At 57.1% G+C, this 57105-nt stretch carries 55 protein-coding genes and 2 pseudogenes (1 of these 57 only partly in view); 29 read left to right on the forward strand and 28 right to left on the reverse strand.

All coding sequences use genetic code 11. The features are described from left to right. Positions 1-563: 563 nt before the first annotated feature. The 8 genes from ACA048_RS28760 (at position 564) to ACA048_RS28795 (ending at position 10674) form a co-directional block, all read left to right on the forward strand. On the forward strand, positions 564-1613 hold the full coding sequence (locus ACA048_RS28760) for a hypothetical protein (RefSeq protein WP_497627265.1): 1050 nt from the start codon (positions 564-566) through the stop codon (positions 1611-1613). A 177-nt stretch (positions 1614-1790) separates the two neighbouring features. Beyond that, positions 1791-3833: an iron-containing redox enzyme family protein gene (locus ACA048_RS28765; protein ID WP_497627266.1), complete on the forward strand. Its 2043-nt coding sequence runs from the start codon at positions 1791-1793 to the stop codon at positions 3831-3833. Continuing rightward, positions 3830-5671, forward strand: a complete 1842-nt coding sequence (locus tag ACA048_RS28770) for a carbamoyltransferase family protein (RefSeq protein ID WP_497627267.1) — start codon at positions 3830-3832, stop codon at positions 5669-5671. The genes ACA048_RS28765 and ACA048_RS28770 overlap by 4 nt, the downstream gene beginning before the upstream one ends. A 141-nt stretch (positions 5672-5812) precedes the next feature. Next, positions 5813-6769, forward strand: coding sequence for a TauD/TfdA family dioxygenase (locus tag ACA048_RS28775; protein ID WP_497627268.1), 957 nt, complete (start codon positions 5813-5815; stop codon positions 6767-6769). A 41-nt stretch (positions 6770-6810) separates the two neighbouring features. Then, positions 6811-8067, forward strand: coding sequence for an ATP-grasp domain-containing protein (locus tag ACA048_RS28780; RefSeq protein ID WP_497627269.1), 1257 nt, complete (start codon positions 6811-6813; stop codon positions 8065-8067). Beyond that, positions 8064-9260, forward strand: coding sequence for an ATP-grasp domain-containing protein (locus ACA048_RS28785; protein WP_497627270.1), 1197 nt, complete (start codon positions 8064-8066; stop codon positions 9258-9260). The genes ACA048_RS28780 and ACA048_RS28785 overlap by 4 nt, the downstream gene beginning before the upstream one ends. Continuing rightward, positions 9257-10039, forward strand: coding sequence for an SDR family oxidoreductase (locus ACA048_RS28790; protein WP_497627271.1), 783 nt, complete (start codon positions 9257-9259; stop codon positions 10037-10039). The genes ACA048_RS28785 and ACA048_RS28790 overlap by 4 nt, the downstream gene beginning before the upstream one ends. Further along, positions 10039-10674 (forward strand): LysE family translocator, encoded by a 636-nt coding sequence (locus tag ACA048_RS28795; RefSeq protein ID WP_497627272.1) that lies wholly within the window; start codon positions 10039-10041, stop codon positions 10672-10674. Before ACA048_RS28790 ends, ACA048_RS28795 begins: the two co-directional genes overlap by 1 nt. A gap of 65 nt (positions 10675-10739) precedes the next feature. On the opposite strand, the gene pyrE is transcribed toward ACA048_RS28795, so the two are convergent. Then, positions 10740-11384: an orotate phosphoribosyltransferase gene (pyrE, locus tag ACA048_RS28800; RefSeq protein ID WP_497627273.1), complete on the reverse strand. Its 645-nt coding sequence runs from the start codon at positions 11382-11384 to the stop codon at positions 10740-10742. Between the two features lie 82 nt (positions 11385-11466). Between pyrE and crc the strand changes: the two genes are divergently transcribed. Further along, positions 11467-12246, forward strand: a complete 780-nt coding sequence (gene crc, locus ACA048_RS28805) for a catabolite repression control protein Crc (protein WP_007934608.1) — start codon at positions 11467-11469, stop codon at positions 12244-12246. Positions 12247-12380: 134 nt separating this feature from the next. On the opposite strand, the gene gltS is transcribed toward crc, so the two are convergent. From gltS to rph, 3 genes are all read right to left on the reverse strand, one after another. Continuing rightward, positions 12381-13586 (reverse strand): sodium/glutamate symporter, encoded by a 1206-nt coding sequence (gltS, locus tag ACA048_RS28810; RefSeq protein ID WP_497627274.1) that lies wholly within the window; start codon positions 13584-13586, stop codon positions 12381-12383. A 450-nt stretch (positions 13587-14036) separates the two neighbouring features. Next, complete coding sequence (locus ACA048_RS28815) at positions 14037-14405, reverse strand: DUF4870 domain-containing protein (protein WP_452628658.1); 369 nt, start codon at positions 14403-14405, stop codon at positions 14037-14039. Between the two features lie 28 nt (positions 14406-14433). Further along, a complete protein-coding gene (rph, locus tag ACA048_RS28820) occupies positions 14434-15156 on the reverse strand; it encodes a ribonuclease PH (RefSeq protein ID WP_497627275.1) in 723 nt (240 codons plus the stop codon). A 269-nt stretch (positions 15157-15425) separates the two neighbouring features. Between rph and ACA048_RS28825 the strand changes: the two genes are divergently transcribed. From ACA048_RS28825 to ACA048_RS28850, 6 genes are all read left to right on the forward strand, one after another. Further along, on the forward strand, positions 15426-16289 hold the full coding sequence (locus ACA048_RS28825; RefSeq protein WP_497627276.1) for a YicC/YloC family endoribonuclease: 864 nt from the start codon (positions 15426-15428) through the stop codon (positions 16287-16289). A gap of 12 nt (positions 16290-16301) precedes the next feature. Then, the gene (gene gmk, locus ACA048_RS28830; protein ID WP_223521204.1) at positions 16302-16922 is read left to right on the forward strand and encodes a guanylate kinase; all 621 of its coding nucleotides are present in this window, start codon (positions 16302-16304) and stop codon (positions 16920-16922) included. A gap of 167 nt (positions 16923-17089) precedes the next feature. After that, a complete protein-coding gene (gene rpoZ / locus ACA048_RS28835) occupies positions 17090-17353 on the forward strand; it encodes a DNA-directed RNA polymerase subunit omega (protein WP_007894670.1) in 264 nt (87 codons plus the stop codon). Between the two features lie 57 nt (positions 17354-17410). Further along, positions 17411-19516 carry a bifunctional GTP diphosphokinase/guanosine-3',5'-bis pyrophosphate 3'-pyrophosphohydrolase gene (gene spoT, locus ACA048_RS28840; RefSeq protein WP_497627277.1) on the forward strand — a complete coding sequence of 702 codons (2106 nt, stop codon included), beginning with the start codon at positions 17411-17413 and terminating at the stop codon, positions 19514-19516. Between the two features lie 25 nt (positions 19517-19541). Beyond that, complete coding sequence (locus tag ACA048_RS28845) at positions 19542-19922, forward strand: RidA family protein (protein WP_003229509.1); 381 nt, start codon at positions 19542-19544, stop codon at positions 19920-19922. A gap of 56 nt (positions 19923-19978) precedes the next feature. Further along, entirely contained in the window at positions 19979-20719 is a 741-nt protein-coding gene (locus ACA048_RS28850; RefSeq protein ID WP_497627278.1) for a hypothetical protein, read from the forward strand. Between the two features lie 141 nt (positions 20720-20860). On the opposite strand, the gene ACA048_RS28855 is transcribed toward ACA048_RS28850, so the two are convergent. After that, entirely contained in the window at positions 20861-21718 is an 858-nt protein-coding gene (locus ACA048_RS28855) for an SDR family oxidoreductase (RefSeq protein WP_497627279.1), read from the reverse strand. A 188-nt stretch (positions 21719-21906) separates the two neighbouring features. Here ACA048_RS28855 and exbB point away from each other — a divergent pair, with 188 nt between their 5' ends. The 6 genes from exbB (at position 21907) to ACA048_RS28885 (ending at position 28842) form a co-directional block, all read left to right on the forward strand. Then, positions 21907-22875 carry a tonB-system energizer ExbB gene (gene exbB / locus ACA048_RS28860; protein WP_497627280.1) on the forward strand — a complete coding sequence of 323 codons (969 nt, stop codon included), beginning with the start codon at positions 21907-21909 and terminating at the stop codon, positions 22873-22875. Positions 22876-22881: 6 nt separating this feature from the next. After that, on the forward strand, positions 22882-23310 hold the full coding sequence (gene exbD, locus ACA048_RS28865; RefSeq protein ID WP_452628663.1) for a TonB system transport protein ExbD: 429 nt from the start codon (positions 22882-22884) through the stop codon (positions 23308-23310). Beyond that, positions 23307-24056: an energy transducer TonB family protein gene (locus ACA048_RS28870; protein ID WP_497627281.1), complete on the forward strand. Its 750-nt coding sequence runs from the start codon at positions 23307-23309 to the stop codon at positions 24054-24056. The genes exbD and ACA048_RS28870 overlap by 4 nt, the downstream gene beginning before the upstream one ends. A 292-nt stretch (positions 24057-24348) precedes the next feature. After that, positions 24349-25278 (forward strand): hydrogen peroxide-inducible genes activator, encoded by a 930-nt coding sequence (locus tag ACA048_RS28875; RefSeq protein ID WP_497627282.1) that lies wholly within the window; start codon positions 24349-24351, stop codon positions 25276-25278. Between the two features lie 9 nt (positions 25279-25287). After that, positions 25288-27363 carry an ATP-dependent DNA helicase RecG gene (recG, locus tag ACA048_RS28880; RefSeq protein WP_497627283.1) on the forward strand — a complete coding sequence of 692 codons (2076 nt, stop codon included), beginning with the start codon at positions 25288-25290 and terminating at the stop codon, positions 27361-27363. A gap of 78 nt (positions 27364-27441) precedes the next feature. After that, positions 27442-28842, forward strand: coding sequence for an aminoacyl-tRNA deacylase and HDOD domain-containing protein (locus tag ACA048_RS28885; RefSeq protein ID WP_497627284.1), 1401 nt, complete (start codon positions 27442-27444; stop codon positions 28840-28842). A gap of 248 nt (positions 28843-29090) precedes the next feature. Here the strand turns inward: ACA048_RS28885 and ACA048_RS28890 are convergent, their stop codons facing one another. After that, positions 29091-29480, reverse strand: a complete 390-nt coding sequence (locus ACA048_RS28890) for a helicase (RefSeq protein ID WP_497627285.1) — start codon at positions 29478-29480, stop codon at positions 29091-29093. A gap of 487 nt (positions 29481-29967) precedes the next feature. Between ACA048_RS28890 and ACA048_RS28895 the strand changes: the two genes are divergently transcribed. Both ACA048_RS28895 and ACA048_RS28900 read left to right on the forward strand, forming a co-directional pair. Continuing rightward, positions 29968-30348 (forward strand): DUF6124 family protein, encoded by a 381-nt coding sequence (locus tag ACA048_RS28895; RefSeq protein ID WP_497627286.1) that lies wholly within the window; start codon positions 29968-29970, stop codon positions 30346-30348. Positions 30349-30676: 328 nt separating this feature from the next. Beyond that, positions 30677-31027: a hypothetical protein gene (locus ACA048_RS28900; protein ID WP_497627287.1), complete on the forward strand. Its 351-nt coding sequence runs from the start codon at positions 30677-30679 to the stop codon at positions 31025-31027. A gap of 259 nt (positions 31028-31286) precedes the next feature. Here the strand turns inward: ACA048_RS28900 and ACA048_RS28905 are convergent, their stop codons facing one another. The 5 genes from ACA048_RS28905 to ACA048_RS28925 form a co-directional block, all read right to left on the reverse strand. Continuing rightward, positions 31287-31841, reverse strand: coding sequence for a hypothetical protein (locus ACA048_RS28905; RefSeq protein ID WP_497627288.1), 555 nt, complete (start codon positions 31839-31841; stop codon positions 31287-31289). 2 nt (positions 31842-31843) lie between these two features. After that, on the reverse strand, positions 31844-32146 hold the full coding sequence (locus ACA048_RS28910; protein WP_497627289.1) for a hypothetical protein: 303 nt from the start codon (positions 32144-32146) through the stop codon (positions 31844-31846). 307 nt (positions 32147-32453) lie between these two features. After that, positions 32454-33257, reverse strand: coding sequence for a hypothetical protein (locus tag ACA048_RS28915; protein ID WP_497627290.1), 804 nt, complete (start codon positions 33255-33257; stop codon positions 32454-32456). A 71-nt stretch (positions 33258-33328) separates the two neighbouring features. Then, entirely contained in the window at positions 33329-34336 is a 1008-nt protein-coding gene (locus ACA048_RS28920; RefSeq protein WP_497627291.1) for a DUF2515 family protein, read from the reverse strand. Then, positions 34333-36558: a type VI secretion system Vgr family protein gene (locus ACA048_RS28925; protein WP_497627292.1), complete on the reverse strand. Its 2226-nt coding sequence runs from the start codon at positions 36556-36558 to the stop codon at positions 34333-34335. Before ACA048_RS28925 ends, ACA048_RS28920 begins: the two co-directional genes overlap by 4 nt. 457 nt (positions 36559-37015) lie before the next feature. Between ACA048_RS28925 and ACA048_RS28930 the strand changes: the two genes are divergently transcribed. After that, entirely contained in the window at positions 37016-37390 is a 375-nt protein-coding gene (locus ACA048_RS28930) for a DUF6124 family protein (RefSeq protein WP_497627293.1), read from the forward strand. 65 nt (positions 37391-37455) lie between these two features. Here the strand turns inward: ACA048_RS28930 and ACA048_RS28935 are convergent, their stop codons facing one another. The 11 genes and pseudogenes from ACA048_RS28935 to ACA048_RS28985 all read right to left on the reverse strand — a co-directional run bounded on the left by ACA048_RS28935 (position 37456) and on the right by ACA048_RS28985 (position 47114). Then, positions 37456-38355, reverse strand: coding sequence for a hypothetical protein (locus ACA048_RS28935; protein ID WP_497627294.1), 900 nt, complete (start codon positions 38353-38355; stop codon positions 37456-37458). Further along, positions 38337-38801, reverse strand: a complete 465-nt coding sequence (locus tag ACA048_RS28940; RefSeq protein ID WP_497629945.1) for a DUF2515 family protein — start codon at positions 38799-38801, stop codon at positions 38337-38339. The genes ACA048_RS28935 and ACA048_RS28940 overlap by 19 nt, the downstream gene beginning before the upstream one ends. Before the next feature lie 219 nt (positions 38802-39020). Further along, positions 39021-39614 carry a hypothetical protein gene (locus tag ACA048_RS28945; RefSeq protein WP_497627295.1) on the reverse strand — a complete coding sequence of 198 codons (594 nt, stop codon included), beginning with the start codon at positions 39612-39614 and terminating at the stop codon, positions 39021-39023. 106 nt (positions 39615-39720) lie between these two features. Next, positions 39721-40599, reverse strand: a complete 879-nt coding sequence (locus tag ACA048_RS28950) for a hypothetical protein (protein WP_497627296.1) — start codon at positions 40597-40599, stop codon at positions 39721-39723. Then, positions 40596-41603, reverse strand: coding sequence for a DUF2515 family protein (locus ACA048_RS28955; protein WP_497627297.1), 1008 nt, complete (start codon positions 41601-41603; stop codon positions 40596-40598). Before ACA048_RS28955 ends, ACA048_RS28950 begins: the two co-directional genes overlap by 4 nt. Next, complete coding sequence (locus ACA048_RS28960) at positions 41600-43825, reverse strand: type VI secretion system Vgr family protein (RefSeq protein ID WP_497627298.1); 2226 nt, start codon at positions 43823-43825, stop codon at positions 41600-41602. The genes ACA048_RS28955 and ACA048_RS28960 overlap by 4 nt, the downstream gene beginning before the upstream one ends. Beyond that, positions 43789-44988 (reverse strand): annotated as a pseudogene (locus ACA048_RS28965) (type VI secretion IcmF C-terminal domain-containing protein); the annotation flags it as partial. The gene ACA048_RS28960 and the pseudogene ACA048_RS28965, both read right to left, overlap by 37 nt. After that, positions 44987-45103: pseudogene (locus ACA048_RS28970) on the reverse strand (hypothetical protein); the annotation flags it as partial. The pseudogenes ACA048_RS28970 and ACA048_RS28965, both read right to left, overlap by 2 nt. 204 nt (positions 45104-45307) lie before the next feature. Further along, positions 45308-45583 carry an HU family DNA-binding protein gene (locus ACA048_RS28975; RefSeq protein WP_003195589.1) on the reverse strand — a complete coding sequence of 92 codons (276 nt, stop codon included), beginning with the start codon at positions 45581-45583 and terminating at the stop codon, positions 45308-45310. A 192-nt stretch (positions 45584-45775) separates the two neighbouring features. Further along, positions 45776-46924, reverse strand: a complete 1149-nt coding sequence (locus ACA048_RS28980) for an NAD(P)/FAD-dependent oxidoreductase (protein ID WP_497627299.1) — start codon at positions 46922-46924, stop codon at positions 45776-45778. 22 nt (positions 46925-46946) lie between these two features. Beyond that, the gene (locus tag ACA048_RS28985; protein WP_007954349.1) at positions 46947-47114 is read right to left on the reverse strand and encodes a rubredoxin; all 168 of its coding nucleotides are present in this window, start codon (positions 47112-47114) and stop codon (positions 46947-46949) included. Positions 47115-47314: 200 nt separating this feature from the next. Here ACA048_RS28985 and ACA048_RS28990 point away from each other — a divergent pair, with 200 nt between their 5' ends. Next, complete coding sequence (locus tag ACA048_RS28990; RefSeq protein WP_497627300.1) at positions 47315-47866, forward strand: chorismate--pyruvate lyase family protein; 552 nt, start codon at positions 47315-47317, stop codon at positions 47864-47866. Beyond that, entirely contained in the window at positions 47866-48756 is an 891-nt protein-coding gene (gene ubiA, locus ACA048_RS28995; protein ID WP_497627301.1) for a 4-hydroxybenzoate octaprenyltransferase, read from the forward strand. Before ACA048_RS28990 ends, ubiA begins: the two co-directional genes overlap by 1 nt. 79 nt (positions 48757-48835) lie before the next feature. On the opposite strand, the gene ACA048_RS29000 is transcribed toward ubiA, so the two are convergent. Further along, complete coding sequence (locus ACA048_RS29000) at positions 48836-49219, reverse strand: COG4315 family predicted lipoprotein (protein ID WP_497627302.1); 384 nt, start codon at positions 49217-49219, stop codon at positions 48836-48838. A gap of 152 nt (positions 49220-49371) precedes the next feature. Here ACA048_RS29000 and phoB point away from each other — a divergent pair, with 152 nt between their 5' ends. From phoB to ACA048_RS29015, 3 genes are all read left to right on the forward strand, one after another. Then, positions 49372-50061, forward strand: coding sequence for a phosphate regulon transcriptional regulator PhoB (phoB, locus tag ACA048_RS29005; protein WP_007896474.1), 690 nt, complete (start codon positions 49372-49374; stop codon positions 50059-50061). Between the two features lie 45 nt (positions 50062-50106). Beyond that, entirely contained in the window at positions 50107-51429 is a 1323-nt protein-coding gene (phoR, locus tag ACA048_RS29010; protein WP_497627303.1) for a phosphate regulon sensor histidine kinase PhoR, read from the forward strand. 124 nt (positions 51430-51553) lie between these two features. Continuing rightward, on the forward strand, positions 51554-52894 hold the full coding sequence (locus ACA048_RS29015) for a hemolysin family protein (protein ID WP_123433151.1): 1341 nt from the start codon (positions 51554-51556) through the stop codon (positions 52892-52894). Positions 52895-53055: 161 nt separating this feature from the next. On the opposite strand, the gene ACA048_RS29020 is transcribed toward ACA048_RS29015, so the two are convergent. From ACA048_RS29020 to pstA, 5 genes are all read right to left on the reverse strand, one after another. Beyond that, positions 53056-53952: a peptidoglycan DD-metalloendopeptidase family protein gene (locus ACA048_RS29020; RefSeq protein ID WP_497627304.1), complete on the reverse strand. Its 897-nt coding sequence runs from the start codon at positions 53950-53952 to the stop codon at positions 53056-53058. A gap of 208 nt (positions 53953-54160) precedes the next feature. Beyond that, positions 54161-55060 (reverse strand): response regulator, encoded by a 900-nt coding sequence (locus ACA048_RS29025; RefSeq protein WP_497627305.1) that lies wholly within the window; start codon positions 55058-55060, stop codon positions 54161-54163. 167 nt (positions 55061-55227) lie between these two features. Beyond that, entirely contained in the window at positions 55228-55989 is a 762-nt protein-coding gene (gene phoU / locus ACA048_RS29030) for a phosphate signaling complex protein PhoU (RefSeq protein WP_008150055.1), read from the reverse strand. A 72-nt stretch (positions 55990-56061) separates the two neighbouring features. Next, positions 56062-56895, reverse strand: a complete 834-nt coding sequence (gene pstB, locus ACA048_RS29035) for a phosphate ABC transporter ATP-binding protein PstB (protein WP_497627306.1) — start codon at positions 56893-56895, stop codon at positions 56062-56064. A 190-nt stretch (positions 56896-57085) separates the two neighbouring features. Then, on the reverse strand, positions 57086-57105 hold the final stretch of the coding sequence (gene pstA, locus ACA048_RS29040; protein ID WP_497627307.1) for a phosphate ABC transporter permease PstA. It continues 1651 nt past the right edge of the window; the window shows 20 of its 1671 coding nt (coding positions 1652-1671); its start codon lies beyond the right edge, outside the window; its stop codon occupies positions 57086-57088.

The raw sequence follows: 57105 nt of genomic DNA on the forward strand, positions 1-57105 counted from the left end.
CTGTCAGGCGTTAATGGCCGAACGATTCGAACTTCTCTTAAAATTGCGTCATATCACTCTATGCTTCGCACCCATTAGTATGCATGGCCAAGCAGTAATTATTCATATGGATAGTTGATCTGACCGCCCCTGGTGAATATTCACCGATGAAATACGAGTTGTCACGTATTGACACCAACGATTTAACGCTTAGAATCGAGGCCATGGTTACACCTTCCGAGGACCGGAAGGGATTAAAGTATAGGGATATACAAATGCTTGAAAACTCTCGGCAATGCCACGTTGCAGCATGCAACGATTCAAGATCACGCCTCTCGGCGATTATATCCGCTCATCAAACCTCTTCTTATCGCATCGCATCTTATAGCGATGCGATGTCCGCCCCCGTATCTCATCTATTTTAATTTCGATTTTCACATTGAGCAGTGCGGTCAAGTCATGACCGCGGTTCGTTGTCAGCAATTTCGTAATTACAACTTCGATAGTTGTTTGTTGGCGTTCGCCCTGAAAAAGTTTCCCTGGTCAAATGGAATTCCGGTTCTTAATCAAGGAGTGGCCTGGTCATGTTCAAAAGTCGCAAACGCATCGCACTCGATGACGCCAGTCTGGAACGTGTGAAGTTAACACCGCAGATGATCGACTACGATCGATTCGCAAATCGTGGTCGTTCCCAGTACCTGCCCTATGTCATGAGCTTCAATGCCGCCGACTACCGATCAGCGTCGATCAATACCGATCGGCTCGGATTTCGTTTCGCCCATGATGCCGAAGGCCGGCCGATCAGTGTCGGCAGCCTGGAGGCTTGCGCAACGCCGGAAGTCAATTTGCTGGTCGGAGCCTCGCCAGCTTTGGGGTACGGAGCTTCCAGCGATGCCGCCTCGTTGGTGAGCCGCCTTTCCTTTCATGATCTCGACGGAACGCCATGGCTGAATTTTGCGGGACATTGCTTCAATGCGACACAGGAATTGATGTTGTTCATGCTGCATGTCCACCGTTTACCCAAAGTGCGCCGGATCGTGGTCATGGGGGGCTTCAATACGCTGGTTATGGCACGTCTTCCTGAGTTCATTCGCGGCGATCTACCGCCGTTCTATTTCTGCGGAGAGTATTACGAAAAATTTGATGAAGTTGCTGTAGAGCATGGCGCCAAACTACCGCCCGTCAAACTTCCAAAGTGGCCAGCCGAAACCACCTCGGTGCCACCGATTGACCAAACGCTGACGCGCGCCACTCAAGAAACCCTCAATTGCCTGGCCACTTGGAAACGGCTTGCGGATTCCTTGGGCGCGGAACTTTCCTTTGTCATGCAGCCCTTGGCGACCTGGGTTAGAAAGCCGTGCACCGAAGAACAGAAACTGTTTGATGAGCTTGACCGGATTTCCCGACTGGGCACGTGGCAACACTTATATGGCGATATCTCCGATGCCGCCGTCGCTGAACAATATGCCGATAAATTGGCTAATGGTTGTTATGCGCTGGGTATTCGATTTGGAAACTTGGTCGAGGACTTGCGCGAACGTTCGGCCGACGAATGGTTTTTTGTCGACCGCGCACACTTTACGGACCTTGGCAATGATGTTGTGGCACGCGCTATTCATCGATACCTGCATTAAGAATTAAGGAGGCTTTATGTTAAAGCGAATTCGCAAGGCACTTGGCTCGCTGTTCAAGAGGAAGAAAAAAGCCAAGAAGAAAAACAACTCCTCCATCTATCCGATGCACTAATGAAAACCAACAGGCAGATCTTTTCTAGTTTCCTCGGGGCCCAGGCAGGAGAAGAGGCCAGGCGCATGTTTACGTCGGCCACTTTGCGTACCTGCCTCGATGCGACGCCTGGAGAAGATCCAACAGACGCCGACTTCGCCAGTGGGACGGTCCTTGCCGCGCTGCCGAACATTGCCTTCGAGCGACTTAGGCCCGTGCGCGAAGGATTCCGCAGGTTGGCGCAGGCGATCAAGGCTAACGAAGCGGATGCCCGGGCGCTGCGTGCCAAGGCTGCGCTGGAGTCGGCGCCCTTTCTGATAGGCAGCCAGTACCTGATTCATGGGGTGTGTGCCAGTTGGAACAACGAAGCTCGCTACGCGATGGCAGCGCTGAGAGTTCATGCGACGGATGTTGGTGTCGGTCAGCCAGGGGCCAGTCGCATCCAGCGCTACCAGGAGTTGCTGCGTCAGTATTCGCTGGCGGATGCCGGTGAAGACCTGCTGCGGGCGGTAGCCGACCCAAGGATCTCGGATGGGGCCTTCAACTTTGCCTCGACCCTGGCCGTGCTGGGGCACTTCCCGGAGTCGCTCATGGCTCAGGTCTTGGGTGCCAACCTATATCTGCGTCATTGCGGACTGCTGCCCTCTTTCGAGTTCATCGCCCACGATGAACCGTCCGCTTGCCAGTTCCTCGATCTGAGTCGCGACCCTGCCGGTGGTACCGATGACCTCTCCGTGCTCGCTGAAACGGCAGTGCGGGAATTCCTCGTGCACGAGGGGGCGTCTGGCCACGATGGCGTACGCCAGGGTTACCTGTGGGCGCGCTGGCAAACCGAGCAGATGAGCGAGGCGCTGCTCAATGTACTTGAGCGCTGGCTCGATCCGAGAGAGGCAGCGCGCCATTTGATCAGCCGTTGTCGGCCGGATGCTTGCCAGTATCACGAGAAGACGCGACTGAACAAGGTGCCGATGAAGTCCTTGCTGGAGGTCGACGACTCCTTGATCTTTCTCGATCACCTCGCCGCCAGCACCTACGTGAGGGCGGGCAAGCCCGAGTCGAGTCCGCTGCTCACCAGCCTGATTGCGCCACGGGGCAAGATGTTCCGCATCTTCAGTCGTGACGACATTGCAATTCTTGATCGTTGGATCGCCGGCCTGCCCTACGCCGATGCGCCCCTGCAACCCGCGGCCTGCCAGGTGTGGAAGGACGACGGCATGCTCGTTGGAGCCCTTCGGGAGGACAATGAGGCGCCGGTCCCCGCCAGCCTCAGCCCACGACAGGCATACCCGCGCATGCTGCGCGTGGAGCTCACGCCTGCAGAGGAACGCTATAGCCGACACTACGTGACGCGCTGGCTTGCCAAGGCCGCGCACGGGGTCGCCAAAGGGCGTTGCCCATTGCCGGATAATTGGGCTCCCGGTGTCCTGCGGCAGTGGTTGCAGCGCCAACACGAGGAGTCCAATCAGGCGCTGGAACAGGATGAAGAGCTACCGTCCCGCGAAGAGGTGGTCGCCGATATCCTTTCCCTGGCGCCGTTGACGATGATCGACGGTGCGTGGCTGGCTGGGTTCGCCCATCCAGCGGTGGCCTCCACAGCGTACGGCAGCCGACTGTTCGAGACGCTTTTCGATGAGCTGGGCAATGGAATTGAAAATCAGAACCATCCTGTCATCTACCGTCGCTTGCTAACGGCAGTACATGGCGAGTTGCCAGCCACCGCCAACCCTGACTACGCCAATGCAGACTGCTTCAACGACGAAAACTTCGGACTGCCGGTTTTCTGGCTGTCGATCGGGCGATATCCCCAAACCTATTGCCCGGAGATTCTCGGGCTGAACCTGGCGATGGAGCTTTCCGGTGTCGGTGGCGGCTATCGGCGTACCCACAACGCCTTGGTCGCCTATGGCTATCCGACGATGTTCGTCGATCTGCACAACTCCATCGACAACATCTCCACCGGGCATACGGCATGGGCTGCCGCGAGCCTGGATGCTTACCTCGGCGCATTTCCTCGAAGTGACCGTGACGAAATGTGGGCGCGGGTCCGTACCGGATTCGTCGCGCTCAATCCACCCAAGGAGCAAACAATGTTGGACAAGTTTCGCGAAAAAGTGAGGTCGTTGCTATGACGTACACACTTGGTATCTCTGCCTTCTATCACGACAGCGCGGCGACCTTGGTAGTAGACGGAAAAATCGTTGCCGCCGCCCAGGAGGAACGCTTCAGTCGGGTCCGCCATGACCCGGGTTTTCCACGGCAGGCCATCGAGTACGTCCTGGCACACGCGGGCATCAACCTGGCGCAGGTTGACCATGTCGCCTATTACGAAGACCCGGCGCTCAAGTTTCGTCGGGTGCTCTCGACAACCGCCGTGGCGGGATTTTCGGCCGCGCGCACCTATGCGCCGGTGCTTGGCGACTGGCTGTCGACCAAACGGCGGATGGACCGTGAGGTCGCGCGTCATCTGAAAACGATGGGAGACCGGGACGGTCGCCAGATCGAAGTGCATGGCCACCACGCGTCCCACGCTTCTTCGGCGTTCTTCCCAAGTCCGTTCAAGAGCGCCGCGATCCTGTGCATCGACAGTGTCGGCGAATGGGCGACAACTACCCTCTGGCACGGCAAAGCAGACGGCATCGAGCTGGTCGCGGAATTGTCCTTCCCCCATTCGCTGGGCCTGCTCTACTCGGCGTTTACTTATTTCTGCGGCTTCAAGGTGGACTCCGGCGAATACAAGCTCATGGGACTCGCGCCCTATGGCAAGACGACGTACGTCGACACGATCCTCGCGCACCTGATCGACGTAAAGCCCGACGGCAGCTTCAGGCTTGACTGGACCAAGTTCGAGTTCATCAAGGGGGAAGTGATGACGGGCGAGGCCTTCGAGCAGCTGTTCGGTGGGGCCCGGCGCTTGCCCGAGGCGCCATTGACCGAGCGCGAATTCGACTTGGCTGCGTCGGTGCAGAAAGTCACGGAAATAGTGGTATCGCGCCTGGCAAAGACCGCCCGTGAGCTCACCGGCGAGACATCGTTGTGCATGGCCGGGGGCGTCGCCCTCAACTGTGTTGCCAATGGCGTGATCTCCCGCGAGCGAACCTTCGACAGGCTCTGGGTGCAACCGGCGGCGGGCGATGCGGGGGGCTCGCTGGGCGCCGCACTACTGACCGACCGGAAACATCGCGGGGTGACCAGTCGCGAACTGCCCGCTGACGTCCTCGATGGTATGAGCGGAGCCTTGCTCGGTCCGGAATACAGTGAAGAGCAGATCAGGGACGAGTTGGAAGCATGCGGTGCCGTTTTCCACAGACTCTCGGAGAAGGAGCTTGACCACCGGGTGGTCACCAGCATCGAGGGCGGCGGGGTTATCGGCTGGTTCCAGGGGCGGATGGAGTTCGGTCCACGCTCGCTGGGCGCCCGTTCGATCCTCGGAGATCCGCGCCGCTCGGACACCCAGTCGACCATGAATCTGCGCATCAAGTTTCGCGAGTCCTTCCGACCCTTCGCGCCCGTGGTGCTTGAGGAAAAAGCGGCGGAGTACTTCAACATTGTCGAGGAAAGCCCCTACATGCTGGTGGTCTCGCCGGTGGCTGAGTCCATTCGCAAGGCGATCCCACACGAGCACGCGCAGCTGACCGGTATCGATCTGCTCAAGGTGGCGCGCAGCGATCTGCCGGCGATTACCCATGTGGACTTCTCGGCCAGGGTGCAGACCGTGGACCGGGAGCGAAACCCACGGTTCCGCGCGCTGCTTGAGCGCTTCTACCTGAGTTCGGGATGTCCTGTACTGGTCAACACCTCGTTCAACGTGCGTGGCGAGCCGATCGTGAACACCCCGTTCGAGGCCTATCGCTGTTTCATGCGTACCAACATGGATGTGTTGGCGATCGGCGATTTCTACCTGGAAAAGTCGGAACAGCCTCGGTTCGAGGAAGCGGTCGACTGGCGCGAAACCGTGCCGCTGGACTGATCAATTCATTCACTAGGGAAGGTGCACCATGAATTACGTTCTGCTCTATCTGATCCTGCCGCTGGGAATGTACCTACGCCGAACCGCTACGTTCGCACACCGGCCGGACCCCAAGGCCAGCTCATACCTGAAACGCAAATCATGAGCATCATGGCCATGGATGTTCAGCAGGCTTCGGTGGTCCAGGTCATGATCATCGATGACCCCGACCTGACCGGGCTGGGGGGTTGTCGCGCGAAGTTGGCCGAAACGCCGCACCACGCCGACAGCGTGGGAGAAATCGGTGAGGGCTGGCTGCGCACAGTATTGGGCAGCGATAGCGTCAAAACGATACGTGCATTCCCCACCAGCCCGTACAAGGCATTGCTGCTGCGAGGCATTTCGATCTCCACGGATGTCGTGACGCCGCGCAATGGCTTTCTGGCCAACGCCCAGTGCGTCCTGGATTTTGACCTGCTGCAGTTTGGCATGCTGCGATTGCTGGGTGTCAGGCCGCATGCAGTCGAGTACGAGAACCTCGGCAAGCTGGTCAGGAACGTGGTTCCGGTGCCGGAGGCCGCGGGCACCACGAGCTCCTGGGGGGCGGACGTGGAATTTTTCTGGCACACCGACAATCCCAATTGGCCCTTCGACGACCAGGGCCAGGGCGTCGCGGCATCCGTACCGAACTACTTGGCCTTTACCGCCGTGCGCAACCTGGAAGGCGCCTCCACCGGCATCGTCTGTGTGGATCAGGTCCTTTCACAGTTGCCCACCTGGGCGATCGCCCAATTGCAGAGGCCTGCCTTCACCTTCGGTGCCCCTGCTTCCAACGAGGGTTTCGATGGCCCGCAGAGGGTGCTGCCGATCCTGGAACAGGGCAATAGCGGTAATCGCCTGCGCTTCGACGACGGGATCGTGGCGGCGCTCGACCCGGACAGCGAAGAGGCCCTCGGGCTCCTGCGCCGATGCCTGCGCGATGCCCAGGGTATTGAGGTGGTGCTTCAGCCAGGTGACTTCTTCATTTTCAAGAACGCCCGCGTGCTGCACCGACGCAAGGCGTTCCAGCCCATGCCCGACAGCAACGTACGTTGGCTGCGCAGGGTGTACGGCAGTTAAGCCTTCTTCAAACCCCATCACGATAAACATGGAGTTCACGCATGAACAAGCGAATCGCAGTAATCGGAGGCCGCCCCGCGCCCATTCACGGCGCCAAGGAACTGGGCATCGACGTAGTGCTGGTGCACCAGGAGGGGGACTACGAGCAGGAGATCGTTGCCCATTGCGAACAGGTGGTGCATGCCAGGATCGACGACGCAGACGCGATCATCAAGGTGCTCGAACCCCTGCATCGCGAACGTCCGTTTGATCGCATCATCACCACCACCGAAGTAGCGGGCGAGTCGACGGGCAAGGTGGTCGAACACTTCGGCCTCACTGGGGTTTCCTACAAGACCGCGCGCCTGCTCAAGGACAAGGTGGCCATGCGCGATCTGCTGGCCAGGCATGACCTGAGCCCCGTAGCCTATCGCCACGTCACCAGTGCGCAGGATGCAATCGCATTCGTTAAAGGCCATGGCAAATCGGTACTCAAGCCGGCAGAAGGTGTGGCCAGCCTGCATATTCATCCCTGCGATGACGAAACCTCCGCGACGAAGGCCTGGTTGGCCCTGCAGGACGCCGATGTCAAACACATCATCATCGAGGAATACCTGGAGGGGCCAGTCGTCAGCGTAGACTCCTTCTCCTTCAAGCGACGCCACCTGCCGATCGGCTATTCCCAATACCGCATGAACGACAAGTACGTCGAGTGGGAAGTCAGCACTCCGAGCACCGACGCCAAGAAATGGCTGAAAGAGCTGAAGGAAATGACCTGCCGCCTGCTCGACGCCGTAGAGCTGGAGGAAGGTCCGTCCCACAGCGAGTTCGTGCTGACCCCGAAGGGCCCTCGGGTACTCGAATCCCATGCCCGCCTGGCCGGCTCGGGTGCACCGGAACTGGTGAGGCGCGCGTTTGGCCTGGACCTGAACCGCATGTTCCTGACCGTGCCCCTGGGTATCGACACGCTGCCAGAGGTGTCGCCCGAACCTATTGCCGGTGCGGCGATTCAGTTCTTCGTCCCGACGCCTGGCAAGGTGACGAAGGTTGAGCTCGACCTCAAGCCTGACGTCGACGTGCGTCACACCAGGCAGGGCGAGACTCCGCTGGTGTTCCTGCCGTTCCTGTTCGAGCTGGGTGGGTCCGAGCGTGCCGTGGTGATCCAAAAGCACAACGGCGACCAGATTCCACCGCTCGACACCGTTGCCGACTGCGTTTCAGGGTATGTACTGGTAACAGGCACCACGCGTGAAGACGCCGTCCGAATCGGAGACGAACTGGTGGAGGCAGTCCACTTCATCGTGGAATCCAAGGCATGAGCTACGTGCTTTGCTTGCATCGTTGGGTCGGCTGCCAAGCCCTCTACGACCGATACGAGTTGCCTGACGGAATGATGATTCGGGCGATCTGCACGCCCGAATCCCTCGCATCGCTGCCGAGCGAGCGGTTGGCGTCGAGTTCGACGCTGGCCTCTCTGGACGATGCCGAGGCAGTCAAGGCTGAGGCCGGGCGCTTGGTCCAGCAGTACGGCGTTCCGGTGCTAGTGGTCGCCCTCAATGAAGGCGACCTGCTTAATGCCGCTTCGATTCGCGAGCGATGGGGAATACCGGGAGACTCCGTTGCCTGGATCGAACGGTTTCGCGACAAGCTCACCATGCTGGACTTTGCTGGCCGGCAGACGTCGATTAGTGTGTTGCCGGCAGTGGCTGCCGATTCCTGCGAAGCCGTGGAGCGACTAGCGGCCAGTCACGGCTATCCGCTGGTGCTCAAGCCGCGCTATGGCACGGCGAGTCGCGGCGTGAAGATCCTTCGCGGTCCCGGAGATCTTGATCAGCGGCAGCAGGCAATCGAGCCGATGATGGTTCAAGTCTACTGCGCCGCCCCGATCCTTCACGTAGACGGCTGGTGGGATGGGGAACGGATCGTGGTAGTCACGGCATCGCGCTATGTGAACAGTTGCGCCGACTTCGGCCCGGACAGCCCACTGGGCAGCATTGAGCTGGAGGAAAGTGAGGACGAGCAACGGATTACCCAGCGCGTTGGGCAATTGCTCATGGCCTTCGCGCCAGCGCGGGAAATTGTCTTCCACCTCGAACTGTTCGACCAGGGTGATGAATTGCTGTTTCTGGAAATTGGTGCCCGGGTTGGCGGTGCCGAAATTCCTTTCCTCTGGCGGGAGGTGAGGGATATTGACCTGCTGGGGATCGCCTGGGAGCTCCAGACAGGGGCGTCAACTCGCTACAGGGACCTTGCGCGCAGCCGCAGCAGTGAGGGCCGCCCCTTGCACCGCGAGCGGGGCGCCTGGGTGATCGCCCGGCACGGCAGCTCTTCGCGCGAGAGCCTGGGAACCCTATATTGGGCTCAGCCTCAGGACCTGGAGCACTCCGCCAGCGGTGTTTATGAGGGCGCCAGAACCCGCCTTCGCCTGCGCAGTTTCGAGGGTTCTGCGCTGGCACGCGACGTAGGGAAGATTTTCCAACAGTTATCTAAATCATGGAGCGTTCAATCGTGAAAACAGCCGTTATTACGGGGGCCAGTAGTGGCATTGGAGAGGCGTGCGGACGTGCTTTGGCCAGTCGTGGCTGGCGGGTATTCCTGGTCGCGCGCAGAGGTGATCGGCTTGAGCGGATCGCCGGAGAAACCGGCGGACAGGCTATCGTGCTGGACGTGACCCAGGCACGGGAAGAGGACCTGGCACAGGTCGCGGACTGCGATCTTCTGGTGAACTGTGCGGGCGGTGCGCTTGGCCTGGATGCGATAGGCACGGCGACTGCCGAGGACTGGACGAACATGTTCAACAACAACGTGCTCGGGACCTTGAGGATGACCCAGCTGCTGTTGCCTCGGCTCATCGCGTCTCAGGGCTGCATCGTCAATATCACCTCTACGGCGGCGCTCGCTGGCTATGAAGGGGGCGGCGGCTATTGTGCGGCCAAGAGCGCTCAGCGTGCCTTGACACAGTCCTTGCGACTGGAAATGACCGGCGTGCCGGTGCGCATCACCGAAGTGCTACCCGGCATGGTGCATACGCCGGAATTTTCCTTGAATCGTTTTCGCGGCGATGCCGAGCGGGTCAAGGCCATCTACGAGCATGTCGACCGGCCTTTGAGCGCCGAAGATGTCGCTCAGGTAGTAGCGTCGATCGCCGAACTGCCGGCCCATATCAATGTCGACGAAATCGTGGTTCGGCCAGTGGCCCAGCGCGCCCAGCATGCACTATTCCGCGGCAGTCTCGGCTGGCTCGAGCAGCAGTCAGGCGCCCATACCCCAGTAAACGAAGGAGCACGCTGATGGTTGCGCTGGAAAGCCTGGCCGGTGTGGCTATCATTGCCCTGGGCATGGTGCTGACACCGGGACCTAATATGGTTTACCTGACCTCGCGAGTGATTTCCCAAGGGCGACTGGCGGGGATGATTTCCCTGGCGGGTGTGGCCGTGGGCTTCGTGTGCTACCTGCTGGCGTCGGCACTGGGGCTGGCTGCTTTGTTCAAGGCCGTGCCGGTGGCCTACGACGTAGTCAGAATCGCGGGCGCGTTTTATCTGGGCTACCTGGCCTGGAACATGCTCAAGCCCAAGGGCACCTCCCCCTTCGAAGCGCGCCAGCTGCCACCGCACTCGCCGAGACGGCTGTTCACTATGGGGTTAGTGACGAACCTGCTGAATCCGAAGATTGCACTGATGTATTCCGCCCTGATCCCCCAATTCATCGATCCTTCCGTAGGATCGACCTTACAGCAGTTCATTCAACTCGGGCTGGTACAGATCGTGATTGCCGTCACAGTGAACGGCATCATCGTCTTGGCCGCTTCCAGGGTCAGCAACTTCCTGGCCACACGCCCCTTGGCCATGCGGTCCCAGCGTTGGGTGTCCGGGACTGTCCTGGGCGTGTTCGCGGTCGATATCCTGCTGCGTAAGCCTTTAACCTGACAGAAGGGTGGACTTTTCCACTGGTTCTGAAATGACAAGACCCGGCCACTGGCCGGGTCTTGGCATCAAACGCCAAACTGGGCGCGATAAGCCTCAACCGCCGGCAAATGTTGCTTGAGCTGCGGATCATCCGCCAGGAATTCCAGCACCTGGTTCAGCGAAACGATGCTGATCACCGGAATGCCGAAGTCACGCTCCACTTCCTGGATCGCCGACAACTCACCGTTGCCACGCTCCTGGCGGTTCAGGGCGATCAGTACGCCCTTGGCCTTCGCGCCGTCCTGGGACGCAATGATCTGCATCACCTCACGAATCGCGGTGCCGGCGGTGATCACGTCGTCGATGATCAGCACGTCGCCGGTCAGCGGTGCGCCGACCAGGCTGCCGCCTTCGCCGTGAGCTTTGGCTTCTTTGCGGTTGAAGCACCACGGCAGGTCACGCTCGTGATGTTCGGCCAGGGCCACTGCCGTGGTCGCTGCCAACGGAATGCCTTTGTAGGCTGGGCCAAACAGTACGTCGAACGAAATACCGCTCTCGACGATGGCTGCCGCGTAGAAACGACCCAGCTGCGCAAGGGCCGAGCCCGTGTTGAACAGGCCGGCATTGAAGAAGTAAGGACTGGTGCGCCCGGACTTCAGGGTGAACTCACCGAAGCGCAAAACGCCGCGATCGATGGCAAAACGAATGAAATCGCGCTGATACGTTTGCATGAAAAAAACCCCAAATACCACGGATTTAGCTAATTAGGTTGACGCCGTGTATCATACACGCACGCGATTTTTGGGGCCATTTATGCGGATCATCAGTGTGAACGTCAATGGTATTCAGGCTGCAGTGGAGCGAGGTTTGCTCAGTTGGCTGCAAGCACAGAATGCCGACGTCATCTGCCTGCAGGACACCCGCGCCTCCGCCTTTGAACTGGACGATCCAGCCTTCCAACTGGATGGCTACTTCCTTTATGCCTGCGAAGCCGAAGTTCCTGCCCAAGGTGGCGTGGCTTTGTATTCGCGGTTGCAACCGAAGGCAGTCATCAGCGGTCTCGGCTTCGAGACGGCCGACCGCTACGGGCGTTACCTGCAAGCCGATTTCGACAAGGTCAGCATCGCGACCTTGCTGCTCCCTTCGGGGCAGAACGGCGATGAAGACTTGAACCAGAAGTTCAAGCTAATGGACGACTTCGCCCGTTATCTGGATAAACAGCGACGCAAACGTCGCGAGTACATTTACTGTGGCTCGCTGTACGTGGCGCAACAGAAGCTGGATATCAAGAATTGGCGTGATAGCCAGCAATCTCCGGGCTTCCTGGCGCCTGAACGCGCCTGGATGGACGAGATTGTCGGCAACATGGGGTATGTCGATGCCCTGCGCGAAGTCAGCCGTGAAGGCGACCAGTACAGCTGGTGGCCGGACAACGAACAGGCTGAGATGCTCAACCTGGGCTGGCGTTTCGACTACCAGTTGCTGACCCCGGGCCTGCGCCGCTTTGTTCGTAGTGCACGCCTGCCACGTCAGCCACGGTTCTCGCAGCACGCACCACTGATCGTGGACTACGACTGGACGCTGACTATCTAAGCCCTGTTTCGCAGACACAAAAAGCGGACATCGCTCAGACCTGTGAAAATCCGGCAGTCAGCTAGCCGGAAGAAAAAATGCCCGTATCGCAAGATACGGGCATTTTTTATGGATCGTTAACAGTGATCGAACCTTTAAGCAGCGGCAAAGAACGGCAGCGCAAGGTACAGCTTGATCACGATGACATTAATGATGTCGATGAAGAAAGCCCCCACCATTGGCACCACCAGGAACGCTATCTGCGAAGCTCCGTAGCGCTGTGTCACTGCTTGCATGTTGGCGATGGCCGTTGGCGTGGCACCCAGACCAAAACCGCAGTGCCCTGCCGCCAGTACCGCCGCATCGTAGTTGCTACCCATGACCCTGAACGTCACGAAAATCGCAAACAGTGCCATGACCAACGTTTGTGCAGCCAGGATGATGAAGAACGGCAAAGCCAGCGAAGCCAGATCCCACAGTTTGAGCGACATCAGGGCGATCGCCAGAAACAACGACAAGCTGACATTCCCCAGCACGGAGACTTCACGCTCAAACACCTGATATAAGCCAAGTGCTGAAAGCCCGTTCCGCAAAACCACACCCACGAACAAGACGCAAACGAAGGTCGGCAACTCAAATGCGGTTTCGCGCAGCGCGCCATTCAGGAGGGAGCCTGCCAGCAAGCTGACCGCAATCAGAGCGAGTGTCTCGATAAACGTAAATGGCGTGATCGAGCGCTCTTTGTTCGGCTGCTCAAAGCCCTTTGGCATCCGTGGCTTTTCTTGCTCAAGGCCGGGCGTCTGGACACGCTTGATGAGCAGGCGAGCGACCGGACCACCAATCAAACCGCCCAACACCAAGCCAAACGTCGCAGAGGCCATCGCAAGTTCAGAAGCGGAAGCCAGACCAAACTTCTCACTGAACGTCGCTCCCCACGCCGCACCTGTACCGTGACCGCCCGACAAAGTAATTGAGCCGGTCAGCAGACCCATCAAGGGATCGAGCCCCAACGCCTTTGCGAGCCCGATGCCCATGGCATTCTGGACCACCAAAAGCCCAGTGACGACCAGTAGAAAAACCCCCACTACACGCCCGCCTTTCTTCAGGCTGGCGAAGTCTGCACTCAAGCCAATGGTGGCAAAGAACGCCAACATCAAGGGAGTCTGCAGTGAAGTATCAAACCGGACTTCAACGTCAAAGACTCGCAAAGTCAACAGAACCAAGGCAACCACCAGGCCGCCTGCTACAGGCTCCGGGATATTGTAGGCGCGTAAAAAACCAACACGTGCGACAAGTCCCCGCCCCAGTAACAGTACTAAAGAGGCGGCCACAAGTGTTCCGTAAAAATCGAGCTGAATCATTGGGATATTCTTGGATATATATTCAGGGGCGAACTTTTTACCTGGACACGCCCCTTGAACAGGTTGATCGTCTCAACACTGATTGGTTTAGATTCAAGGACCGTCAATGGTCTGAATATATCGAAATATTTCTGGATGAAATTTACTTGCGGCAACTTTATCAACCACCAAGTCGAGTTGCCAGCGCATAGGCAGTGCTGAAGCTTTGCAGTTGTGACTAAAAGTGTAAGAACGACATATACACGTGCGCAGTAAATATTTACGGTGACTGAATACCGCAAATGGCAACCATCATAAATGGCTAGAGAAATTAATCTGTTGTCAAAAAACAAATGCCCCGAGAATTCGGGGCATTGGCTTTAAACCGCGGCGAACTGCGTTTTCACCCAGCCTGTATGCTGTGGGTTGCTTGTTCGCACTGGCTTTTTAATGCGGGAGCCGCGCTGGTCATTATTTGATCAGCCGCCAAGTGAACGGGTAACGATAGGGAAACCCTTCATTCGCCTTCACGCCCGCAATGATCGTCAGCACCAACGCACCAATCGCGACCAGACCCAACAGAAAGAACCCGACGATCACCACCATCAGCAGAAAGCAAATGGCGGAAGCAATGGCGACGGTGATCTGAAAGTTCAGCGCCTCTTTACCCTGCGCATCAATGAACGGGTCCATCTCGCGCTTCATCTGCCAGAGAATCAGCGGGCCGATCAGCGTACCGAACGGAATCCAGATCCCCAACAAGGCGGACAAGTGACAAAACATTGCCCACTGACGAACTTCTTTGCTCGGAGTGGGAAGTACCTGTTGCTCGTCACTCATAACGTCCTCCTTGTGTGGTTCCATCCGGTCAGTCGGCCAATGCAGCCTTCTGCAGGTCGAAGATTTCGGTCATGCCTTTATTCGCCAGTTCCAGCATAGCGTTCAGCTCTTCTGGCTGGAACGGTGCGCCTTCGGCAGTGCCTTGGACTTCGATGAAACCGCCCGTGCTGGTCATCACCACGTTCAGGTCGGTCTCGGCAGCCGAGTCTTCCAGGTAGTCGAGGTCAAGCACAGGCTCGCCCTGATACATGCCGACGGAGACGGCAGCGATCATTTGCTTGAGTGGGTCGCCGCCTTTGAGGCCGCCGCGCTTCTTGATGACTTTCAAGGCATCGACCAAAGCAACCATGGCGCCGGTGATGGACGCGGTGCGGGTGCCGCCGTCAGCCTGGATCACGTCGCAGTCGACGTACAGGGTCACGTCGCCCAGCTTGGACATGTCCAGCGAAGCGCGCAGGGAACGACCGATCAGGCGCTGGATTTCCAGGGTGCGGCCGCCTTGCTTGCCCCGGCTCGCTTCACGCTGGTTACGCTCGCCGGTGGCGCGCGGCAGCATGCCGTATTCGGCGGTCAACCAGCCCTGGCCCTGACCTTTGAGGAACCGCGGCACGCCGTTTTCGACGCTGACGGTGCAGATGACTTTGGTATCACCGAACTCGACCAGTACAGAACCCTCGGCGTGTTTGGTGTAGTTGCGGGTAATGCGGATCGAGCGGAGCTGATCGGCAGCGCGACCACTTGGACGTTTCATAGGGAATACCTGTACGGAGGACGGAAAACTGCCGAGCATTATAGAGCCGACGGCCACGACTGGGCACTTCTAAAAAATTCGCCCGACGACCGAAGGCCCTGAACCGCGCTTTGCCGACGGCTTGCAGCCCTTTGTCACAGCGTGTGTTTGGGCGCATCCGCCCCACTGCGCTACAATCCTGCGCCTTTGCTGCCTGTCGGCTTTCATTCACAGATATCGGGTCCGCGAAACCTTTGGTAACGCATCGACCCGACTTGCGAGGTACCTCCATGGTGCACAGCATGACCGCCTTCGCCCGCGTTGAAAAAGCCGGCACCCAAGGCACCCTGAGCTGGGAGCTGCGCTCGGTCAACAGCCGCTACCTGGAACCGCACTTGCGCCTGCCGGAAACCTTTCGCGACCTTGAAGGCGCAGTCCGCGAGACCCTGCGCCAAGGCATCTCCCGGGGCAAGCTTGAATGCACCCTGCGCTTCACCGAAGAAAACACCGATAAACCGCTGCAAGTGGACCGCGAGCGCGCCGCACAATTGGTCGCCGCCGCCGAGACGATCGCCAGCCTGATCAAAAATCCAGCGGCGCTCAACCCGCTGGAAGTGCTGGCCTGGCCCGGCGTGCTGGTGGGTGATGCCACCGATCCGCAAGCCTTGAATGCCGAAGCATTGGCGTTGTTCAACGAAGGCTTGAAAGAGCTCAAGGCTGGCCGCGAGCGCGAAGGCGCGGAGCTGGCACGGCTGATCAACGATCGCCTGACCTCCATTGAAGAAGACGTCGTCACCCTGCGCGAACTGGTTCCGCAGATGCTCGCCACCCAGCGCCAGAAAGTCCTCGACCGCTTCGCCGACATGAAGGCCGACCTGGACCCGCAGCGTCTGGAGCAGGAAATGGTCATGCTCGCGCAAAAGAGCGACGTCGCCGAAGAACTGGATCGCCTGAGCACTCACATCATCGAAGTTCGCCGGGTGCTCAAATCCGGCGGTGCTGCTGGTCGGCGCCTGGACTTCCTGATGCAGGAACTCAACCGCGAAGCCAACACACTGGGCTCCAAAGCCTTCGACCCGCGCAGCACCCAAGCGGCGGTCAACCTCAAGGTGTTGATCGAGCAGATGCGCGAACAAGTGCAGAATATTGAGTAAGGCAAACCCGACATGACCCACAGCACCGGCACCCTGTACATCATTTCCGCCCCTTCCGGCGCGGGCAAGAGCAGCCTGGTCAAGGCCTTGACCGACGCAGATCAGGAGATCCGCGTCTCGGTCTCCCACACCACCCGAGCCATGCGCCCCGGTGAAGTAAATGGCGTGAATTACCACTTCGTCGACCGCAGCGATTTCGTGAAGATGATCGAGCACGGGGATTTCCTGGAGCGCGCCGAAGTGTTCGGCAATCTCTACGGCACTTCGCAAAGCCATCTGCAGCAGACGCTGGACGAAGGCCACGACCTGATCCTGGAAATCGACTGGCAGGGTGCAGAGCAAGTACGCAAATTGATGCCCCAGGCGCGCTCGATCTTCATTCTGCCGCCGTCCCTGCAAGCCTTGCACCAGCGCCTGAACAATCGCGGCCAGGACAGCGAAGAGGTCATAGATGGCCGGATGCGTGAAGCCGTCAGCGAAATGAGCCACTACGTCGACTACGATTACCTGATCATCAACGACGATTTCGCCCACGCGCTGAGCGATTTGCAGGCGATATTCCGCGCCAATCAGCTGCATCAAAAGCGTCAGCAGCAGCGTAACGGAAAACTTTTGGCTGAATTGCTCGGCTAAACAGCACTTCCCAAAACCGCTGCAAGGGCTTTACATTGGCACTTGCAGCGCGTTGAAGGGCTTGGTCAAAAAATCAGCGCTTCCCTAATCGCTGGTGATTTTTTAAACTGTCTAGTCCGCTCGCCCACCCGGGCAGCGCGCATATTGCATTCGCTCCGAGGAATACCATGGCCCGCGTAACCGTTGAAGACTGCCTGAACCACGTGGAAAACCGTTTTGAACTGGTCATGCTGTCCACCAAGCGTGCCCGTCAACTGGCCACCGGCGGCAAAGAGCCACTGGTTCAGTGGGAAAACGACAAGCCTACCGTGGTAGCGCTGCGTGAAATCGCTGAAGGTCTGATGAGCTACGAGTTCATCGCCAATGCTGAAATCGTCGAAGACGAACCGCTGTTCGCAGCGTTCGAGGACGAGTCCAACGAGGCCGTCTAAGCCTATGCCTGGTCGACGTAGCACGGCGCGGGGTCATAGCGAACGGCAGGAGTTATCATGCCGAGCATAGAGGCCCTCGCCGATCGCTTATCGACCTACCTCGGCAAGGACCAGGTCAACCTGGTCCGCCGAGCGTACTTCTACGCCGAACAAGCCCACGACGGTCAACGCCGGCGTAGCGGAGAGGCGTACGTCACGCATCCTCTTGCGGTGGCGAATATTCTTGCCGACATGCACATGGACCATCAGAGCCTGATGGCCGCGATGCTGCATGACGTGATCGAAGACACCGGTATTGCCAAAGAGGCGCTACAAGCGCAGTTCGGCGAAACCGTGGCCGAACTGGTCGACGGGGTCAGCAAACTGACCCAGATGAACTTCGAGACCAAAGCCGAAGCCCAGGCCGAAAACTTCCAGAAAATGGCCATGGCCATGGCACGCGACATTCGCGTGATCCTGGTCAAACTCGCCGACCGCCTGCACAACATGCGCACGCTGGAAGTGCTGTCCGGTGAAAAACGTCGGCGGATCGCCAAGGAAACCCTGGAAATCTATGCGCCCATCGCCAACCGGCTGGGCATGCACGCCATCCGCATAGAATTCGAAGACCTCGGCTTCAAGGCCATGCACCCGATGCGATCCGCGCGGATCAACCAGGCGGTCAAACGCGCCCGGGGCAACCGCAAGGAAATCGTCAACAAGATCGAAGAGTCCCTCAGCCACTGCCTGGCCATCGACGGCATACAGGGCGAGGTCAGCGGTCGTCAGAAACACCTCTACGGCATCTACAAGAAAATGCGCGGCAAGCGTCGGGCCTTCAACGAGATCATGGACGTGTATGCGTTCCGGATCATCGTCGACAAGGTCGACACCTGCTACCGCGTGCTGGGTGCTGTGCATAATTTGTACAAACCGTTGCCGGGGCGCTTCAAGGATTACATCGCGATCCCCAAGGCCAACGGCTATCAGTCGCTGCACACCACGCTGTTCGGCATGCACGGTGTTCCGATCGAGATCCAGATCCGCACCCGTGAAATGGAAGAGATGGCCAACAACGGCATCGCCGCCCATTGGCTGTACAAATCCAGTGGCGATGAGCAGCCAAAAGGCACTCATGCCCGCGCCCGCCAGTGGGTCAAAGGCGTGCTGGAAATGCAGCAACGGGCCGGCAACTCGCTGGAATTCATCGAAAGCGTGAAGATCGACCTGTTCCCGGACGAGGTCTACGTGTTCACGCCCAAAGGCCGGATCATGGAACTGCCCAAAGGCTCTACGGCGGTCGACTTCGCTTACGCGGTGCACACTGACGTCGGCAACAGCTGCATTGCCTGCCGGATCAATCGTCGTCTCGCACCGCTGTCCGAACCGCTGCAAAGCGGCTCCACGGTCGAGATCGTCAGCGCTCCCGGCGCTCGGCCGAACCCGGCATGGCTCAACTTTGTGGTAACCGGCAAGGCGCGGACGCACATCCGCCATGCGCTGAAACTGCAACGCCGCTCCGAGTCCATCAGCCTCGGCGAGCGTCTGCTGAACAAGGTGCTGAACGGTTTCGACAGCTCGCTGGAAAAAATCGCCGCCGAGCGCGTCAAGGCGATGCTCGCCGAGTACCGCCTCGAATTGATCGAAGACTTGCTGGAAGACATCGGCCTGGGTAATCGCATGGCATACGTGGTCGCCCGCCGCCTGCTTGGCGAAGGCGAACAGTTGCCAAGCCCGGAAGGCCCGCTGGCCATTCGCGGCACCGAAGGCCTGGTACTCAGTTACGCCAAGTGCTGCACGCCGATCCCGGGCGACCCGATTGTCGGTCACCTGTCCGCCGGCAAAGGCATGGTTGTGCACCTGGACAACTGCCGCAACATCAGCGAAATCCGCCACAACCCGGAAAAATGCATCCAGCTCTCGTGGGCCAAGGATGTCACCGGCGAATTCAACGTCGAACTGCGTGTCGAGCTGGAACACCAACGCGGCCTGATCGCACTGCTGGCCAGCAGCGTCAACGCGGCCGACGGCAATATCGAAAAAATCAGCATGGACGAACGCGATGGTCGCATCAGCGTGGTCCAACTGGTGGTCAGCGTGCACGACCGCGTGCACCTGGCCCGCGTGATCAAGAAACTGCGCGCCTTGACCGGGGTGATTCGCATCACCCGCATGCGTGCGTAAAGCCCACTCTTACAAGGAGTCATTCATGACCAAGACTGTTATCACCAGCGACAAGGCCCCGGCCGCCATCGGTACTTATTCCCAGGCGATCAAGGCTGGCAACACCGTTTACATGTCGGGTCAAATTCCTCTGGACCCAAAAACCATGGAACTGGTTGAAGGCTTCGAAGCCCAGACCGTCCAGGTGTTCGAGAACCTCAAAGCCGTGGCCGAAGCCGCTGGCGGCTCGTTCAAAGACATCGTCAAACTGAACATCTTCCTCACCGACCTGAGCCACTTCGCCAAGGTCAACGAGATCATGGGCAAGTACTTTGACCAGCCTTACCCTGCCCGCGCCGCCATCGGCGTGGCCGCCCTGCCAAAGGGTTCGCAGGTTGAGATGGATGCCATTCTGGTCATCGAGTAATACGTCCGGCGCAGCCCGAACAGGCTGCGCCGATCTTGCTTTGAAAGGATTCCACCATGCGCCACGCGCTAGCTTTCTCGCTGGTCGCCCTACTCTTGGGCGGTTGTGCCAGCAACCCTGCCGACCGTGACATCAGCGGCACCTGGATCAATCAGGTGGCGATCGATGCTGCAGCCAAAGGCGGCCCCCTGCGCGAAGCGCTCCAGGCCTATGGCCCGAACCTGGAATGGGACATCAACACCAAGGCCGGTCAGGCCCGCTACACCAATGGTTTTGAAAACGTCGACGGCAAGCTGCTGGGCGAACAGTCCGGCGCCTGGAAAATCGACTTTTACGGCAGCTCCGGCAGTGAGCTGAAACGTGACGGCAAGCAACTGAGCCAGTCCGCGACCGAGAACGAGTCGGAGCAAGTCTTCGACCGCGCGCAGGTCCAGGTACCGGAAGGCGCACCGATTGGCGCGAGCTTTGAACGTGCGTTGTACTCGGCCTACATGGGCGGCAGCTGGAAAATCGTCAGCGGTCAGGGTGAAGGCAATACCGTGCAATTCCAGGCCGACGGCCAGATTGCCGGTCTTCCGGGTGCTGATCGTTATGCCCTGTGCCTGGCCGGTGATTGCGCGTCGATGAGCGGCGGCAACGACAACATGTGGCTGCAACTGAACGGCCAAGGCAACACCTGGATCTTTGCGCGCAAGGGCAAAGAACTGGAAATCCTCCAGGCGGTGAACACCGCACAGGCGGATGAAATGCCGCAGTTCACCCCGGGTGATCGCAAGTGGTTGCTGGAAAAGCAGTAACCCGGCTTTAGAGCCAACGCAAAACCAATGTGGGAGCGAGCCTGCTCGCGATGGCGGCATAACAGTCAACGAAGATGTTGAATGTCAGGGCCTCATCGCGAGCAGGCTCGCTCCCACATTTTGATTTGTGGTGATCAAGAGTTAGCCGCGGTCTTCGAGGATCGCGGCATAACCTTCACGATAGCTTGGGTACTTCGGCGTCCAGCCCAAGGCTTTTGCTCTGGCATTGCTGCAACGCTTGCTGCCCGTACGCCGCACGGTCGCATCGTCGGCCCACTCCGTCACGTCCAGATACTCGCGCAACCAGCCCACCACTTCCGCCAACGGCGCGGGCGCGTCGTCGACGCCTATGTAGACGTCATCCAGCACCTCACCGCGACGATCTGCCTCAAGCAGATACGCCATCAACCCCGCCGCGTCGTCGGCATGAATACGGTTGCCATAAAGCGGCGGATCGACCGCCACGCGATAACCCCGCCGCACCTGCGTCAGCAACCACTCGCGGCCAGGACCGTAAATACCGGTCAAGCGCACAATGCTCGCCGGAATGCCGCTTTTGAGTGCGACCTGCTCAGCCTCCAGCATCAGTCGCCCCGAATAGCCCGTGGGAATGGTCGGCGAGGACTCGTCGACCCACTCGCCATCCTGCTGGCCATACACGCTGCTGCTGGAAACAAACAGCAGACGATCGGGCACCTGACCGTAGTCGTTCAGCCAGTCCAACACATGCTGCAAGCCCTGCACATAAGCAGCGCGATATCCGGCTTCATCGTGGTCGGTAGCCGCCGCGCAATACACCAGGCAATCCACCGCACCGACTGGCCAGGTCACTGGGCATTCTTCATTGAACAAGTCGCCGGCAACGCCAATGACTCCCTCGGGCAGGCGGGAGACGTCACGCCTCAGGCCATGAACCTCCCACCCGCAAGCCACCAATTGCGTGGCCAGACGACTGCCGACATCACCGCAACCGGCGATCAAAACTGAGGGCGTGGACATCAGAAAACTCCCATCGGAAAGAAACAGACTAGCGCCAGCAATGGACGAGCGGCTAGCAATGCAAGAAAAAAGAGACTCTATTACTTTTGTTAACAAGAATTACTTGCAATAATGCACGCCACTTTTGTTCTCGGCCTCACGAGGCCTGGAAGAACATTAACCGTCTTTTTCTCTCAGGTCCGGCCAGCATGACACGCAATCAATTCTCCGCTTCGCCAACCAAAAGCCCTCGCGCCTGGCGTGCAGTGGCTGCTCTGTTGCTCAGCCTGATGCTGGCACCGACCGCCGCTTTCGCTGACGCACAAGCACCCGCCACTCCAGCCACCGCCGTGGCACCAGCGCCAGCCGATGCTGCCGCCCCAGTCGCCGCTCCGGTCGCGACCGATCCGGCTCAGGCTGTAGCCGCCGAAGACGCTCCTGAAGTGCTCGAAGCCGACAACACCCTGGGCATGGCCCACGACCTGTCGCCGTGGGGCATGTATCAGAACGCCGACATCATCGTAAAAATCGTGATGATCGGTCTGGCCATCGCCTCGATCATCACCTGGACCATCTGGATCGCCAAGGGTCTTGAGCTGATGGGCGCCAAGCGCCGTCTGCGCAGCGAAATCGTCCACCTGAAAAAAGCCACCACCCTTAAAGAAGCCAGCGCGACAGCCACCAAGGAAGGCACTCTCGCCAACTTGTTGGTGCATGACGCCCTGGAAGAGATGCGCTTGTCGGTCAACAGCCGCGAGAAAGAAGGCATCAAGGAACGTGTTGCCTTCCGTCTCGAGCGACTGGTGGCGGCCTGCGGTCGCAACATGAGCAGCGGCACCGGCGTCCTCGCCACCATCGGTTCCACCGCGCCGTTCGTGGGCCTGTTCGGTACCGTGTGGGGCATCATGAACAGCTTCATCGGCATTGCCAAAACCCAGACCACCAACCTCGCTGTCGTGGCACCCGGCATCGCCGAAGCCCTTCTGGCGACCGCACTGGGCCTGGTTGCAGCGATCCCGGCCGTAGTGATCTACAACGTCTTCGCCCGCTCCATCGCGGGTTACAAGGCACAAGTGTCTGACGCCTCGGCTGAAGTCCTGCTGCTGGTCAGCCGTGACCTCGATCACCTGCCGACCTCCGAGCGCTCCACGCAACCGCACATGGTCAAAGTAGGGTAATCAGCCATGGGCTTGCATTTGAAAGAAGGCGCAGACGACGATCTGGCCGAGAACCACGAAATCAACGTCACGCCGTTTATCGACGTGATGCTGGTGCTGCTGATCATCTTCATGGTGGCAGCCCCGCTGGCCACCGTGGACATCAAGGTCGACCTGCCCGCCTCCAGCGCCAAGCCGGCGCCACGCCCGGAGAAGCCGGTATTCCTCAGCGTCAAGGCTGACCAGCGCCTGTTCCTCGGCGAAGACGAAGTGAAAGCCGAAGCACTCGGCGCCACTCTGGACGCCAAGACCCAGGGCAAGAAAGACACGACGATCTTCTTCCAGGCCGACAAAGGCGTGGATTACGGCGACCTGATGAGCGTGATGGATAACCTGCGCTCCGCCGGTTACCTGAAGGTGGGCCTGGTCGGACTTGAGACGGCAGCCAAGAAATGATCACGACGCGCCATAAGCTGACGCGTTACAGCGGGAGCCTGGCCGTGGTGCTGGGCGTTCACGCACTGGCCATCGCGCTGGCGCTGAACTGGACCTCGCGCCCGCCGATCGAGTTGCCGCCACAGGCGATGATGGTCGAGCTGGCACCGGTCCCGGCACCGCCACCGCCTGCACCGCCAAAGGTCATCACGCCGCCGCAACCACCTGCCCCGGTGGAAGAGCTGCCGATCCCGAAACTGGCTGAAGTGCCCAAGGCCGAGATTGCCGTGCCCAAGCCGGTCAAACCCAAACCCAAGCCGCAACCGCCCAAGCCTGTGGAGAAAAAGCCGGAGCCGCCGAAGGAGAAACCTTCCGAGGAAAAACCGAGCGACGCACAACCGACCAATGCGCCGACGGAGAAATCCGCACAACCGGCACCGGGTCCCTCAGCCGCGCAGCAGGCCGCAAAGGCCAGTTGGCAAGGCACCCTGCTCGCTCACCTGGCCAAGTACAAGAAGTACCCGGCCAGCGCGCAGGCGCGGAGCAAGGAAGGGATGAACCGCCTGCGCTTCGTGGTGGATGCCGAAGGTAACGTGTTGTCGTTCGAGCTGGTGACCGCCTCTGGCACTGCCGATCTTGACCGGGCCACCCTGGAAATGATCCGTCGCGCCCAGCCACTGCCCAAGCCACCGGCTGACATGCTGACCAACGGCGCCATCGAAATCGTGGCACCGTTTGTTTACTCGCTGGAAAAACGCCGACGCTGAGACGTAATGCAAAACCCTTGTAGGAGCCGAGCTTGCTCCGGGCGGCGTTCCGACGATAGCGGTATAACTGTCAACGATGATGCTTAATGTTATGGCCTCATCGCGAGCTAGCTCGGCTCCTACAGGTTCTGCGACGGTTACTAAATCTGTGAGAGGCACCAAAAGGTGCCTTTCGTGTATCTGCCAGCGGCAAACACACATTACCCGGTGTCACTCAACACACTCACTCTGATAACGTGCGTCTATCGATTGCAGCCGTTATGCTTGGCGCGCAACTACATGGACGCTTGCTATGACTCTCACAGAATTACGCTACATCGTTACCCTCGCCCAAGAGCAGCACTTCGGCCACGCGGCCGAGCGTTGCCACGTCAGTCAACCGACCCTGTCGGTGGGCGTGAAAAAGCTTGAAGACGAACTCGGTGTGCTGATTTTCGAGCGCAGCAAGAGTGCGGTGCGCCTGACCCCGGTCGGCGAAGGCATCGTGGCCCAGGCACAGAAAGTCCTGGAGCAAGCCCAAGGCATCCGCGAACTGGCCCAGGCTGGCAAGAACCAGCTGACCGCCCCGCTGAAAGTCGGTGCGATCTACACCGTCGGCCCATACCTGTTTCCGCACTTGATTCCACAACTGCACCGGGTCGCCCCGCAGATGCCGTTGTACATCGAAGAAAACTTCACCCACGTGCTGCGCGACAAACTGCGCAACGGCGAGCTCGATGCAATCATCATCGCCCTGCCGTTCAACGAAGCCGACGTCCTGACCTTGCAGCTCTACGACGAGCCGTTCTACGTCCTGATGCCGGCCCAGCACCCGTGGACGCAAAAAGAGTCCATCGACGCCAGCCTGCTCAACGACAAGAGCCTGCTGCTGCTCGGCGAAGGCCACTGCTTCCGCGATCAAGTACTGGAAGCCTGCCCGACCCTGGCCAAAGGCAACGACGGCGCCAAGCACACCACGGTGGAATCCAGCTCTCTGGAAACCATCCGCCACATGGTCGCCTCCGGCCTCGGCATCTCGATCCTGCCGCTGTCGGCAGTCGACAGCCATCACTACGCCCCCGGCGTGCTTGAAGTGCGCCCACTGACACCGCCGGTGCCGTTCCGCACCGTGGCCATCGCCTGGCGCGCGAGCTTCCCGCGTCCGAAAGCCATCGAGATCCTCGCTGACTCCATTCGCCTGTGCTCGGTGGCCAAGCCGTCCGCGCCGGTTGTTGCGGCTTAAGTCGCTGTCATGACCGAATTGTCGCAAGTGTCGGTGACGGCACTCAAGGGTGTCGGCGAGGCCATGGCCGAGAAGCTGGCCAAGGTCGGCCTGGAGAATCTCCAGGACGTGCTGTTCCATCTGCCGCTGCGCTATCAGGATCGCACCCGCGTGGTCCCGATTGGCCATTTGCGACCGGGGCAAGACGCCGTGATTGAAGGCACCGTCAGCGGTGCTGACGTGGTCATGGGCCGTCGCCGCAGCCTCGTTGTGCGCCTGCAAGACGGCACCGGCGGGCTCAGCCTGCGCTTCTACCATTTCAGCAATGCCCAAAAAGAAGGCCTCAAACGCGGCACGCGGATTCGCTGCTACGGCGAAGCGCGGCCCGGCGCCTCGGGGCTGGAAATCTATCACCCGGAATACCGCGCAATTACCGGTGACGAACCACCGCCGGTGGATGAAACCCTGACCCCTGTGTACCCGCTCACCGAGGGCCTGACCCAACAGCGTTTGCGCCAACTGTGCATGCAAACCCTGTCGATGCTCGGCCCGACCAGCCTGCCCGACTGGCTGCCGACCGAATTGGCGCGCGACTATCAACTCGCGCCGCTGGCCGACGCGATCCGCTACCTGCATCACCCACCCGCCGATGCCGATGTCGACGAACTCGCCCTCGGTCATCACTGGGCGCAGCACCGTTTGGCCTTCGAAGAACTGCTGACCCATCAACTGTCCCAGCAGCGCCTGCGCGAAAGCATGCGTTCCCTGCGCGCACCGGCGATGCCGAAAGCCACCCGGCTACCGGCCAAGTATTTGGCCAATCTGGGCTTCGCACCGACCGGCGCTCAACAACGGGTCGGCAACGAAATCGCCTACGACCTGAGCCAGCACGAGCCGATGCTGCGCCTGATTCAGGGCGATGTTGGCGCGGGTAAAACCGTGGTCGCCGCCCTCGCCGCGCTTCAGGCATTGGAAGCCGGTTATCAAGTCGCATTGATGGCGCCCACCGAAATCCTCGCCGAACAACACTTCATCACCTTCAAGCGCTGGCTCGAACCGCTGGGCATCGAAGTCGCGTGGCTGGCCGGCAAGCTCAAGGGCAAGAACCGCGTGGCCGCACTGGAACAGATCGCCAACGGCACGCCGATGGTGGTCGGCACCCACGCGCTGTTCCAGGACGAAGTGCAGTTCAAGAACCTCGCGCTGGTAATCATCGACGAACAGCATCGCTTCGGCGTGCAGCAGCGTCTGGCGTTGCGACAGAAAGGCGTCGGTGGGCGCATGTGTCCGCATCAATTGATCATGACCGCCACGCCGATTCCACGGACGCTGGCCATGAGCGCCTACGCCGACCTCGACACTTCGATCCTCGACGAACTGCCCCCCGGTCGTACGCCGGTCAACACCGTGTTGATTACCGACACCCGACGCGTTGAAGTCATCGAACGGGTGCGCGGTGCCTGCGCCGAAGGGCGTCAGGCCTATTGGGTGTGCACGCTGATTGAAGAGTCGGAAGAGCTGACCTGTCAGGCTGCCGAAACCACGTATGAAGACCTCACCGCCGCCCTCGGCGAGTTGAAGGTCGGGCTGATTCACGGTCGCATGAAGCCGGTGGAAAAAGCCGCCGTAATGGCCGAATTCAAGGCCGGCGACCTGCAACTGCTGGTCGCCACCACGGTGATCGAAGTCGGCGTCGACGTACCGAACGCCAGCCTGATGATCATCGAAAACCCCGAACGCCTCGGTCTCGCGCAACTGCACCAGTTGCGCGGCCGTGTCGGTCGGGGCAGCGCCGCCAGCCATTGCGTGCTGCTCTACCATCCGCCGCTGTCGCAAATCGGTCGTCAGCGCCTCGGTATCATGCGTGAAACAAACGACGGTTTTGTCATCGCCGAAAAAGACCTCGAACTGCGCGGCCCCGGCGAAATGCTCGGCACACGCCAGACCGGCCTGCTGCAATTCAAGGTCGCCGACCTGATGCGCGACGCCGATCTATTGCCCGCCGTGCGCGACGCCGCCCAAGCCTTGCTGGAGCGCTGGCCGGACCATGTCAGCCCGTTGCTCGACCGCTGGCTGCGCCATGGGCAGCAATACGGACAAGTGTGAGCACCGTCGCAGTTTATGGACCATACCGTTAAACAAGCTGGTTATACTCGCGCAACTGTTTGAATACGGATACAGACGATGACTGAAGCTGCCCTCGCCCCGGAAACCCTGCACGCTCCGTCTGTTATTCGGCTGCTGCTGGGCAAACTGGGCATTGCCTACGAAGAACTGCTCGATCACCACGGCCTCAATGCCTCGCGCAAAGTGCAGGCCGTCCTGGTGGAAGACGCGGTCGGCGCCTTGATGGTGCTGTTCCCGCAAAGCCAATTGCTGGACCTCAATCGCCTCGCCGAACTGACCGGCCGCCGCCTCACCGCCGTGCCCACCGAACGCCTGGTAAAAATGCTCGGCAAACACAGCCTGAGCCTGCTGCCCGGCCTGCCGGCGCTGACCACTTCGCCGTGCCTGTACGAAGAAAGCCTGCTGTGCGAACCGAAGTTGCTGATCAACTCGGGCGAGCCGGGCCTGCTGCTGGAAATCACCAGCGAAGACTTCAAAACCATGCTGACCAAAGCCAGCGCCGCCAACTTCGGCGAAGTCCTGACCAGCATCCGCCCGAACCTCGACCGCCCCGACGATGACCGCAAGGAAATCACCCAGGCCGTTCAAGTGTTCACCGCGCGGCGCATCCAGCAACGTCTGGAAGAGACCATCGAAATTCCACCGCTGGCCGAAACCGCGCAGAAAATCATCAAACTGCGCGTCGACCCCAACGCCACCATCGACGACATCACCGGCGTGGTCGAAACCGACCCGGCGCTGGCCGCACAAGTCGTGAGCTGGGCCGCGTCGCCGTACTACGCCTCGCCGGGCAAAATTCGTTCAGTAGAAGACGCGATTGTGCGGGTGCTGGGTTTCGACCTGGTGATCAACCTCGCGCTGGGCCTGGCCCTGGGCAAAACCCTGAGCCTGCCCAAAGACCACCCGCAACACGCCACGCCGTACTGGCAGCAATCGATCTACACCGCCGCCGTCATCGAAGGCCTGACCCGCGCCATGCCGCGCGCCCAGCGCCCGGAAGCCGGCCTGACCTACCTCGCCGGCCTGCTGCACAACTTCGGCTACCTGCTGCTGGCCCACGTCTTCCCGCCGCACTTCTCGCTGATCTGCCGCCACCTGGAAGTCAACCAGCACCTGTGCCACAGCTATGTGGAGCAACACCTGCTCGGCATCAGCCGCGAACAGATCGGCGCGTGGCTGATGCGCCACTGGGACATGCCGGAAGAACTCGCCGCCGCCCTGCGCTTCCAGCACGACCCGCATTACGACGGCGACTACGCCGAATACCCGAACCTCGTGTGCCTGTCCGTGCGCCTGCTACGTTCTCGCGGCATCGGCTCCGGCCCGGATGAAGACATCCCGGATGCCCTGCTCGAACGCGTCGGCCTGAGCCGCGACAAAGCCAACGACGTGGTTACCAAAGTCCTGGAAGCTGAAGTGCTGCTGCGCGAACTGGCTTCGCAATTCACACAGGCCTAACAGCATCGCAGGCAAGCCACGCTCCCACAGGATCACCAAAACCCTGTAGGAGCGAGGCTTGCCCGCGATGAATCCCCCGCCGACCCACCTGAATCACCACAACCCCCTGTGGGGGCGAGCCTGCTCGCGATGAATCCAACTCGGTATCTCTGAATCACCACACCCGCTGTGGCGAGGGAGCTTGCTCCCGCTCGACTGCGCAGCAGTCGCAATCCAGCCACCGCGGTGTGTCAGATACCACCGAGGCCTCAAGCCTTGGCTTTGGCCTTCGACTTCCGCGGCTTCAAATACTTGGTCAACCCCTGAAACCAGATCACCAACGCCGGATTCCCCTTGATCTGAATCGACTTGTCCTGAATCCCCGTCATGAACGCCAACTGCTTGTTCTTCGCCTGCATCGTGGCAAAGCCATACGCCGCATCTTTAAACGCAATCGCAAACGCCGGCTCGGCATACACGCCCGACTTGCTGGTAATCCGCTGGTCTTTCACAAAGAAATGCCGCGCCACCTTCCCGTCCAGGGTCTGTAACTGGAACACCAATTCCTTGTCACCCAACTGCTGTTGAAACGCAGGATTAGTCCGACTGGCCTTACCCATCAACAAACCCAGCATCCACAGAAGAAAACGAAATTTCATGCGCACAGCCTCAAGAGAAAAATGAACGGCCGGCGCAGTGTAGCGACTTCGGACGATAACGACAGCATCGCGTTGCGTTAGAAGAAGATGACGCGCTTTTTGACGCCGATGACTACCAAGTCATTGACGAAACGCCTGTGTTTAAAAGCGTGGAAGATTTGAGCTTTCTACGCTCGACGCTATCGGAAGTTTCCTTCAATACGTGGGGTTGTTCGTGAACTAGGCAGCCCTTTGTATGACCTATAGGCTTTGATCGTCACCGCAAAATCGGTGATACGGACGTGCAAGTCCGAATCCAGGTGCGCAATTGCTTATGGCTATTCGTCGAGCGTTTTCCTATGCTCGCGGATCGTTATGGCAGCTGTGCGTCGGAGACCTTCGGGTCTGCCGGTTCCTGGATCGGTCTTGCACACCAACGCACAGCTGCCACCACTTTCGAAGTGCAAAGCGAAACGGTGTCAGTCTCTTAATTCCAGGAGCTACATCAATGATCAAGCCAACACCGAATCCACCAGAACACGAAGACACATCCCCCTACGAATCCCTCGATTCGAAGAAACTCCACGAAGCCGCCGAACGCGCCCTCAACCACCATTTCGCCCCACCGCCCGAGAAGCCCAAGCCTCGAAAAGGCAACCTCTTCACCGTCTCCCCCGACATCGACACCGAAGCCCTCCTGGCCAACGCTTCGGAAGACCTGCTGTCCATCAGCACCATCGACACCAACCTGGCTGACGACATTGACAGTACTCAGCGATCAGTAGCGTTGGCGCTGAGCAGAATGTCAGATGGGGTTCGGTTGTTGGTGGAGCGAGCGCTGGATCATATTGATTCGCCGAATCCGGCGGAGCATCGGGCGAAGGGATAGGGAAACCTCGGATAGAAAAAAGGGGACGCCAAGTCCCCTTTCTTATTTGCCTAATGATCGACAACTAATTGAGTCAATAGCAAAAACCCTGCCGCTCAACACCAAACTACTTTTTAAGCATAACCATAATTATAATTAATTATAAAAGACTGTTATTTATGACAGTTACATCAACATCTTTCATGCGCCAACAATGAAGCTCAAAAAATTTATTTCCACCGCTCTTAAGATGAGAAATATTTTTAACCACCTCAGCAACCAGAGAGCAAACTTATGACCATGTATGTGACCAGTCCACTCATTAATCAAATGTAAGGAGGCATATCTCATGAATACTGATGACCAACCCACCACCCCACCCTTCGCAGAGGCGATACCCCTTGGCGCGGAGGATAAATCCTTCATTTGCGAGCTTCATGCATTGCTAGAACGGCATGGTAATACCAAACGTTTTGGAATTTTCATGCTACATAATCATTTCCGAATAAAGAAGGATGAAATTATGCTGGAAAGCAATGATCCTGACGCCCGCACTCTTCACATGGAAGTCGTCAAGCGTACGGATTTGCCAGAGGGGAAGTTCACCAGCTGGCGCATGTGCGGCACCCAGCCTCTAGACAACGAAGAGGGGCTCAATGATATCGAGGCACTCACCTTCTGTGGACGTCCTTGCCTTTAGGGCACCTCGGAAAAACGCGGAAAAAGCGGGATAGACTTATTTACCCATACCTGACCTACCTTAAATAAATCTGTCCCCTTTTCTGCTACTTTTCTGCTAGTCCCCTTTTCTGCTATCCCACTGTACAAACTAATTTTTGCTAGGTGTCATAGCCTCAAATGACGATCTAATATCAGATAACTTAGGATCACCTTTTAGGTTCGACCTGAAAAAAGGGGACAGATTTATTTAGCGAAATAAATCCGTCCCCTTTTCCAATTTAATTAACGTTAATATTTTTCTTAATATAGGATTTGATCAATGCAGCATTTTTATATAAAAAGTGCTCCTCCTCACCCTCTTGGTATCCATCTATGCCGCTCAAATGCTTGTCGAATCTGATTAACTTATTAACAACCAATTGATTTTTCGAGCCCTTCTCATAACCATAAACCTGATAAAGAGTCCCATACGTACCAACACCTCTGCTTGTTAGCTCCCAAGAAACTAAAACAAGCACATTTTTCTTACCTTGGACGGGATAAAAGAAAATCGATTCAATTTTAGGATCCGATCCAGCAACATCGTATTTATCAACAAGGCTTTTGGTTTTGCTCTTATCAGCTTCTGCCACTTCTAAAACTAACGACACAGGAAACTCTGCGTCTCCCGTTTCTAAAAACGACAGTTCGCTATTATCTACAACAATGGTCTTAAATGGCCCTTGAATTACCTTACCCTGCAAGTACTTCATTTCATCCTGAGCAAAACTCATACTTACCAAAGAAAAAAGGAAAACAACCGTAAATAGCCGAAGCATTGCAGAGAACCTCATAGTCAAATATTCATTAGCGTGGCAAGGGACTGGAATCTATTATTCCTATCGGTATATCCATTTTGCCCACCGTTCACCATCTGCGTAACTTCAACAACACTGCCAGCCTTAGCAATTTCGCAAAGTTTTACCCCCCCTTGACCAGTTTTCGTGAACCAGAACACGAAAGCGGACTCCACACCGTATTCGATCGAGGAAACTAGTAAATCAGGGTTAGCTACGAAATCCTGTATATCTGCTGGATTTTTCTGATTATGAACATTCGTAAACCTTTGGTATTGCGACTTCCCTGTTACTTGAAGCATTCCTCGGCCGCGATATCTTTATCCTTCTTTACTGGCCTCATCGCCATTACCCATTCTATTTGCATAAACGTAACTACCGAGATTTTCCGAATTCATTGCATAGTGGCTAGTTTCTGATCAAGAAAAAAGGGGACAGATTTATTTAGCGAAATAAATCCGTCCCCTTTTCCAATTTTCTTCAAAATGCACTTAATAATGAGCACAACTTTAATAATCAACCTTGATATAGAGAGTATGTAAGGCCGACGAGACATAAACACCGGCGGCCTTACAAATAATTTCTTTTTACTTATGAATTACTTTCCTTTTAATCCAACGCCTTAATCGGAGGATCTTGATAGCTCGCATCTATCTCAATGCCCGCATCGATTGCCTTTTTTTCACGTGCATTTCTGATTTCCTTAAACTCCTTGAGACGTACGGGCAATAGTTCCTTCCAGCGCGCCTTATCTTTAGTCTCGCTAAACGAAGCAACCCAATATTCACGCTCTGTCGTAAAGCTCAAACTGACCAAGTACGTCCCGCGTTCTTTTGGCTGATCGTCAGAATCATGCCGCCACGCCTGCAGTTTTAGGTGGTTACCATCTTTATAAAAATACCAATTATAAAAATCGTCTACCTCCAACCATTGTTCTAGATCAATCTTATACTCCGGATCCAGCCATGGATGACTTAACACATAGTCACCCAAGACTTTATTGGGTGTAGCAATTTTTTCAATTTGCGACCCTAAAATCCTGGGATCTGAAGGAGAATAATAGTGCTTCCAACCAGCTGACTTAATTTCCTTGATCAAGTCATACAAAAAAGCCTGATAAGCTTCATGCTTGCTGTTATCAGGCAAACTCTTTATCGACAATTCAAGATTTTCTATGTCATGCCCAACATCTTTATCAACTGCAATTGAGACACTGGCCACTTGATCAAGCTTCAGATCTTTGTTTACAACTACTGAAGGGAGGATTTCGCTATTAAAAGACGCGCCAATCTTATACCAGCACATGTTCACCTGCGCCATGCACTCCTCTTCAAACTTCAAGGGGCTATTTGAAATCAGATCCTTGATGTTTTGATGTAGCTGAATCTTAATCAATGGTTGATTATCTGCCATCGCTTTACTCCCTATATTGTCTGAATCGCCGCAAGCAGCCAATAGAAAAAACAGCACAAAAAAATAATACCTCATTGGGTGTTTTTCCAGGTAGAGATGGTTTCGATTTCTCGTTCCATATAATCCCTTTTGTCGCCCATTAACTTATGGTACTGGTCGGCGATTTTTTTAATGAACTCCATTCGATCTGATTCATTGAATAGATCACCCTTGGTCATTTGAACCCTTAATGCTTCATCCTTTACGTCGCATGCGGAGCTAAAAGAAGCTACACGCAACGGTACTAAGGGGGCACCCTCAAGTGCCGCTTGAGTTGTTAGCACCTTTTTAAACATATAACCTTCATAAATTAAAGGCTGTAGTATTTTTCGTTGTTCATGGTCAGCGATTGCAAGAAGCGAAGACATTTGAAGGTCCCTCTTTATGACAGGATCTGTCGCCTCCTCACACTCCTTGATTCGGTTGAAGCCTTTCTCCACATAGGGCGTCAGCGCCAAATTCTTTAATACAGGCAACGCTTCATCTGCCCAAGGCAAACTATTTATGTTTACTAGCACTTGTGCTTCAACGCTTTGTGCATTCCTTGTTGGAGAGCACTCGGTGAACTGACAAGGGTATTTTTTATAGAACCAGTGCCAAACAAATATATCTTGAAACAACCAAAAATTGCCCATCCCCAAGCCGTTTTTTCCTATTTTGTACGGAACTTGAAACGGCAATGGCACCAGAGCGGTCAGATAGGGCTCTGAAGGAATGTAGTCCAGACCGCACTTAACTTGCTTACTTGCAAATGCAGCCAACCCCATCCAATAAAAACGCCCTTTTTTATCAGGTTGCCCGCCTTCACCCAGCTCCAAATAAAATTCGGCATACGCCGCCGCAATGCGCGCGGCGCGGGCACTAAAATCTGAAACCAGCTCCATTTTTGCCATTTTAGAAAAGAAACCTTTCTTAGAGACACTCAATCGCTGAATAGCTTCTTGCTGCCCCATCGCCCACAACGTTCCGCACTTAATGGGAATCTCTTTTACTGAGCAGCTCTGGTTATTGGTCTGAAAAGTAGCTACGGGTGCACTCATTTATTTCTGCTCGCTTCGTAATCGTCAGAGCCTGGCGGCACAATCAGTTCGTCCCACATCAGATGGACTTCAGCCGTTTCTTCAACGTCGGTTTCGATACGCGGGTGGAGACCATCTGCATTACTTCTGGAAATTTTTGGTGCGACCGACGAAGGCACAATAACGGCTGCTTTCACCGACTTGATTGGTTTACCGGTCCCCGTCACAAAACGAATCTGTTCATCGAATTTTTCACTGTTTGCTGTGCCTGACTTAAGCGTGTTGCCTGCCCGAGCCTGATCCGCAATCAACGGCAAGCCTGGTACCAAAATGCCGATCCCAGTCCCACTCCCCGCCGAACCACCCGCATTGATCTTCACCACCGGCCCAACCACCGTCACCCCACCGGCATCCAGCTTGATAAAGCTCCCGCCCCCCAAAATGGTCAGCTCCGACCCCGCCTCAATAACAATCTTCGCCCCAGCCTTCACATGAATCTCTTTCCCGACGCTGGTCAGCTGCGCAGTCCCCAGCTTCACATGCTGGTTCTGCCCAATCGTCAGGTGATCATCCAGCCGCGTTTCAACCTTGCGGTCGGCAATCGTGGTGCGGTGCTCTTCGGCTTTGAGTTCGGTGTAGGTGTTCTTCACCACCGTGTCGTGACGCTCATTCCCCACACGAATCTTCTGATCATGCTCAATGTTTTTATCCCAATCCCGTTGGGCGTGGATGAAGATCTGCTCGGCGCCTTTCTTGTCTTCGATGCGCAGTTCATTGAACCCACCGCCCCCCGGTGAGCTGAGGGTTTTGAAGACGGTGCGGGTTTTGTTCGCCGGCAATTCGTAGGGAACCTGATTTTCCTTGTGGTACAGGCAACCGGTCACAAGCGGTTGGTCGGGGTCGCCTTCGAGGAAGGTGACGAGCACTTCCATGCCGATGCGCGGGATGACGATGGCGCCGTAGCGGTCGCCGGCCCAGCTCGATGAAACGCGCATCCAGCAGCTGGTCTTGTCATCCGCCAACCCTTCACGATCCCAGTGGAATTGCACCTTGATGCGGCCGTACTGGTCGCAGTGGATTTCTTCACCTTTGGGGCCGGTGACCATGGCGGTCTGGCTGCCGAGGACGCGGGGTTTGGGGTGTTGCAGCGCCGGGCGGTAGAACACGGCCCACGGGGTGGCGAGGAAGCGGTTGCGGTAGCCCTGGTGGAAGTCGTCTTTGTTGTCGGTGGTGTCGCTGGTCACGGACTCTTCGAGGACTTGCGGTTGTTTGCCTTCGTGGACGATTTCGGTGAGCAGCCAGAGGTCGTTCCACTCGGTGCGCGGGTGGTCGGACATTTCCAGGAAGTGGCCGCTGATCAGCTTGGTCTGGTCGCCGTGGCCTTCGGCTTGCTGGTAGTCGGCGCGGTGGCGTTCGAGGGCGCGTTGGCTGAGGAATTTGCCGCGCGCGCGGTCGAGGAAGCGGCCGGGGTAGTCATAGTCTTCGAGGTCTGGCTCTTCGCTCTGAACATCCGGTTTGTAGCCTGCTTCAAGTTGCAGGCGCGGCTTTTCGAAGTCGTAGTCGCGGCGGGTGACGCGGCCGGTGCGGGTTTCGAGGCGCAGTTTGAAGCCTTTGATGACGGGCTCGTCGGCGACCATGCCGCTGCCTTGCACGTAGGCCGTTGGCTGCCCGAGTTTCGGGAACACGGTCTGGTCGTCACCGAACACTAGCAGATGACCTTTCTGGCTGTGCTGGAAGTGGTAGTGAATGCCTTCCTCTTCGCACAGGCGCTGGACGAAGTGCAGGTCGGTTTCGTCGTATTGCACGCAGTAGTCGCGGTCCGGGCAGGGCTGGCTGAGCTGGAAGCGGTAGGCGTTGCCCTTGATGCCGTGTTCGTCGAGGATCAGCGCGATGATTTTCGGCGCGGACATCTGCTGGTAGATGCGCTGGTTGGTGCGGTGATGCAGGTATTGCAGTTGCGGCACCAGGGAGATTTTGTAGCGGGTCAGGCGCTTGCCGGCATCGCCTTGGGCGACGCGGTAGATCTGGCCGTGGATGCCAGAACCTTGCGGATCGAACGCCAGGAATGCCTGTTTGTGCAGGAGTTTTTCCAGGTCCAGATCGGGGTTTTCGCTGACCAGCTCCAGGTCGAAACGATACGGCTGGCTGATGCCTTCGGTGCCGGTGAACGACAGCACTTGCAGGTCGCCGACGTAGTCTTCCACAGTCAGGCTGAAATGCGTTTCGTTAGCTGAGTTGAACATTGCTTGCTCCCTGTTCGGTAGTCATCCGTTACGCCGACAGGTCGTCGCTGTCAGACCGATCGATTACATGCCGCAACTATTTAAACAGAATCACGGCCTTTTGATTTTGCCCCTAAAGAGATGTCGTGTTTATCGGACATTTCCTGCAAGACGTGGGGCTGTTCATGAACTATTCGCCGCTCACTTCCACCGCTAACCTTTACGTGTCACCGCAAAAAACGGTGACACGGACGTGCAAGTCCGGGTAAAAGACGACGCATAACGTCATTGGTCGCTGGTCGAGCAAATTCCTGCTCGTGGCGCCTGTTTTATGGCGGCTGTGCGTGGGAGATCTTTCTTTCGAGAGCGATCTGCCGGGGTCCGTCTGCCCGGTCTTGCACACCTGCGCACAGTTGCCACCTTATTCGCGTGCAAGCGAACGGTGGTGGCTCCCCAAAATACAGATGGAGATACATACATGTTCAAGGTCACGCCCAATCCGCCAGACAAATCTGGCCCCCCTACTGAAGAATTCCTCGACACCGAAAAACTCAATAAAGAAGCTGCCGACCGCGTCTTCGCCCATTACTTCCCCCCGGCCAACGAAAAACCGGCCAAACGTCGTAAAGGCAATCTCTTCACCGTATCCCCCGATATCGACACTGAGGCTCTGTTGGCCAACGCCTCCGAAGACCTGCTGTCCATAAGCGCCATCGCCGCGGATCTGGCAGACGATGTGGAAGGCACTCGGCGATCCGTAGCCTTGGCGCTGAGCAGGATGGCGGATGGAGTACAACTTTTGGTGGAACGAGCGTTGGATCGTCTGGATGAGTTAGAGATGAAAGTGCAATAAGTTAAAACATAAGAGTAGGAAGGGGATGGATTTACTTTCGAAATAAATCCATCCTCTTATCTCACCTATCTGACTTGCTCCATACTCGGCGCTTTGTAGCTTTCATCTATCTTCACCCCAGCGGCTTGAGCTCGATCTTCTATTTCCGAACGTCGTTGGAGGAGCTGTTGCAAATGAGCTGGGAATAACTCTTTCCATCTAGGTCGAACTGCCTCCTCGAAGTCCGCCCTCCAAAAATTATCCAGAGACTTGAACTCGACTTTTACAAGGTATACACCTGTCCGGGATGGATCAGTGGCGGAATTTCTTCTTTGCTCTTTGATATGGCTAATGTATTCACCACTGTACAAATACCAATCATAAAACCCATCACCTGCCAGCCAGTCGTCCAAACTCATTTCGTGATCAGAATCAAACAACGGATGACTTAATGGCGTTCCGCCAAAAACATTTTCCTTCCAGTCAAATTTATTTAACTCCGAGCTGGAGATGCGAGGATCGGAAGGAAAATAATATTTCCTCCAGCCGGCGGCTTTGAGATCAGATATCAATTTGTATACAAGCTTCTTGTTTTCTTCATGAGAACTGTTATCTGGCAATCCTCGGAGAGTCACCACAACCTCTTCAACATCCTGAGTTACATCGCCATCTACGACAACATTAAGGCCTACCACTCGTTTTATTTCGAGAGTACTGTCTGGCTGAGTGACGGTTACGTTCATCAACGATTGTTCCTTACCTCCGCGCCTGATTTCATACCAGCACATGTTTACCGCATCCAAACAATCGGCGGTGAATTCCAATGGGCCGTTCTTCAATAGGGTTTCGACAGGGCTACCCAATTCGACACTCATGTTAACTGCTTCATTCTTCATTTCATTGGCACCTTCATTTTTGGCGCTATCGCATCCAGCGAGACAGAGGAACGGTAAGATCCAATACCACTTCACGGTTTGTTTCTCCATCCAGATATCTCAGCAATCATTCTTTCCATATATTCTTTTCTATTTATCATGAGCCCATGATATTTATCTGCGATTTGTTGAATAAACTCCATCCGATTCTGAGCGTTATATAAATCACCTTCATACATCTGCTCTCTCAGCTCTGGCTCTTTTACGTCGCAAGCCGATGAAAATGCGGCTGACCGCAAAGGCACAAGCGGCATCCCTTCTGATTTTTTCTGTACATCAAGAATTGTTTTAAAAACTGGATCTTCATATATAAGTGGTTGTAGTATATTTAACTGCTCATGATTTGCCGTCGCAAGCAGCGATTTATATTGGAGATCCTGCCTCTCTTTACCTAGAGCCTTCCCCTCGACTTTTTTGATCGTTGAAAAAGCATCTGTTACTTCCTGCTTTATTTTAATGAAAGAAATGGGGACAGATTTATTTATCGACGGCCAAATCTACTTTACAAATAAATCCGTCCCCTTTTCACATCTTTTTCACATCCACTTTTCCCCTCCAGAAAACCCCCCTTTATTCCGTGAGAAACTCAATTAGCTTCTGAAGCATCATTAAGTTCTACAAAGGCATTGTAATAGCTTTCATTAATAAACGGCTGCCTGTATTTAGATTTAAGTTAGGCTTCCGTTCTTAAAGAGCTCCCTTTCCGAAGTTATTTCCTAATTCGGCAACTTCAAAAGCCGGTGCACCAACGTCTCGCCGGGACTCCAGTCACGCAGAGTCGGCAATAACCCCTTGTTCCGACTTTTTTCGTAGTCATCCGCCCCCTCCGGAACGACCAACTCATCCCACACAAAGTAAACATTCGCAGCGACACCTGTCTTTACGTAGTACTTGGGCGATTCACCCCCCGCATCCGTTTCGAAATAGGCAGGAAGCGGATTATCTGAAAATACCATCGCCGCGTTCACGTAAGTCACGGGCGAGTCTGGGCCAGCGAGAAACCTAACCTCGACCACTGAACTCGGAGGAAACACCGACATCCAAAGGTCATCAACTTGTCCAAGATCTACGATGCCCGGAAGAACTGGAGCAGGCAGACTGAGATTCACCAAATCCCAATCGTCTCCACCCGCACGTAGAGACATGATAGGTTCCTGATCAGAAAAATTGGGAATCTCCTGGGATACCAGCACAGTCTGTGCTTTGGAAGAGTCGACTGCCGCGACAACGCTTGTGCCGTTGTTATCGCTACTCGTGTCCCCGCAGGCGCCGAGTAGAAGGAAAGTGAAGAACCAAAAAAAATACTTCATAGTGAGTGCTTCTTTATCCTTAACTTTTATATAGAAAGCCTGTAAGGCCGACTCGATATCAATGCCGCCGGCGATACAGGTAAGTCCGCACTCCACTCGCAAGATTTTAATTGAGTGCTTTTATCGAAGGTTCTTTATAACTTGAATCAACGTCGATTCCTGCATCCCTTGCTTTTGCCTCAAGCTCATCCCGCTGTTTTTTATATTTTAAAAGCAGATCAGGTAACAACTCTGTCCAGCGCGCCTTATCAGACTCCTTACTAAACTCAGACACCCAATACTCACGCTCGGTCATGAATTTCAAAGATATCAAATAAGTGCCTCGCTCCGTCGGAGCCGAATCAGAGTTACGACGCCACGCCTTCAGAGTCAAATAATTGCCATCACTATAAAAATTCCAATCATAAAAGTCGTCGACCTTTAACCATTGGTCCATATTCATCTTGAAGTCTGGATCAAGCCATGGATGGCTTTTTACATAAACGCCAAATACATTTCCAGAATTCACTATTTTTTCCGCTTGCGAGCCTGAGATGCGCGGATCGTATGGTGCAAAGTAATGTTTCCAACCCGATGCTTTAATTTCTTTTATCAGGCTATATAAAAGCGCCTGATTTTCTTCATGCCGACTGTTGTCTGGAAGACCTCGAATCATCAATTCAAGATTTTCTATATCACCCCCAACATCTCCATCAATCGACATTTTCACATCTGTGACGTGTTCAATTTTTAACGACTTATTAACAAGCACAGCAGGAAGGTCCGCATCTACAGCCGACTTACTAATTTTATACCAGCACATATTGACTTGCGACAGGCACTCTTTGCGAAACTCCACAGGGCTCTCGGACAATACTTTTGTCATCGCTTCTGACAATTGAATTCCTATTACAGCAGTCGTGCCGGCCATATTATTACTCCTGGTATCTTTTGCATCGCCGCATGCGCTAAGCAGAAAAAAGAATAAAACAATAATCATCTTCATTTTTGATCTTTCCAGCTGGCGATTGTTTCAATCTCGCCTTCCATATAAGTTAGTTTTTTATCCATCAACTCGTGATACTGGGCCGCAATAGCAGCAATAAATACCATTCGCTCGCGTTCATTGTATAAGTTGCCATCTTTCATCTGCACTCGCAGCTCCGGGTCTTCAACATCACAAGCCGTACTAAAAGCGGCAGCACGGACAGGCACAAAAGGAGCCCATTCAAACGCGGCCTGGACCTTCAACGTCGTCTGAAAAAAATAGTCGTTATAGATTAGTGGTTGCAGTATTCTGCGCTGCTCATGATCCGCAATAGCAAGCAAAGATTTTAGTTGCACAGCCCTTCTAGCTGAGCCACTAGTTATGGATTCAGATTCACGAATACGGTCAAATCCCTTTTTTACATCAGGCGTTAAAGAAAGATTCTTTAATACAGGTAGAGCCTCCTCCGCCCAAGGTAAACTGTCTATGTTCATCTGCACTTGTGCGTCACAGCTTTTCGCATTGCGAACGGGCGCACACCCCTCAAACTGATCTGGATATTTTCTATAAAACCAATGCCAAACAAAGATATCCTGAAACAACCAAAAATTGCCTTTTCCTAATCCTTTCTTGCCAATTCGCAATGGTGGCTGGCCAATTGGCGGCACTCCAATTGTCAGATAAGGTTCTGCCGGAATAAAATCAAAACCACATTTAACTTGTTTACTGGCAAAAGCTGCCAAACCCATCCAATAAAAACGACCTTTTAAATCTGGGTTGCCATCCTCACCGCGCTCCAGATAAAACTCAGCATAAGCAGCAGCAATCCGCGCAGCTCTAGCACCAAAGTCCGAAACAAGGACCATTTTTGTCGACTTAGAAAATAAACTCTTTTCAGGAACACTTAAACGGCTAATCGCTTCTTGCTGCCCCATTGTCCACAGCTTGTCGCACTTGAACGGGATCTCTTGGATTGAGCAACTCTGAGTGTTGGTTTTAAAAGTGGCTACGGGTGCGCTCATTTATTTCTACTCGCTTCGTAATCATCAGAACCTGGCGGCACAATCAGTTCGTCCCACATCAGGTGGACTTCTGCCGTCTCGGCAATTTCCGTTTCGATGCGTGGATGGAGACCGTCTGCATTACTTCTGGAAATTTTTGGTGCTACCGAGGACGGCACAATAATCGCGGCTTTTACAGACTTGATTGGTTTACCGGTCCCCGTCACAAAACGAATTTGCTCATCGAATTTTTCACTGTTTGCCGCACCGGATTTAAGCGTATTCCCCGCCCGAGCCTGATCCGCAATCAATGGCAAGCCTGGTGCCACAATACCAATCCCGGCCCCACTTCCCGCCGCCCCACCGGCATTAATCTTCACCACCGGACCAACCACGGTAATCCCGCCGGCGTCGAGTTTGATAAAGCTCCCACCCGCTTTCACGGTGAGCTCCATCCCAGCCTCAATCACAATCTTGTCCCCAGCCTTCAGATGAATCTCTTTCCCAACACTCGTCAGCTGCGCAGTCCCCAGCTTCACATGCTGGTTCTGCCCAATCGTCAGGTGATCATCCAGCCGCGTTTCAACCTTACGATCAGCAATCGTGGTGCGATGCTCTTCAGCCTTGAGCTCTGTGTAGGTGTTCTTGACCACCGTATCGTGGCGTTCGTTACCCACGCGAATCTTCTGATCATGCTCAATGTTTTCATCCCAATCCCGTTGGGCATGAATAAAGATCTGCTCCGCTCCCTTTTTGTCTTCAATCCGCAGTTCATTAAACCCACCGCCCCCCGGTGAGCTGAGGGTTTTGAACACGGTGCGGGTTTTGTTCGCCGGCAGTTCGTAGGGAACCTGGTTTTCCTTGTGATACAGGCACCCTGTCACCAACGGCTGGTCAGGATCCCCTTCAAGGAACGTCACCAGTACTTCCATCCCAATGCGCGGGATGACAATCGCGCCATACCGATCACCCGCCCAACTCGAAGACACGCGCATCCAGCAGCTGGTTTTGTCATCCGCCAACCCTTCGCGGTCCCAGTGGAATTGCACTTTGATGCGGCCGTACTGGTCGCAGTGGATTTCTTCACCTTTAGGGCCGGTGACCATGGCGGTCTGGCTGCCGAGGACGCGCGGCTTCGGATGTTCCAGCGCGGGGCGGTAGAACACGTCCCACGGGGTGGCGAGGAAGCGGTTGCGGTAGCCCTGGTGGAAGTCGTCTTTGTTGTCGGTGGTGTCGCTGGTCACGGACTCTTCGAGGACTTGCGGTTGTTTGCCTTCGTGGACGATTTCGGTGAGCAGCCAGAGGCCGTTCCACTCGGTGCGCGGGTGGTCGGACATTTCCAGGAAGTGGCCGCTGACCAGGGTGGTCTGATCGCTTTTGCCTTCGGCTTGCTGGTAGTCGGCGCGGTGGCGTTCGAGGGCGCGTTGGCTGAGGAATTTGCCGCGCGCGCGGTCGAGGAAGCGGCCGGGGTAGTCGTAATCTTCGAGGTCGGGCTCGGTGCTTTCGCCGTCAGGCTTGTAGGCGGCTTCGAGTTGCAGGCGTGGTTTTTCGAAGTCGTAGTCGCGGCGGGTGACGCGGCCGGTGCGGGTTTCCAGGCGCAGTTTGAAGCCTTTGATCACGGGCTCGTCGGCGACCATGCCGCTGCCTTGCACGTAGGCCGTTGGCTGCCCGAGTTTCGGGAATACGGTCTGGTCGTCGCCGAACACCAGCAGATGACCTTTCTCGCTGTGCTGGAAGTGGTAGTGAATGCCTTCCTCTTCGCACAGGCGCTGGACGAAGTGCAGGTCGGTTTCGTCGTATTGCACGCAGTAGTCGCGGTCCGGGCAGGGCTGGCTGAGCTGGAAGCGGTAGGCGTTGCCCTTGATGCCGTGTTCGTCGAGGATCAGCGCGATGATTTTCGGCGCGGACATCTGCTGGTAGATGCGCTGGTTGGTGCGGTGATGCAGGTATTGCAGTTGCGGCACCAGGGAGATTTTGTAGCGGGTCAGGCGCTTGCCGGCATCGCCTTGGGCGACGCGGTAGATCTGGCCGTGGATGCCAGAACCTTGCGGATCGAACGCCAGGAATGCCTGTTTGTGCAGGAGTTTTTCCAGGTCCAGATCGGGGTTTTCGCTGACCAGCTCCAGGTCGAAACGATACGGCTGGCTGATGCCTTCGGTGCCGGTGAACGACAGCACTTGCAGGTCGCCGACGTAGTCTTCCACAGTCAGGCTGAAATGCGTTTCGTTAGCTGAGTTGAACATTGCTTGCTCCCTGTTCGGTGGTCATCCGTTACGCCCGCAGTCGCAGGCGTTGCAGCAAAGACGAAGTGGCGCCCACCGACGTCAGCCTTGAGCACCAGCACATCGCGACCGCTCAGGTACTCGGTCTGCATCAAATCGAGCAGACGGAACAGCGACCACGGGCCGGTGTTCTTCTCGATGCCGATCGGGCGGCCGGCCATTCTGTCGAGGACCAGGCTGGTGCGACCGTCTTCAGCATCGGTCGGCCATTTGAACGACACGGGCACGATCGGGCCGTGACGGTATTCAATGGTCTTGTCGCCAAACTTGAACTCGGAACGGCTGACAGCCGGGTCGAGGGTGTACGGCTCCAGTTTGAACTGCACTTGCGGCTCGGCCGGGTTGATCGAGAAGAAGCTCTGGCGAATCACTTGGGCCGCGGCCATCTGATCGAGGTAGACCCTGGAGATCGGCAGACTGTGACCGTCAATGCTGCGCAGGCGGTAGTTGCCTGGATCGCCACTCACAAACGGACGCATGTAGGTGTCGAAGAAGCGATCGTTGATACCCTGGGCCTTGAAGAACTCGCGGAAGTCGCTGATCGCCACATCGCTGGTGCTGTGGGCGCTGAACGGATAACGCTTGTTGATCGCCTTGCCGTAGAAGCTGTACAGCTCACTCTGATAACGCTGGTTCAGGTACTGATAGGAATCGTTAAGCACCAGACGCCAGGTGTCTTCGGCCAGCACGTTGAACCACACGCTGACCGGACGCGGCAGATGGTTGGAGGCATTGCGCAAAGCGCTCAGCGCATCACGCTGGCCGCTCATGCGGGTCTTGGCCATTTCGAACGCGGCTTGCTCTGGGGAACTGGCACGGGCCAGGCTCGCCAGTTGCATTTGCACGTCGTTGAGCGCCGTCAGGGCCGGGGTCAAATCAGCGGCCGGGCCGTTGTTGTCATCCAGCAGGCGATGCAGCGGTTCGAAGCGACGTTGCAGGGATTTCTTCGCGGTGTCGGGCAGCTGCTTTGTAATTTGAGCGGTCATGTCCGCTGCTTTGTCAGCCGCGGCTGCCGCGAGTTTACCGAGCTTGCCGCCCTTCTCTGCCAGTTTCCCCGCCGCATCGGCGGCGTCTTCGGCACTGTCGGCCACCACCGAGAACCGGGTGTTTTCGCGCACTTCCAACCATGGCTTTCTTGACCGGCTCGCCGTTGTTCTGCGGCTTGAGCAGTTCTTCGATGAAGGCCGAAACACCGCGTTTGGCGATGTTGTAGGCTTCGTCGTCCGGGGTCAGGCGGGTTGCCGGCGATGGCGGCGTATCAATCAACAGTGATGGTGTCTGACACACCGCTATCGCCAGCAAGCCGGCTCCTACAATGGTCATGCGTTGTCCGATCCGCCGGCGACCAGCATGACCTTCGCGACCATAAAAAAATGGGCACCCAACCTGGTTGGCGTGCCCATTTTTTATGCCGCTCACCCGCTACGCGGGAGTCGGTGCGTGTTACGGATTAACGCTGTCTTTCAACGATTTGCCTGGCTTGAAGGCGACGGTGTTGCTGGCCTTGATTTTGACGGGCTCACCGGTTTGCGGGTTTTTGCCGGTGCGGGCACCGCGGTGACGTTGCAGGAAGGTACCGAAGCCCACCAGCGTGACGCTGTCCTTGCGATGCAGAGCGCCGGTAATTTCTTCGAGAACGGCGTTGAGAACGCGGTTGGCCTGTTCTTTGGTGAGGTCTGCTTTTTCAGCAATTGCTGCGGCGAGGTCTGGTTTACGCATTTAGTGAAGCCCCTTTGACGGTTTTTTGTTGTTATGTCCGTGCTGTTCTCGTTGGAACAGCGCCCAAGGTGCCGCAGTGCTCTACTCTGCGGCAGACGGGAGTGAGGATGGCACGCACGGAAGAGCCGCGCCAGTATCGGCGCGAGCTTTGTAGGGACAAAAGCGGGGTGATTCCGACAGAACGACCAGTATTTACGCCAGCAGTGCCGGAAGCTCTTTGTTGAGGGCCAGTTTTTCCATGACGGCCGTGCCTGTCAGGGCATAACCGAGCAGTTTTCCGCTGGCATCGCGGCATAACACTTTGATGTCGGCGCCCTGCCCTTCGACCGTCCAGACGCCCTCGCTGCCCCGTGGTGGCGGTGATACCACCAACGGACACACCGGTGTTTTCACGGTGATTGGCATCGGGCCGTAGTTCACCGGCACAGGATTCCCGGACAAGGTCTGGGCCAACGCTCTCGCACAGCTCATCAGGGGCATGACGTACAGCAAATTCAGCCCATCGACCTCGGCGCAATCGCCCAGCGCGTAGATATTGTCATGGGAGGTTTTCAGGTAACGGTCGACCACCACGCCACGGTTGACTTGCACACCGGCTGCGGCCGCCAGATCGATACGCGGGCGCAGGCCAATGGCCGAAACCACGACGTCGCAAGGGATCACCTGACCGTCGGACAGATGCGCTTCCAGGCCATCCGCCACGCGCTGCAAGCGATTGAGCACCGGCCCGAGGTGGAATCGGGCGCCGAGGCTTTCCAGCCCGGCCTGGACGGCAGCCGCCGCTGCCGGGTGCAACAGCGTCGGCATGACCTGCTCGCACGGTGCAACCAGTTGCACCTCGTAGCCGCCAAGGCTCAGGTCATTGGCGAACTCGCAGCCAATCAGGCCGGCCCCGAGCAGTAACACCCGACGCTTGCCGGCCGCCGCTGCGCGAAAGCGCGCGTAATCTTCCAGATCGTTGATCGGGAACACGCAATCCGATGCGTCGCCTTCGATCGGCACTCGCACGGTTTCCGCACCCCAGGCCAAAATCAGGTCACGGTAAAACACCGCTTCCTCACCGATCCACAAGCGCTTGTGGCCCGGATCGATGCCGCTGATGCGCGTATGCGTGCGCACTTCGGCTTTCAGCGTTTCGGCCATGGCGCCCGGTTCGGCCATGCTCAGGCCGTCGGCGTCTTTGTTTTTGCCGAAACCGGTGGAAAGCATCGGCTTGGAGTAGGAGCGCCCGTCATCGGCGGTAATCAATAGCAACGGGGTTTCGCTATCCAGTTTGCGAAACTCACGGGCCAGGTTGTAACCGGCCAGCCCGGTACCGACGATCACGACAGGTGCGTTCATTCCTTACTCCGCTGGTGTCTTATTAGTTGATTTCAATCATTTCGAAATCCATCTTGCCCACGCCGCAGTCCGGGCACAGCCAGTCTTCCGGTACGTCTTGCCACAGTGTGCCCGGCGCAATGCCGTCGTCCGGCCAGCCGTCGGCTTCGTTGTAGATCAGGCCACAGACCACACATTGCCACTTTTTCATTCAGGTACTTCCTCTGGATTCAGGCGTATTGCCGGCGCGAACGGTCGATGGTTGCAGCGCTGCCGTCCGGCTCAGGGCGTTTTGTACTGATCGGGCTCGCCGGATGCAAGCCTGTTCGACACAACGGCGACCCCATCAATCAAAATCGCCGGCTGACATGGTAAGCTCGCCGCCTCATTTGCTGCCAATAATGACTCACTGTGCCGCACTCAAACTCCCCGCTGTGGCTCACCCAAAGCCAACTCGCTCCCCTCCCCGACGCCTCTACCCTCGACTGGCTGTTCGACGAAGGCTCCCTGACCCGACGGTTGATCCGTTTGTCGAATGACCGTTTCAGCGTCACGCCTCTGTTCGAAGGCTGGCAACCGCTGCGCGCCGATGAATGTGTCGCACTGGATCTGGCTGAAGGCAGCGAGGGCTGGGTGCGTGAGGTGTATTTGCGCGGTCTTGGCGAGGCGTGGGTGTTTGCCCGCAGCGTCGCGGCTCGCAGCGCGTTGCAGGGCGACGGATTGCACATGGACGAACTGGGCAGCCGTTCTTTGGGGGAATTGCTGTTTTGCGATCACGCGTTCCAGCGCCGCGCTATCGAGGTGTGTCACTACCCTCAAGCGTGGTTGCCGATGGAGTGCCGGACACCTGAGCTGTGGGGCCGTCGATCGCGTTTCGACCGGGGCGCCTTGAGCGTGCTGGTGGCCGAAATCTTCCTGCCGACCTTGTGGAATGCCACCCGCGCCCATCCGGAGAATTGCTGATGTACCAGAGCCTGCTCAAGTCCTTGAACCGCTTGAACCCAAGGGCCTGGGATTTCATTCAACTGACGCGCATGGACAAGCCGATCGGCATTTATCTACTGCTGTGGCCGACACTCTGGGCGCTGTGGATTGCCGGGAAAGGCTCACCGTCGCTGGCCAACGTTGTGATTTTCGTTTTGGGCGTGATTCTGACCCGCGCCGGTGGTTGCGTGATCAATGACTGGGCGGATCGCAAGGTCGACGGCCATGTGAAACGCACTGAACAGCGCCCCCTGGTCAGCGGCAAGATCAGTTCCAAAGAAGCCCTGGTGTTCTTCGCACTGCTGATGGGCGTGAGCTTTTTGCTGGTGCTGTGCACGAATGCGGCAACGGTCTGGCTGTCGTTCGGCGGTTTGGCCTTGGCGTTCAGTTATCCGTTCATGAAGCGCTACACCTATTACCCGCAAGTGGTGCTGGGCGCTGCGTTTTCGTGGGGGATGCCGATGGCGTTCACCGCCGAAACCGGTGAATTGCCGGCGGCGGCGTGGTTGCTGTGGATCGCCAACCTGCTGTGGACCGTGGGTTACGACACTTATTACGCCATGACCGACCGTGACGACGACCTGAAGATCGGCGTGAAATCCACGGCGATTCTGTTTGGCGATGCGGACCGGGTGATCATCCTGACGTTGCAGGGGTTGGCGCTGGGATGCCTGTTGCTGGCCGGGTCGAAATTCGAGCTCGGTGGCTGGTTCCACTTGGGGCTGCTGGCGGCGGCGGGCTGTTTTGCCTGGGAATTCTGGTACACCCGCGGCAAGGACCGGATGCGTTGCTTCAAGGCGTTTTTGCACAACCATTGGGCCGGGTTGGCGATCTTTGTCGGGATTGTGCTGGATTATGCGCTGCATTGATTTGTAGCAGCTGGCGCAGCCTGACTCCGGCTGCGCCAACGGCTACGGGATTGCGATCCCTTGAGGTTCGCAATATCCGTTACATATGCTCGCGGACGGCGTGCCAAACGTCTTTCATCTTGTCGCCCGTCATATCTCCGGGAGCCTTGTCCTTCTGGAAGTAGTAAAGCGGCTTGCCGTCGTAGGCCCATTGCATCGTGCCATCGTCACGCTTGACGACTGTCCATTTACCTTCAGCCTTGGCACCCGCCGGCGCCATCATTGGCGGCCAGTATTCGGCGCACTCACCGTTGCACATCGACTTGCCATCCTTGTCCTTGTCGTACGTGTACAGAGTCATGCCCTTGTGCCCGACCATCATGCCGTCTTTCATCATCGCCGGGTCGGCGGCAAAAGCCAGTGTCGGCAGCGTTAACGCAGCAGTGACCAGCAAAGCCTTCCAGGATTGAGCAATGTAGTTCATGGAAACCTTCCTCTTGTGGTTGTCAGGATTCGGACTTAGAGCTTAGTTCAGGATCATGACAATCGCCGCGCAGCTAAAATACTGTCACACGACTGCAATAATTCCGTTATCTAATGCGGCGCAAGACAGTTAAATGACAAGAGGACTAAGGCATGGTTGGCAGGAGCATTCTGATCGTCGACGACGAAGCGCCCATTCGCGAAATGATCGCCGTTGCGTTGGAAATGGCCGGCTATGACTGCCTGGAGGCCGAGAATTCTCAGCAAGCCCACGCAATCATCGTTGATCGCAAGCCGGACTTGATCCTGCTCGACTGGATGCTGCCCGGCACCTCCGGTATCGAATTGGCCCGTCGTCTCAAGCGTGATGAGCTGACCGGGGACATCCCGATCATCATGCTCACCGCCAAGGGCGAAGAGGACAACAAGATCCAGGGCCTGGAAGTCGGCGCCGACGACTACATCACCAAACCGTTTTCCCCGCGTGAGCTGGTGGCGCGTCTCAAAGCCGTGCTGCGACGGGCCGGCCCAACGGATGGCGAGGCGCCAATTGAAGTCGGCGGCCTGCTGCTGGACCCGATCAGCCACCGCGTGACCATCGACGGCAAACCCGCCGAAATGGGCCCGACTGAATACCGCCTGCTGCAGTTTTTCATGACCCACCAGGAACGTGCTTACACCCGTGGCCAGTTGCTGGATCAGGTCTGGGGCGGCAACGTGTATGTCGAAGAGCGTACCGTCGACGTGCACATCCGCCGTCTGCGCAAGGCCCTCGGCGATGCCTATGAAAATCTGGTACAAACCGTGCGTGGCACGGGTTACCGCTTTTCCACCAAAGCCTGACCCTGCCCTTACTCGCCCGACAAGCTGACAAGGACGCACGTTTCCGTGAACCAAAACTGGCATGGCACCCTGATTCGCCACATGCTGTTACTGGTCACCGGTTGCCTGGTGATCGGCCTGATCACCGGCTACTACGGCTGGAGCCTCGCTGCGGGGCTGGGCCTTTATCTGGCCTGGACCCTCAAGCAACTGCTGCGTTTGCATGAGTGGCTGCGCCTGCACTCAGCCGATGAAGCACCGCCCGATGGCTATGGCCTGTGGGGCGAGGTGTTCGACAGCATCTATCACCTGCAACGCCGCGACCAACGGGTACGCGGGCGTCTGCAAGCGGTGATCGACCGGATCCAGGAATCCACCGCCGCGCTGAAAGACGCGGTGGTCATGCTCGACAGCGACGGCAACCTGGAATGGTGGAACCTCGCCGCCGAAACCCTGCTTGGCCTCAAGACCCCGCAAGACAGCGGCCAGCCGGTGACCAACCTGGTGCGCCACCCGCGCTTCAAGGAATATTTCGAGCAGGACAGCTACGCCGAACCGCTGGAAATCCCGTCGCCGACCAATGATCGCGTGCGCATTCAGCTGTACATCACCCGCTACGGCAACAACGAACACTTGATGCTGGTGCGCGACGTCACGCGTATTCATCAGCTGGAACAGATGCGCAAAGACTTCATCGCCAATGTCTCCCATGAGTTGCGCACACCGCTGACAGTGATCTGCGGTTATCTGGAAACCCTTCTCGACAATGCCGAGGAAGTGAATCCGCGCTGGACCCGTGCCTTGCAGCAGATGCAGCAACAGGGTGGGCGCATGCAAACGTTGCTCAATGACTTGCTGCTGCTGGCCAAACTGGAAGCCACCGATTACCCGTCGGACAACCAGCCGGTGGTAGTTGACGGCCTGTTGCAGTCGATCAAGAGCGACGCTCAGCAGCTATCCGGCCAGAAAAACCAGCACATCACCCTGGAAGCCGACCCGACGGTTCTGCTCAAGGGCAGCGAAGCGGAACTGCGCAGTGCGTTTTCCAACCTGGTGTTCAACGCGGTGAAATACACCCCCGCCGAAGGCAATATCCGCATTCGCTGGTGGGCCGATGAGCAAGGCGCACACCTGAGCGTGCAAGATTCCGGGATCGGCATCGACAGCAAACACCTGCCGCGCCTGACCGAACGTTTCTACCGTGTCGACTCCAGCCGCAACTCCAATACCGGCGGCACCGGCCTGGGCCTGGCCATCGTCAAACACGTGTTGCTGCGCCACCGCGCGCGGATGGAAATCAGCAGCGTGCCAGGCCACGGCAGCACCTTCACCTGCCACTTTGCCCCGGCTCAGGTGGCAAAATTGCAAGCCCTCAGAGCGGCTGACTGATACCGGCCAGCACGCGCCACTAGGCAATCACCGAGTCAGCCGCTACATTGGCTGACTTGTGCCTGCCCTTCAGGCACCGCATTACTCCCCTTTTTCGAATATACGGAACCCGCAAAACTCCATCATGGACCCTTCCCCTGGCTTGACCCTCGCAACAATATTCGCCGACTTCGGCATGATTCTTTTTGCTCTGATCCTGGTGTTGCTCAACGGCTTTTTCGTTGCGGCCGAATTTGCCATGGTCAAACTACGCTCGACACGAGTCGAAGCCATCGCCGATAAAAACGGCTGGCGCGGGCATATCCTGCGCACCGTTCACAGTCAGCTCGATGCCTACCTCTCGGCGTGCCAGCTGGGTATCACCCTCGCCTCCCTGGGCCTTGGCTGGGTCGGTGAACCCGCGTTCGCGCACATCCTCGAGCCGATGCTTGAAGCGGTTGGCGTGCAGTCGGCCGAAGTGATCAAAGGCGTATCGTTCTTCGCCGCGTTCTTCGTCATTTCGTACCTGCACATCGTGGTCGGCGAGCTGGCCCCGAAATCCTGGGCCATCCGCAAACCCGAGCTGCTGTCGCTGTGGACCGCCGTGCCGTTGTACCTGTTCTATTGGGCCATGTACCCCGCGATTTACCTGCTGAACGCCAGCGCCAACACCATCCTGCGGATCGCCGGCCAAGGTGAACCCGGCCCTCATCACGAGCACCATTACAGCCGTGAAGAACTGAAACTGATCCTGCACTCCAGCCGTGGCCAGGACCCAAGCGACCAAGGCATGCGTGTATTGGCCTCGGCCGTGGAAATGGGCGAGCTGGAAGTGGTCGACTGGGCCAACTCCCGGGAAGACCTGGTGACGCTGGAGTTCAACGCACCGCTGAAAGAAATTCTGGCGATGTTCCGTCGCCACAAGTTCAGCCGTTACCCGGTGTACGACAGCGACCGTCAGGAGTTCGTCGGTCTGCTGCACATCAAGGACCTGCTGCTGGAACTGGCGGCGCTGGATCACATTCCCGAATCGTTCAACCTGGCGGAACTGACCCGTCCGCTGGAGCGCGTGTCGCGGCACCTGCCGCTGTCGCAGCTGCTGGAACAGTTCCGCAAGGGCGGTTCGCACTTCGCCGTGGTGGAAGAGGCCGATGGCAACATCATCGGCTACCTGACCATGGAAGACGTGCTGGAAGTGCTGGTCGGCGACATTCAGGACGAACACCGCAAGGCCGAGCGCGGGATCCTCGCGTACCAGCCGGGCAAACTGCTGGTGCGCGGTGATACACCGCTGTTCAAGGTCGAACGCCTGTTGGGCATCGATCTGGATCACGTCGAAGCCGAAACCCTCGCAGGGCTGGTCTACGAAAGCCTGAAGCGGGTGCCGGAAGAGGAAGAAGTGCTGGAAGTCGAAGGTCTGCGGATCATTATCAAGAAGATGAAAGGGCCGAAGATCATATTGGCCAAGGTGTTGATGCTCGACTAAACCCAAAACCTGTAGGAGCCGAGCTTGGTCCGGGCGGCGCTCCGACGATGACGGCGTAATAGCGAACATCACCGTATCTGACACACCGCTATCGCGAGCAAGCTCGGCTCCTACAGGGATCGCAGTGTTCAATGTGAAACTGCCTCACGATCTCGTTGCCATCACTGCTTGCCCAACACAAAGTTGGGCAACACCCCCATCGATTGTTTGAACTGGTACGGAATCGACACCAGCCCCAGCCCCGTATTGCGCTGCACCACAAAGTGCAAGTGCGGCCCGGTGCTGTTGCCGGTATTGCCCGACAGCGCCAGCGCACTGCCCAACGACACCCGTTGCCCCTCGCGAACACAAACTGAACCTTGCTTGAGGTGCAGATACACGCCCATGGTCCCGTCATTGTGCAGCACCCGCACGAAATTACCCGACGGGTTGGTGCCACGCCCCGTTTGCCCGCTCTCGGTTTTCACCACCACCCCACCACGCGCAGCGATGATCGGCGTGCCTTCAGGCATGGCAATGTCTATGGCGAAGCGGTTCTTCGGACCGAAATGGCTGTACGCGCCATCGGCACCCTGGCTCACACGAAACGGACCGCCTCGCCAGGGGAACGGGTATCGGTAGGCCATGGCGGACCCTGAGGGGTTGCCCAAGGCATATTTGAACTTTGGGGTGTACACGAGCGGCCTTCCGACCTGAGTCGCGGTGAGCACCGCCACACGGACGCTGCTGCGCGCCGGCAAAACCTTGCGAATCGGTTTGCCCGGTGCGCCGCTGACGTTTTTCAACCCGGCGAAACTCAATCCGATCTCTACCGGCGCATACAGGTTATTGCGCACGTACACGCTGTGCACGCCCTCCTTCTTCATGAACACCAGGTACACCTGACGCTCAAGGTGCTCATCCATGCGATCACGAAAAACGAACACCTCTGAGCCTTTGGTGGGGCGGTCACTGTAGGTGACCACGCCATTGGCGTCGGTGGACTTGTAGACCGTCACGGCCATTGCCGAAGTGGCGGCCATGTACAGGCCACAGAAAAACAGCAGTCGCGCGAGCATGGGCAGATTCTGTCGAGTAGGGCCTTGGATTGAGCCTAGCAGCTGCAATGGACCGGGGTAGTCGGCAGATGTTTCAAAAATGGGCTGTTCAGCGGATGTGTGGTGTATTCAATGGCCCCATCGCGAGCAGGCTCGCTCCCACATTTTGAAATGCGTTCCAATGTGGGAGCGAGCCTGCTCGCGATGGCGGACTGTCAGGCGATGACGATTACGCGCCAGGAATGAAGTGCTTCTGCGCGGTACCACGAGCAATCAGGCGGGAGATGTAGTCGAGTTTCTGCGCATCCTGGTCCACAAAACGGAAGGTCAGTTGCAACCAGTCGCTGTCGGGTTTCGGCTCGTGGGCGACAACCGCATGCAGGTAACCGTTCAGACGAGCGATTTCAGCATTCTCGCCCTGCTCCAGGTCGAGCACAGCGCTGTCGAGTACTTGCGGCAGCGTGTCGGTGCGCTTAACCACCAGCAGCGCTTCCTTGATACTCAAGCCCTTGATCACACATTGCTGAATGCCGCTGGGCAGGCGCAGCTGACCTTGACCGCGACCGCTGGCAGGCGATGCGGCGGGCGCCACCTTGACCGCTGGGCTGTTGAGCAATCCACGAGATGGTGCGGCAGTTGGAGCAGGTGCGACCACGGCAGGTTTGCCACCTGTCAATGCACTCAGGGTATCGCCGCCGAAGGCCGAGTTCATTTTGGTCGGAGCGCCGCTCATCAGGGCGTCCAGTTTGCCGACCTTGTTCAGCGCCTGCTTGACCTTGGTCAGCAGTTGTTCGTTGGTGAACGGTTTGCTGACGTAGCCGGAAACGCCGGCCTGAATCGCCTGCACCACGTTCTCTTTGTCGCCACGGCTGGTCACCATCACGAAGGGCATGGTTTTGAGGTGGTCTTGCTCGCGGCACCAGGTCAGCAGTTCCAGGCCAGACATTTCCGGCATTTCCCAGTCGCACAGGACCAGGTCGAACGTTTCCTTGGCCAGCAGGGCCTGAGCCTTCCTGCCGTTGATGGCGTCTTCCGTGCGGATGCCCGGGAAGACGTTACGCAGGCATTTTTTTACCAGGTCACGAATGAACGCTGCATCGTCCACCACCAACACGCTGATCTTGCTCATCCACTATCCCTCGAAAAAATCCCGGCAAGCCTACCGTTTTGCTGATGGCACATCGCCAAAAACCTTCAGTCACGCCGGGACTTTTCGTTCGCGGGTGCTGCTTCTAACGTCGAAAACCACACACAAAAACGCCCGGCCAAAGGACCGGGCGTTTTTCTTGGGCAGTCTTACTTATCGTCAGCTTTGCCCGGAACATTAGCGGTTTCGCCGCTTGTTCCTTCAACTTCTTCTTTCATGCGTTTGAGGCCCAGGTGACGCACGTCGGTGCCGCGCACCAGGTAAATCACCAGTTCCGAGATATTGCGCGCGTGGTCGCCGATCCGCTCCAGCGAGCGCAGCACCCAAATGATGCTCAAGACCCGCGAGATAGAGCGTGGGTCTTCCATCATGTAGGTCGCCAGCTCACGCAGGGCGGTCTTGTATTCGCGGTCAATGATCTTGTCGTACTGCGCCACCGACAACGCCAGGTCGGCGTCGAAGCGGGCAAATGCGTCCAGTGCGTCACGCACCATGTTGCGCACCTGGTCGCCGATGTGACGAACCTCGACGTAACCGCGCGGCGCTTCGCCTTCTTCGCACAGCTGAATGGCGCGGCGGGCGATTTTGGTCGCTTCGTCACCGATGCGCTCAAGGTCGATCACCGACTTGGAGATGCTGATGATCAGACGCAAATCAGACGCCGCCGGCTGACGACGGGCCAGAATGCGCAGGCACTCTTCGTCGATGTTGCGTTCCATCTGGTTGATCTGGTCGTCGATCTCGCGAACCTGCTGGGCCAGACCGGAGTCGGCTTCGATCAGCGCGGTCACCGCGTCGTTGACCTGCTTTTCCACCAGCCCGCCCATGGCCAGGAGGTGGCTGCGCACTTCCTCCAGTTCGGCGTTGAATTGCGCGGAAATGTGGTGGGTAAGGCCTTCTTTACTAATCATGTTGGCGTCCTTGGAGCGTCCGGTAAGGTGCGGTGGGCCGCAGCGTCAGTTCAGTGAGCAACCAACCGCTTGCTAGCCGTAACGACCGGTGATGTAGTCTTCGGTCTGCTTCTTCGCCGGATTGGTGAACAGGGTGTCGGTGTCGCCGAATTCCACCAGTTTGCCCATGTACATGAACGCCGTGTAGTCGGAAACCCGCGCGGCCTGTTGCATGTTGTGGGTCACGATGACGATGGTGAATTTCGATTTCAGTTCGTAGATCAGCTCTTCGACTTTCAGCGTCGAGATCGGGTCGAGTGCCGAGCACGGTTCGTCGAGCAGCAGCACTTCCGGTTCTACGGCGATGGTCCGCGCGATCACCAGACGTTGCTGCTGACCACCGGACAGACCAAGTGCCGACTCATGCAGGCGGTCTTTGACTTCGTCCCACAGCGCCGCGCCTTTCAACGCCCACTCGACGGCTTCGTCGAGAGTGCGCTTCTTGTTGATGCCCTGGATGCGCAGGCCGTACACCACGTTTTCATAGATGGTTTTCGGGAACGGGTTCGGCTTCTGGAACACCATGCCGACGCGACGACGCAGCTCGGCCACGTCTTCGCCTTTGCGGTAGATGTTGTTGCCGTAGAGGTTGATCGCGCCTTCGACACGGCAGCCGTCAACCAGGTCGTTCATGCGGTTGAAGGTGCGCAGCAGCGTGGATTTACCGCAGCCGGACGGACCGATGAAGGCGGTCACGCGCTGTTTCGGGATGTTCATGCTGACGTCGTAAAGCGCTTGTTTTTCACCGTAGAACAGGCTCAGGCCCGGCACTTCAATGGCCACGGTTTCCTGTTCAAGACTCAGGCTCTGTTTGTCGCGACCCAACGCCGACATGTTGATGCCGTGGGTATGTGGTTCGTGCTGCATGGGAGGCTCCCTGTGCTAACAAATTCGGTTCGTTTTAACCCCTGGCCTGTTGTTCAGGCCAGCGGCTTACTCAAAATCTTTGTCTGGCGCCGGTCCCCTGTAGGAGCTGGCTTGCCAGCGAAGGCGTACTCACTGACGCCAAAGGCTTCGCTGGCAAGCCAGTTCCTACAGGGGACCGTGCCGACTTCAATCAGCTATCCAGCGCTTTGT

This window comes from Pseudomonas sp. LBUM1659, from assembly GCF_059716045.1.

Excerpts from the sequence above, each read along its gene's own strand:
- ACA048_RS28760 (WP_497627265.1), top strand. The coding sequence starts at position 564 with ATGTTCAAAAGTCGCAAACGCATCGCACTCGATGACGCCAGTCTGGAA.
- ACA048_RS28765 (WP_497627266.1), top strand. The coding sequence starts at position 1,791 with ATGTTTACGTCGGCCACTTTGCGTACCTGCCTCGATGCGACGCCTGGA.
- ACA048_RS28770 (WP_497627267.1), top strand. The coding sequence starts at position 3,830 with ATGACGTACACACTTGGTATCTCTGCCTTCTATCACGACAGCGCGGCG.
- ACA048_RS28775 (WP_497627268.1), top strand. The coding sequence starts at position 5,813 with ATGAGCATCATGGCCATGGATGTTCAGCAGGCTTCGGTGGTCCAGGTC.
- ACA048_RS28780 (WP_497627269.1), top strand. The coding sequence starts at position 6,811 with ATGAACAAGCGAATCGCAGTAATCGGAGGCCGCCCCGCGCCCATTCAC.
- ACA048_RS28785 (WP_497627270.1), top strand. The coding sequence starts at position 8,064 with ATGAGCTACGTGCTTTGCTTGCATCGTTGGGTCGGCTGCCAAGCCCTC.
- ACA048_RS28795 (WP_497627272.1), top strand. The coding sequence starts at position 10,039 with ATGGTTGCGCTGGAAAGCCTGGCCGGTGTGGCTATCATTGCCCTGGGC.
- pyrE (WP_497627273.1), bottom strand. The coding sequence starts at position 11,384 with ATGCAAACGTATCAGCGCGATTTCATTCGTTTTGCCATCGATCGCGGC.
- crc (WP_007934608.1), top strand. The coding sequence starts at position 11,467 with ATGCGGATCATCAGTGTGAACGTCAATGGTATTCAGGCTGCAGTGGAG.
- gltS (WP_497627274.1), bottom strand. The coding sequence starts at position 13,586 with ATGATTCAGCTCGATTTTTACGGAACACTTGTGGCCGCCTCTTTAGTA.
- ACA048_RS28815 (WP_452628658.1), bottom strand. The coding sequence starts at position 14,405 with ATGAGTGACGAGCAACAGGTACTTCCCACTCCGAGCAAAGAAGTTCGT.
- rph (WP_497627275.1), bottom strand. The coding sequence starts at position 15,156 with ATGAAACGTCCAAGTGGTCGCGCTGCCGATCAGCTCCGCTCGATCCGC.
- ACA048_RS28825 (WP_497627276.1), top strand. The coding sequence starts at position 15,426 with ATGGTGCACAGCATGACCGCCTTCGCCCGCGTTGAAAAAGCCGGCACC.
- gmk (WP_223521204.1), top strand. The coding sequence starts at position 16,302 with ATGACCCACAGCACCGGCACCCTGTACATCATTTCCGCCCCTTCCGGC.
- rpoZ (WP_007894670.1), top strand. The coding sequence starts at position 17,090 with ATGGCCCGCGTAACCGTTGAAGACTGCCTGAACCACGTGGAAAACCGT.
- spoT (WP_497627277.1), top strand. The coding sequence starts at position 17,411 with ATGCCGAGCATAGAGGCCCTCGCCGATCGCTTATCGACCTACCTCGGC.
- ACA048_RS28845 (WP_003229509.1), top strand. The coding sequence starts at position 19,542 with ATGACCAAGACTGTTATCACCAGCGACAAGGCCCCGGCCGCCATCGGT.
- ACA048_RS28850 (WP_497627278.1), top strand. The coding sequence starts at position 19,979 with ATGCGCCACGCGCTAGCTTTCTCGCTGGTCGCCCTACTCTTGGGCGGT.
- ACA048_RS28855 (WP_497627279.1), bottom strand. The coding sequence starts at position 21,718 with ATGTCCACGCCCTCAGTTTTGATCGCCGGTTGCGGTGATGTCGGCAGT.
- exbB (WP_497627280.1), top strand. The coding sequence starts at position 21,907 with ATGACACGCAATCAATTCTCCGCTTCGCCAACCAAAAGCCCTCGCGCC.
- exbD (WP_452628663.1), top strand. The coding sequence starts at position 22,882 with ATGGGCTTGCATTTGAAAGAAGGCGCAGACGACGATCTGGCCGAGAAC.
- ACA048_RS28870 (WP_497627281.1), top strand. The coding sequence starts at position 23,307 with ATGATCACGACGCGCCATAAGCTGACGCGTTACAGCGGGAGCCTGGCC.
- ACA048_RS28875 (WP_497627282.1), top strand. The coding sequence starts at position 24,349 with ATGACTCTCACAGAATTACGCTACATCGTTACCCTCGCCCAAGAGCAG.
- recG (WP_497627283.1), top strand. The coding sequence starts at position 25,288 with ATGACCGAATTGTCGCAAGTGTCGGTGACGGCACTCAAGGGTGTCGGC.
- ACA048_RS28885 (WP_497627284.1), top strand. The coding sequence starts at position 27,442 with ATGACTGAAGCTGCCCTCGCCCCGGAAACCCTGCACGCTCCGTCTGTT.
- ACA048_RS28890 (WP_497627285.1), bottom strand. The coding sequence starts at position 29,480 with ATGAAATTTCGTTTTCTTCTGTGGATGCTGGGTTTGTTGATGGGTAAG.
- ACA048_RS28895 (WP_497627286.1), top strand. The coding sequence starts at position 29,968 with ATGATCAAGCCAACACCGAATCCACCAGAACACGAAGACACATCCCCC.
- ACA048_RS28900 (WP_497627287.1), top strand. The coding sequence starts at position 30,677 with ATGAATACTGATGACCAACCCACCACCCCACCCTTCGCAGAGGCGATA.
- ACA048_RS28905 (WP_497627288.1), bottom strand. The coding sequence starts at position 31,841 with ATGAGGTTCTCTGCAATGCTTCGGCTATTTACGGTTGTTTTCCTTTTT.
- ACA048_RS28910 (WP_497627289.1), bottom strand. The coding sequence starts at position 32,146 with ATGCTTCAAGTAACAGGGAAGTCGCAATACCAAAGGTTTACGAATGTT.
- ACA048_RS28915 (WP_497627290.1), bottom strand. The coding sequence starts at position 33,257 with ATGGCAGATAATCAACCATTGATTAAGATTCAGCTACATCAAAACATC.
- ACA048_RS28920 (WP_497627291.1), bottom strand. The coding sequence starts at position 34,336 with ATGAGTGCACCCGTAGCTACTTTTCAGACCAATAACCAGAGCTGCTCA.
- ACA048_RS28925 (WP_497627292.1), bottom strand. The coding sequence starts at position 36,558 with ATGTTCAACTCAGCTAACGAAACGCATTTCAGCCTGACTGTGGAAGAC.
- ACA048_RS28930 (WP_497627293.1), top strand. The coding sequence starts at position 37,016 with ATGTTCAAGGTCACGCCCAATCCGCCAGACAAATCTGGCCCCCCTACT.
- ACA048_RS28935 (WP_497627294.1), bottom strand. The coding sequence starts at position 38,355 with ATGGAGAAACAAACCGTGAAGTGGTATTGGATCTTACCGTTCCTCTGT.
- ACA048_RS28945 (WP_497627295.1), bottom strand. The coding sequence starts at position 39,614 with ATGAAGTATTTTTTTTGGTTCTTCACTTTCCTTCTACTCGGCGCCTGC.
- ACA048_RS28950 (WP_497627296.1), bottom strand. The coding sequence starts at position 40,599 with ATGAAGATGATTATTGTTTTATTCTTTTTTCTGCTTAGCGCATGCGGC.
- ACA048_RS28955 (WP_497627297.1), bottom strand. The coding sequence starts at position 41,603 with ATGAGCGCACCCGTAGCCACTTTTAAAACCAACACTCAGAGTTGCTCA.
- ACA048_RS28960 (WP_497627298.1), bottom strand. The coding sequence starts at position 43,825 with ATGTTCAACTCAGCTAACGAAACGCATTTCAGCCTGACTGTGGAAGAC.
- ACA048_RS28975 (WP_003195589.1), bottom strand. The coding sequence starts at position 45,583 with ATGCGTAAACCAGACCTCGCCGCAGCAATTGCTGAAAAAGCAGACCTC.
- ACA048_RS28980 (WP_497627299.1), bottom strand. The coding sequence starts at position 46,924 with ATGAACGCACCTGTCGTGATCGTCGGTACCGGGCTGGCCGGTTACAAC.
- ACA048_RS28985 (WP_007954349.1), bottom strand. The coding sequence starts at position 47,114 with ATGAAAAAGTGGCAATGTGTGGTCTGTGGCCTGATCTACAACGAAGCC.
- ubiA (WP_497627301.1), top strand. The coding sequence starts at position 47,866 with ATGTACCAGAGCCTGCTCAAGTCCTTGAACCGCTTGAACCCAAGGGCC.
- ACA048_RS29000 (WP_497627302.1), bottom strand. The coding sequence starts at position 49,219 with ATGAACTACATTGCTCAATCCTGGAAGGCTTTGCTGGTCACTGCTGCG.
- phoB (WP_007896474.1), top strand. The coding sequence starts at position 49,372 with ATGGTTGGCAGGAGCATTCTGATCGTCGACGACGAAGCGCCCATTCGC.
- ACA048_RS29015 (WP_123433151.1), top strand. The coding sequence starts at position 51,554 with ATGGACCCTTCCCCTGGCTTGACCCTCGCAACAATATTCGCCGACTTC.
- ACA048_RS29020 (WP_497627304.1), bottom strand. The coding sequence starts at position 53,952 with ATGCTCGCGCGACTGCTGTTTTTCTGTGGCCTGTACATGGCCGCCACT.
- ACA048_RS29025 (WP_497627305.1), bottom strand. The coding sequence starts at position 55,060 with ATGAGCAAGATCAGCGTGTTGGTGGTGGACGATGCAGCGTTCATTCGT.
- phoU (WP_008150055.1), bottom strand. The coding sequence starts at position 55,989 with ATGATTAGTAAAGAAGGCCTTACCCACCACATTTCCGCGCAATTCAAC.
- pstB (WP_497627306.1), bottom strand. The coding sequence starts at position 56,895 with ATGCAGCACGAACCACATACCCACGGCATCAACATGTCGGCGTTGGGT.